Source organism: Spirosoma harenae, assembly GCF_054776975.1.
The window spans coordinates 686,689-744,359 of record NZ_BAAHBD010000008.1 but is presented as its reverse complement, the minus strand read 5'-3'; the positions used below and the strand labels follow the sequence as shown (position 1 = coordinate 744,359).

48 protein-coding genes and 1 tRNA gene (2 of these 49 only partly in view) are annotated in these 57,671 nt (G+C 44.5%); 23 read left to right on the top strand and 26 right to left on the bottom strand.

The annotated features are described in order from the left end of the window. The 5 genes in view from ACYVE4_RS11415 to ACYVE4_RS11395 are tightly spaced (at most 32 nt apart) and all read left to right on the top strand, a layout consistent with a single transcriptional unit that may run on beyond the window. A protein-coding gene (locus ACYVE4_RS11415; RefSeq protein WP_461039955.1) for a beta strand repeat-containing protein crosses the window boundary here: on the top strand, nt 1-2,375 show its 3' portion. It extends 1,339 nt beyond the left edge of the window; 2,375 of the gene's 3,714 nt are visible here — the last part of the coding sequence; its start codon lies off the left edge, out of view; it ends in the stop codon at nt 2,373-2,375. 32 nt (nt 2,376-2,407) lie between these two features. Continuing rightward, complete coding sequence (locus ACYVE4_RS11410) at nt 2,408-2,770, top strand: hypothetical protein (RefSeq protein WP_461039954.1); 363 nt, start codon at nt 2,408-2,410, stop codon at nt 2,768-2,770. Nucleotides 2,771-2,775: 5 nt separating this feature from the next. Then, nucleotides 2,776-3,234 carry a hypothetical protein gene (locus ACYVE4_RS11405; protein ID WP_461039952.1) on the top strand — a complete coding sequence of 153 codons (459 nt, stop codon included), beginning with the start codon at nt 2,776-2,778 and terminating at the stop codon, nt 3,232-3,234. A gap of 2 nt (nt 3,235-3,236) precedes the next feature. Beyond that, on the top strand, nt 3,237-3,692 hold the full coding sequence (locus ACYVE4_RS11400) for a hypothetical protein (protein WP_461039951.1): 456 nt from the start codon (nt 3,237-3,239) through the stop codon (nt 3,690-3,692). A gap of 7 nt (nt 3,693-3,699) precedes the next feature. After that, complete coding sequence (locus ACYVE4_RS11395) at nt 3,700-4,266, top strand: glycoside hydrolase family 19 protein (protein WP_461039950.1); 567 nt, start codon at nt 3,700-3,702, stop codon at nt 4,264-4,266. A gap of 94 nt (nt 4,267-4,360) precedes the next feature. Here the strand turns inward: ACYVE4_RS11395 and ACYVE4_RS11390 are convergent, their stop codons facing one another. Both ACYVE4_RS11390 and ACYVE4_RS11385 read right to left on the bottom strand, forming a co-directional pair. Next, nucleotides 4,361-4,939, bottom strand: coding sequence for a hypothetical protein (locus tag ACYVE4_RS11390; protein WP_461039949.1), 579 nt, complete (start codon nt 4,937-4,939; stop codon nt 4,361-4,363). A 255-nt stretch (nt 4,940-5,194) separates the two neighbouring features. Further along, entirely contained in the window at nt 5,195-6,595 is a 1,401-nt protein-coding gene (locus tag ACYVE4_RS11385; protein ID WP_461039948.1) for a tyrosine-type recombinase/integrase, read from the bottom strand. Nucleotides 6,596-6,782: 187 nt separating this feature from the next. Here ACYVE4_RS11385 and prmC point away from each other — a divergent pair, with 187 nt between their 5' ends. The 3 genes from prmC to msrB all read left to right on the top strand — a co-directional run bounded on the left by prmC (nt 6,783) and on the right by msrB (nt 9,300). Beyond that, nucleotides 6,783-7,631: a peptide chain release factor N(5)-glutamine methyltransferase gene (gene prmC, locus ACYVE4_RS11380; protein WP_461039946.1), complete on the top strand. Its 849-nt coding sequence runs from the start codon at nt 6,783-6,785 to the stop codon at nt 7,629-7,631. 125 nt (nt 7,632-7,756) lie between these two features. Next, a complete protein-coding gene (locus ACYVE4_RS11375; RefSeq protein WP_461039945.1) occupies nt 7,757-8,734 on the top strand; it encodes an AAA family ATPase in 978 nt (325 codons plus the stop codon). A gap of 56 nt (nt 8,735-8,790) precedes the next feature. Next, nucleotides 8,791-9,300 (top strand): peptide-methionine (R)-S-oxide reductase MsrB, encoded by a 510-nt coding sequence (msrB, locus tag ACYVE4_RS11370; RefSeq protein WP_461039944.1) that lies wholly within the window; start codon nt 8,791-8,793, stop codon nt 9,298-9,300. 47 nt (nt 9,301-9,347) lie between these two features. Here the strand turns inward: msrB and ACYVE4_RS11365 are convergent, their stop codons facing one another. From ACYVE4_RS11365 to ACYVE4_RS11330, 8 genes are all read right to left on the bottom strand, one after another. Beyond that, nucleotides 9,348-10,877 (bottom strand): MBOAT family O-acyltransferase, encoded by a 1,530-nt coding sequence (locus ACYVE4_RS11365; protein WP_461039943.1) that lies wholly within the window; start codon nt 10,875-10,877, stop codon nt 9,348-9,350. A 103-nt stretch (nt 10,878-10,980) separates the two neighbouring features. Then, complete coding sequence (locus ACYVE4_RS11360; protein ID WP_461039942.1) at nt 10,981-11,952, bottom strand: glycosyltransferase; 972 nt, start codon at nt 11,950-11,952, stop codon at nt 10,981-10,983. Between the two features lie 45 nt (nt 11,953-11,997). Further along, nucleotides 11,998-13,029 (bottom strand): glycosyltransferase family 2 protein, encoded by a 1,032-nt coding sequence (locus ACYVE4_RS11355; protein WP_461039940.1) that lies wholly within the window; start codon nt 13,027-13,029, stop codon nt 11,998-12,000. Nucleotides 13,030-13,054: 25 nt separating this feature from the next. Continuing rightward, entirely contained in the window at nt 13,055-14,803 is a 1,749-nt protein-coding gene (locus tag ACYVE4_RS11350) for a hypothetical protein (RefSeq protein ID WP_461039938.1), read from the bottom strand. 11 nt (nt 14,804-14,814) lie between these two features. Continuing rightward, entirely contained in the window at nt 14,815-16,251 is a 1,437-nt protein-coding gene (locus ACYVE4_RS11345) for a DUF6056 family protein (protein ID WP_461039936.1), read from the bottom strand. 14 nt (nt 16,252-16,265) lie between these two features. Beyond that, complete coding sequence (locus ACYVE4_RS11340; RefSeq protein ID WP_461039934.1) at nt 16,266-17,198, bottom strand: DMT family transporter; 933 nt, start codon at nt 17,196-17,198, stop codon at nt 16,266-16,268. A 106-nt stretch (nt 17,199-17,304) separates the two neighbouring features. Next, nucleotides 17,305-18,381: an LptF/LptG family permease gene (locus ACYVE4_RS11335; RefSeq protein WP_461039932.1), complete on the bottom strand. Its 1,077-nt coding sequence runs from the start codon at nt 18,379-18,381 to the stop codon at nt 17,305-17,307. A gap of 71 nt (nt 18,382-18,452) precedes the next feature. Then, nucleotides 18,453-19,106 carry a metal-dependent transcriptional regulator gene (locus ACYVE4_RS11330; RefSeq protein WP_461039930.1) on the bottom strand — a complete coding sequence of 218 codons (654 nt, stop codon included), beginning with the start codon at nt 19,104-19,106 and terminating at the stop codon, nt 18,453-18,455. Between the two features lie 181 nt (nt 19,107-19,287). Here ACYVE4_RS11330 and ACYVE4_RS11325 point away from each other — a divergent pair, with 181 nt between their 5' ends. The 3 genes from ACYVE4_RS11325 to ACYVE4_RS11315 all read left to right on the top strand — a co-directional run bounded on the left by ACYVE4_RS11325 (nt 19,288) and on the right by ACYVE4_RS11315 (nt 25,669). Next, nucleotides 19,288-20,622: an Nramp family divalent metal transporter gene (locus ACYVE4_RS11325; protein WP_461039928.1), complete on the top strand. Its 1,335-nt coding sequence runs from the start codon at nt 19,288-19,290 to the stop codon at nt 20,620-20,622. Between the two features lie 164 nt (nt 20,623-20,786). Continuing rightward, on the top strand, nt 20,787-22,316 hold the full coding sequence (locus ACYVE4_RS11320; RefSeq protein ID WP_461039927.1) for a TROVE domain-containing protein: 1,530 nt from the start codon (nt 20,787-20,789) through the stop codon (nt 22,314-22,316). A 719-nt stretch (nt 22,317-23,035) separates the two neighbouring features. Then, nucleotides 23,036-25,669, top strand: a complete 2,634-nt coding sequence (locus ACYVE4_RS11315; protein ID WP_461039925.1) for a TonB-dependent receptor — start codon at nt 23,036-23,038, stop codon at nt 25,667-25,669. Between the two features lie 133 nt (nt 25,670-25,802). Here ACYVE4_RS11315 and ACYVE4_RS11310 read toward each other — a convergent pair whose 3' ends face one another. Beyond that, complete coding sequence (locus tag ACYVE4_RS11310) at nt 25,803-27,374, bottom strand: ArnT family glycosyltransferase (RefSeq protein ID WP_461039924.1); 1,572 nt, start codon at nt 27,372-27,374, stop codon at nt 25,803-25,805. A 470-nt stretch (nt 27,375-27,844) separates the two neighbouring features. Here ACYVE4_RS11310 and ACYVE4_RS11305 point away from each other — a divergent pair, with 470 nt between their 5' ends. Together ACYVE4_RS11305 and ACYVE4_RS11300 are read left to right on the top strand one after the other, a co-directional pair. After that, the gene (locus ACYVE4_RS11305; protein ID WP_461039923.1) at nt 27,845-28,432 is read left to right on the top strand and encodes an RNA polymerase sigma factor; all 588 of its coding nucleotides are present in this window, start codon (nt 27,845-27,847) and stop codon (nt 28,430-28,432) included. Beyond that, nucleotides 28,429-29,211: a tetratricopeptide repeat protein gene (locus tag ACYVE4_RS11300; protein WP_461039921.1), complete on the top strand. Its 783-nt coding sequence runs from the start codon at nt 28,429-28,431 to the stop codon at nt 29,209-29,211. The genes ACYVE4_RS11305 and ACYVE4_RS11300 overlap by 4 nt, the downstream gene beginning before the upstream one ends. Before the next feature lie 284 nt (nt 29,212-29,495). On the opposite strand, the gene ACYVE4_RS11295 is transcribed toward ACYVE4_RS11300, so the two are convergent. The 8 genes from ACYVE4_RS11295 to ACYVE4_RS11260 form a co-directional block, all read right to left on the bottom strand. After that, nucleotides 29,496-31,070, bottom strand: a complete 1,575-nt coding sequence (locus ACYVE4_RS11295) for a LamG domain-containing protein (protein ID WP_461039919.1) — start codon at nt 31,068-31,070, stop codon at nt 29,496-29,498. 118 nt (nt 31,071-31,188) lie between these two features. Further along, the gene (locus ACYVE4_RS11290) at nt 31,189-32,037 is read right to left on the bottom strand and encodes a tetratricopeptide repeat protein (protein ID WP_461039917.1); all 849 of its coding nucleotides are present in this window, start codon (nt 32,035-32,037) and stop codon (nt 31,189-31,191) included. 9 nt (nt 32,038-32,046) lie between these two features. Next, nucleotides 32,047-34,245, bottom strand: coding sequence for a serine/threonine-protein kinase (locus tag ACYVE4_RS11285; RefSeq protein ID WP_461039916.1), 2,199 nt, complete (start codon nt 34,243-34,245; stop codon nt 32,047-32,049). A gap of 34 nt (nt 34,246-34,279) precedes the next feature. Then, entirely contained in the window at nt 34,280-35,065 is a 786-nt protein-coding gene (locus ACYVE4_RS11280; RefSeq protein WP_461039914.1) for a caspase family protein, read from the bottom strand. 4 nt (nt 35,066-35,069) lie between these two features. Then, nucleotides 35,070-35,876 (bottom strand): PP2C family protein-serine/threonine phosphatase, encoded by an 807-nt coding sequence (locus ACYVE4_RS11275; protein ID WP_461039913.1) that lies wholly within the window; start codon nt 35,874-35,876, stop codon nt 35,070-35,072. A gap of 3 nt (nt 35,877-35,879) precedes the next feature. Beyond that, a complete protein-coding gene (locus tag ACYVE4_RS11270) occupies nt 35,880-36,482 on the bottom strand; it encodes an FHA domain-containing protein (protein ID WP_461039912.1) in 603 nt (200 codons plus the stop codon). 5 nt (nt 36,483-36,487) lie between these two features. Further along, nucleotides 36,488-37,387 (bottom strand): hypothetical protein, encoded by a 900-nt coding sequence (locus ACYVE4_RS11265; protein ID WP_461039910.1) that lies wholly within the window; start codon nt 37,385-37,387, stop codon nt 36,488-36,490. 133 nt (nt 37,388-37,520) lie between these two features. Further along, a complete protein-coding gene (locus ACYVE4_RS11260) occupies nt 37,521-38,318 on the bottom strand; it encodes an FHA domain-containing protein (RefSeq protein WP_461039908.1) in 798 nt (265 codons plus the stop codon). A gap of 710 nt (nt 38,319-39,028) precedes the next feature. On the opposite strand from ACYVE4_RS11260, the gene ACYVE4_RS11255 reads away from it, so the two are divergent. After that, entirely contained in the window at nt 39,029-40,972 is a 1,944-nt protein-coding gene (locus ACYVE4_RS11255; RefSeq protein WP_461040379.1) for a KUP/HAK/KT family potassium transporter, read from the top strand. An 80-nt stretch (nt 40,973-41,052) separates the two neighbouring features. Continuing rightward, nucleotides 41,053-42,114 carry an NAD-dependent epimerase/dehydratase family protein gene (locus ACYVE4_RS11250; protein WP_461039906.1) on the top strand — a complete coding sequence of 354 codons (1,062 nt, stop codon included), beginning with the start codon at nt 41,053-41,055 and terminating at the stop codon, nt 42,112-42,114. Between the two features lie 124 nt (nt 42,115-42,238). Here the strand turns inward: ACYVE4_RS11250 and ACYVE4_RS11245 are convergent, their stop codons facing one another. Further along, nucleotides 42,239-43,546 (bottom strand): esterase-like activity of phytase family protein, encoded by a 1,308-nt coding sequence (locus tag ACYVE4_RS11245; protein WP_461039904.1) that lies wholly within the window; start codon nt 43,544-43,546, stop codon nt 42,239-42,241. Between the two features lie 187 nt (nt 43,547-43,733). Further along, complete coding sequence (locus ACYVE4_RS11240; protein WP_461039903.1) at nt 43,734-44,666, bottom strand: metallophosphoesterase family protein; 933 nt, start codon at nt 44,664-44,666, stop codon at nt 43,734-43,736. Between the two features lie 593 nt (nt 44,667-45,259). On the opposite strand from ACYVE4_RS11240, the gene ACYVE4_RS11235 reads away from it, so the two are divergent. Both ACYVE4_RS11235 and ACYVE4_RS11230 read left to right on the top strand, forming a co-directional pair. Continuing rightward, nucleotides 45,260-45,634, top strand: coding sequence for a DMT family transporter (locus tag ACYVE4_RS11235; protein ID WP_461039902.1), 375 nt, complete (start codon nt 45,260-45,262; stop codon nt 45,632-45,634). An 80-nt stretch (nt 45,635-45,714) separates the two neighbouring features. Continuing rightward, the gene (locus ACYVE4_RS11230; RefSeq protein ID WP_461039900.1) at nt 45,715-46,338 is read left to right on the top strand and encodes a hypothetical protein; all 624 of its coding nucleotides are present in this window, start codon (nt 45,715-45,717) and stop codon (nt 46,336-46,338) included. A gap of 55 nt (nt 46,339-46,393) precedes the next feature. Here ACYVE4_RS11230 and yiaA read toward each other — a convergent pair whose 3' ends face one another. Beyond that, on the bottom strand, nt 46,394-46,792 hold the full coding sequence (gene yiaA / locus ACYVE4_RS11225) for an inner membrane protein YiaA (protein WP_461039899.1): 399 nt from the start codon (nt 46,790-46,792) through the stop codon (nt 46,394-46,396). Between the two features lie 233 nt (nt 46,793-47,025). On the opposite strand from yiaA, the gene ACYVE4_RS11220 reads away from it, so the two are divergent. From ACYVE4_RS11220 to ACYVE4_RS11205, 4 genes are all read left to right on the top strand, one after another. Beyond that, nucleotides 47,026-47,099: transfer RNA gene (locus ACYVE4_RS11220), tRNA-Arg, on the top strand. An 81-nt stretch (nt 47,100-47,180) separates the two neighbouring features. After that, the gene (locus tag ACYVE4_RS11215; protein WP_461039898.1) at nt 47,181-47,567 is read left to right on the top strand and encodes a hypothetical protein; all 387 of its coding nucleotides are present in this window, start codon (nt 47,181-47,183) and stop codon (nt 47,565-47,567) included. A gap of 51 nt (nt 47,568-47,618) precedes the next feature. Next, nucleotides 47,619-48,422 (top strand): hypothetical protein, encoded by an 804-nt coding sequence (locus tag ACYVE4_RS11210; protein ID WP_461039897.1) that lies wholly within the window; start codon nt 47,619-47,621, stop codon nt 48,420-48,422. Nucleotides 48,423-48,434: 12 nt separating this feature from the next. Beyond that, on the top strand, nt 48,435-49,022 hold the full coding sequence (locus ACYVE4_RS11205) for a hypothetical protein (RefSeq protein WP_461039895.1): 588 nt from the start codon (nt 48,435-48,437) through the stop codon (nt 49,020-49,022). A 539-nt stretch (nt 49,023-49,561) separates the two neighbouring features. Here the strand turns inward: ACYVE4_RS11205 and ACYVE4_RS11200 are convergent. From ACYVE4_RS11200 to ACYVE4_RS11190, 3 genes are all read right to left on the bottom strand, one after another. After that, nucleotides 49,562-49,837: a hypothetical protein gene (locus tag ACYVE4_RS11200; protein ID WP_461039893.1), complete on the bottom strand. Its 276-nt coding sequence runs from the start codon at nt 49,835-49,837 to the stop codon at nt 49,562-49,564. 261 nt (nt 49,838-50,098) lie between these two features. Further along, nucleotides 50,099-50,371, bottom strand: a complete 273-nt coding sequence (locus ACYVE4_RS11195) for a transposase (RefSeq protein WP_461039891.1) — start codon at nt 50,369-50,371, stop codon at nt 50,099-50,101. Nucleotides 50,372-51,661: 1,290 nt separating this feature from the next. Next, entirely contained in the window at nt 51,662-52,015 is a 354-nt protein-coding gene (locus ACYVE4_RS11190; protein WP_461039890.1) for a hypothetical protein, read from the bottom strand. A gap of 720 nt (nt 52,016-52,735) precedes the next feature. On the opposite strand from ACYVE4_RS11190, the gene ACYVE4_RS11185 reads away from it, so the two are divergent. Further along, complete coding sequence (locus ACYVE4_RS11185) at nt 52,736-53,095, top strand: hypothetical protein (protein WP_461039889.1); 360 nt, start codon at nt 52,736-52,738, stop codon at nt 53,093-53,095. A 485-nt stretch (nt 53,096-53,580) separates the two neighbouring features. Here ACYVE4_RS11185 and ACYVE4_RS11180 read toward each other — a convergent pair whose 3' ends face one another. Beyond that, nucleotides 53,581-56,385 carry an ABC transporter permease gene (locus ACYVE4_RS11180; RefSeq protein WP_461039887.1) on the bottom strand — a complete coding sequence of 935 codons (2,805 nt, stop codon included), beginning with the start codon at nt 56,383-56,385 and terminating at the stop codon, nt 53,581-53,583. Nucleotides 56,386-56,607: 222 nt separating this feature from the next. On the opposite strand from ACYVE4_RS11180, the gene ACYVE4_RS11175 reads away from it, so the two are divergent. Next, a protein-coding gene (locus ACYVE4_RS11175; RefSeq protein ID WP_461039886.1) for a serine hydrolase domain-containing protein crosses the window boundary here: on the top strand, nt 56,608-57,671 show its 5' portion. 400 nt of this gene lie beyond the right edge of the window; only the first 1,064 of its 1,464 coding nucleotides appear in the window; it begins with the start codon at nt 56,608-56,610; the stop codon falls past the right edge of the window.

Sequence of the window (57,671 nt, the reverse complement as noted above, 5' to 3'; positions counted from 1 at the left end):
ATTTTACCAGGTATATCATTCAGTCGGGCGACACGGATATTACCCCGCTGATTCAGATATTCAACAGCACAACGGTAGCCTCTGCCTATACGTTTACCTGGGAGCCGTATGTGTATAATACTAATGCAAAGAGCGCGATTAATCCAATCACCAAACGGTTCAAAGATGTTGTCGATGGGTATACGACGCTGAACAATTCAACAACGGGTCTGATTGGCGATAATAAGCTGTATCCCTCAGCAAGCTATATCTCTACGGCTGGCGAAAGCTTGAATGGCGCTACTTCAGCGGGGACCAGCGTAACAGTCCCATCGGGTCAAACAGGGCAAAATGCCTATCGGACATTCAATTATCCAATCAGTCAGTTTGGGGATTGGGCCGACATGGTGGGAGTGCCGACGACGTTTTATTTTACTCTCAACACCAGCAGTTCACTAACCAGCGTACGCACGCTATTGATGCGTATCAACGTCAATCGCAGTACGAGTAATGTCAATGCGCAGGGGACGGGTCAGGTAATCAAAGTACTCGACGCAAACACAGCCCTTATCTCGATAACCTATACACCGACTTCGGTAGACACGCAGTTGGGTATTTATTTGCAATTTTCGGATAACACGGTTGCGGGATCAACGCAGTACTTTACCGTCACGAATTTCTATTATAATCACGCGGCTCCTTCTGGCTATCCGACGAGCAATAGTTATACGTTGAGCAAAGCCCTCGCCAAACGGGATGCGGATATAGCCGCATTGACTCAGGCTGTTAATGCAGGGCCGCAGGTAACAACGCTCACGGTTAGCCCTGACGGAACGAAACAGTACCTATCCGTCAAACTGGCCAACGATGCGATTACCGACGCTTCAGCTAGTAAGCCGTATGAAATTTTAGTCTATCCCGGCGTGTATACCGATACGGAATGGATTGTTAAATCGTACGTGACGATCCGGGGAACGGTGCGCGATCAATGCTGGCTCAAAGGCGAAAATCCTGATAATGCAACCGATGCAACCATTAACGGAACGTCAACACTTTGGCTACAGGGGACAGCGTCGCTTATCAACTTGCGAATCACGATGAAGAACGGGCGCTATCCGGTTCATTCGGAAGCGTCAGGCGCCAACGTAAACGCGGTTCACACAATTCAGAATTGTTACATTCAGCATTTGGGCAACGAAGATGCCAAAACGTGGCGCAACGCCAATCCCGGTTCGGGGATGCTGGCCAGTACAGTTTGGTCAAGTATGCATGCCTGGGGGTATGGCAGTGCGTCAGGCGTTAAGGAAACCTTCGATAACGTTACGTTCGTCTCTCCGTTCACCGGCTGGTACATTCACGACCGGGAAGATTTCACTAAAGCGACGATTAATGAACTACGTAACTGCCGGATTATTCGTACAGGGTCATTCGGCAATGTGCTAAGTATTCAACCGCTGGGTGCTGGTGTAACCAGTAGCGTAACGATTGATAATTCAGAAATTTCGCCGGGAACGATCAGCGTATCAGATAACCCCTGGATTTCGCAACTGGCCGCTAATCAGGTAGCTAATCACGGTCAGATTGCCGTAACAATTGCCAATTCCACGCCCTATCTGGCCTATCAGGACGCGACAAGAGGAACTGCTTTACGCATAACCAGCGCAACCAATACAGGCACCTCAACAGTGCGTTTTGCGGGTACAGCGGTAACGGCGGTTGTTGGCGCGGAGATCGACCGCGATGCGTCGGGAGGGTTGCAAGGTTCAGCCTATGGCACGTGGGATATTTCGGGCATTCTGGTTGGTATTGGTGGGAATGTCGCTGTCAATAACACCTTAGGCAAACGACTTGGCGACTGTAGTAGTACACCTAAATCGTTGTCTGTTACCTTCGATGGCGCAACCACGAAAGTCATTAGCTTCTCGCTGAATCACACAGCACAGAGCAATGCAACGATTCTAGCCTACATTAATTCGGCGCTCGGTTCGTCGGGTACCGCTGACGAGTTCAATCCGTCACTAGGTGAATTTTATCCGTCATTTCCAGAACGCCAACGAACACTCACTAATAATACAGCTATAGGTATACCTCGCTGGTCAGCCGTTGCCTACGATGCAAGTACAAATGGTGTAAGGATCATGACTACCAGCGATCCGGCCAGTTCGTTCATGGGTATTGCCCTTCACAATATTTCGCCTGGTTCAACGGGGCGTATCCTGACCGAAGGGGTGCTACTGAGAAGTCAGAGCCAAATCCTAGGTGTATCATCAACCATCAGCCAGGGGGCTTCGATTTCAATTTCGTCAACGGTCAATGGTCAGCTTGAAGTGAGTAGTAGCAAACCCATTGGTACGGCACGATTTGCAGCAGACGTTCTTTATTTCAAGGGTAACTAATATCCACGTAAGTACACTCGACCTAAAAACAGATGAAGGAGGCATACCAGTTTTACCAATCGACTCCGAGCGACGTACTGATCGCAATGTGTCTGTTTCTAGGCGCAATGGCCCGCTTGACCCGGAACGAAGCGATTAGCTTCTGGGCCGCGGGCAAGGAGTTTTACTACTCGCTGATTGTGGGCGCCGTGACGACCGGCTTTATTATCTGGCTGGCTAACTGGGAGCTAAAATCCGGCTGGTGGATTGCGCTCGGGGCTCCGATCTTCTGCTCGCTGATTGTGGACATTGTCAACAAGAAGGGCGAGCAGCTTCGCGATATGGACGTAAAGGAAACGGTTCTTTTCATTTTCGATGAACTTAAAAAACGACTCACCAAAACACCTACTGCGTAACTTGTATGAAAACCATTGTCGATTTACTCCTGTTTGCTTCGGCCGTTGGGTCGGTCTTTTTCGTCGCTGGCCTCGCCAACGTGCCCGCGCGGGTCCGCTACACCGTATTTCTGATTCCGCCCTCTTTTTTTCTGACGTTTCTTCTGCACATGCGATGGGGTAAACATCTGGATTTTGGATTGATTGCCATTGGCGTATCGATCGTAGCGTCCGCGCTGATTGGCTTTCAGTTTATTCACGAAACGCCCTTATCAAAAGACGTTCGAAAGCAACTACTCAAGCGCTTTATTACCATCTGTAGTCTGTCGGCACTCTCTGCAGGAGTGGTTACGGGCTTAATTCTTACCACACAAAACGAAGTGTCTGGCCAGAGTAATACCAGCATTTCGGTTCCACAGGCAAAGCCGGTTGTTCCAGCCGATTCGACTACGCAGGCGATTGATAACTTTTTTAAAGCCAAATAGCGATGCGCCAAAACGATAAACCGCTTATGTGGCTCGTCTGTAGCCTATTATTTGTAGCCTCGATTCTATTTGGGCTAGGAGCCCGCGCGCAGTCGTTTCCCTCGATTCTGAATCCGGATCCGGAGTACTGGCGAAAGCTGTATCTGACCGAAAAGGCCCGAGCGGACAATCTGGCCCGGTATGGCACGACGGCCATTGCCGGTTTACAGGCTTCACTCAAAGCCGCTAACGATTCGATTGTCAGGCAGAATGAAGCGATTGTGATTGTTGCGACTGACCGCAATTCAGAAACCGACCGGGCCAATAAAGCGGAATCCAAAGTAGCGAAACTGGAAAAGGATCGACCGAAAACCAAACTCGGTAAGATCTGGAAGGATGTGACGGGCACACTGCAAGTGGCTATACCTGCGGTAATTGTCGGTTTTGGAGCGGGTATAGCCGTAAGTGTTTTTAGATAATCAGCTCATGAAACCACTAACAGTAGACATACTAGTATCCTGCGGAGCCGATAAGAAGTTTGCCCCTCGCTACGTCGATGAGTTAAACAAAGCGCTCTCCGACTTCGGTATAAATACCCTGCTTCGGCTGGCTCACTTTCTAGCCCAGATGCTGCATGAGTCCGATCACATGCGGGCAACCGAGGAATACGCATCGGGAAGAGCCTACGAAGGTCGGATTGATCTCGGCAACATTCATCCAAGCGATGGCGTCAAATTCAAAGGCCGTGGAGGTTTTCAGCTCACAGGCCGAAAGAACTATGAAGCCTTTGCCAAAAAATACAAAATCGACTGCGTGAATAACCCTGAACTACTGGAAGAACCTTACTGGTGGGTTATCGTATCACTCGATTACTGGAAGACAAGAAATTTACAGGTTTATGCCGACAAAGATCAGATCTGGCAAATTAGCTGCCTGATTAACATCGGCCATATTCCTAAGCCAACGGAGAAGCGTCAACTACCGAATGGTTGGGTAGATCGTCAACAGTTTTTAGCCAAGTGCAAAACGGCACTGGCTCCCCTCTTTGCGTAAACGATTAGGTTGGAACGTAATAGACTGGCTTCGATGAGGTCAGTCTATTTTTATTGAAAATTTAATAAAATGATTTAGAAGTAGCTACCCTACTCTACGTTTTAGATTGCCGAGTCCATATTAGTTTGCGGTTCTTTCCAATCGCAAAACTAAAATGAAACTGATCTTCAAGATGAAAAAAATATAAGTACGTATAGGTAATGTTAAAATGTATTTTTCCGTAATCAATTGCTTGTCCATTAGAATAAATCTCAACCATTCTTTCAATAAAACTAGTTGCTTCATTACTTCTAACTTCTTTAGAAAGCTCAACGAAAGAATGATAATTTTTCACTGAATTATTCCCATCGGTATGTAGAGTGTCAAGTACTGATTCACTTTTTACATTATAAATACTAAAATTACTGTTGTTCTTTATTTCAATTGGAGTGACCAAAGGATCATTTTCATCAAATGCTCCTATTGGTGTTAAATCAATTTTGGGGAGGAAAAAAGTATAACCAGTTAAGCCAATACAAGCCAATACAGTACTAAGAATGACATTCCAAGCTGAAAATATTTTTTTATAAAAAGGCTTTGTTAAATTACTGGGTGCAGTATTCGAAACAGGTAATCGAGGTCTTTGCTTTTTTCGTTTCTGGTTAGTATTTGCGCTTTTCTGTTTCTTTTTCATCGAAGTTGCTATCAATTATCACTCCTCCCAAACAAGATCACATCTGCTTTTGCCTGGTAATCGATCAGATTTGTCATATACAGCATATCCTCAATTGTATAGAACCGTGCCGATAGGCCGTGAAAGACAAAAATCCCATGTTCGGCATCGAACCGGCCAGTTACTCCTTTTGTATTCGTAGCGGTAAGGGCGATCTGGTACTTGAGTAAAGCCGAGTTTGAGTAAGAGTTCGTGTGAGAGTTCCATTTTGCGGCCCTATTTTCCTTTCTTAAATATCTTCTGCATTGATTCAGAAAGGTCTTTTTCCTCCAATTCTCTGGTGTAAATCTCGGTTGTCTTTAAACTGCCATGCCCAAGCATAGCCTGAATGTCATAGAGCGTAATATTGGCTTCCCGCTTCATGATTTGCAGGGCATAGTCGGCAAAACTATGGCGAGCACTGTGCATCCGCAGTGGACGAGGTAGCTTTGCCTTTTGCTCAATTTCCCTGAGTCGATTGTTAATCTCTTTATTCCAATGTCTAATCACTTGAGCTAATCGGCTTCGGACCTCAAATGGCGCATTTTTATACTGCTCATGGGTCAACAGTTTTGCATGTGGCTCTGAGTTTTTCAGTAATGGGAGTACGTACGTATCAGGGGAAGATGAGGGAGCCCAAAACTGTTTGAGTAGCAACTGGGCCTCTTCAAATACGGGTGTACTAATCAGGTGCCCTGTCTTCATCATTTCATAGCGAAGGTGAACCGGTTCGCCAGCTTCATTCAACTCAAATTCACGGTACCTCAATTTAAGTACATCCGAAATACGAGCGCCTGCCAACACTCTGGCCAGTAACCAGATTTGAAACGCCATTTCGTGAGTAACTACCCGACGTTTCGATTCAATCTGAATCCCTGTCACCCGCTCTATTGTCTGCTCGTTCAGCTTCGCTTTGGGTGTTTTGGTTTCAGTTAATGGCTCAATTTCAGTCCAGGGGGATTGCAAGGTTGCCTGTTTTTTGGGAATCCCGCGCGACATAAGTACCTCTTCATGCAGCGTGTTTAATCGGCCAATGATTTCGTTGATCGATGACGCTTTTCGTTTATCACCTCGGATTGATTTTGTATCCTGTAAGTGAGATTGAAAAGACAAAGCCGTGATTGGGGTAATGCTTTGCAGTGTGGCTCCCTCTGCCTTATCGGCTAAAAAAGTGTAAAACAGATCACGGGCGCTTTTCTTATTTAGGTAGGTGCCGTAGGCCTGGGATTTAGCCTGTTCAACTACTTTATCCAGCAAGGGGAAATAGAGATCCGAAATGCCTTCCCGGAACCGATCAGCGAGTAGGGTAGGCGTCAGGTAGGGTGTTTCCTCAAGCCAGCCAGTAGCTAGTTTTTTAATTCGTTCATACTCCGCTAGAATTTCAGTATTTAGAGGTTCGCGCTTTGGATGTTTAACAACCCATTTACCCCAGCTTACTTTTCGTTTTGTGGATGGATCTTTCTCCTTTTCCTTTTTTAGTAATTCAGCATCCCAGAATTTTGGCGCATTCTCTATCTTTACTGACGTAAGAACCCGGCCTGGCTTTTGCCCTTTCTGATGCAGTCGTACCATCACCTGCCATCTGCCTGAACGGTCGGCTTTGCTACTGAGTTCGACGTTAAAGGTTAAGCGGGCCATCTGGCTGAAATACTACTGAAATATTCTTATGGAATTTAGCGAAAATAAGGAGAATAAACCAAAAAGCAATAAGGGAGCAGAAGCGCTAAATGCCTCTGTTTTATGGGATTTTTTAGTATTTAGCAAAAGTTGACCAGAATACTAAGCAGTAGTAACTATTTTTGGCAAAATTACTTGACAGACTCCAATGGCCACCGCCAAACCTCTATACGATCGACTCAGTAAGAACATCACGGCTTATCCGCCCGAAGAAGCGCGTGAAATGGCGTTTATGCTCCTCGATCATTATTTCGGTCTACGAAAGACGGATATACTGACTGACAAACCGTTACCGCCTAATCGTACAGAACCGGACTGGTTTAAGATTCTGGAACGGTTAAATCGTCAGGAGCCGATTCAGCACGTTATTGGTACGACGATTTTTTGTGGTCTAGAGTTCGAAGTGTCGCCCGATGTGTTAATTCCGCGTCCTGAAACTGAAGATTTGGTCCGGCTCATCATGCACGATTTTGCCGATCGGACGGATGACGTCCCGATTGTCGACATTGGCACAGGGAGTGGTTGTATTGCTATTACATTGGCAAGATTTCTGCCCCAATCGGTCGTAACGGGTTGGGACGTTTCGGACGAGGCATTGGCGCTGGCTCAACGAAATGCCCAAAATCTGAATGCTGATGTTCAATTTGAAATTCAGGATATTTTAAATGTGCCGACAGATTTTATCCAGCGATTCGATTGCGTAGTGAGTAATCCGCCCTACGTAACTCGCTCAGAAGCAGCCGATATGGATCGGAATGTGTTGGATTACGAACCGGGTCTGGCTCTATTCGTAGACGATAACGATCCTCTGGTTTTTTATAAAGCCGTTGCTGATTTCTGCCTGCATCACCTGACCAAAGACGGAGCTTGCTACGTTGAAATAAACGAGCGTTTTGGCGAAGCTACCCGCCAGGTATTTGCCGACCGGGGTTTCACTAAAATTCAGGTATATAAAGACATTCACGGCAAGGATCGCAGCATACGGGCTACTTTTTAAGAAGTTGTAAACTTTTATAGTTGCAGGGCTATATAGAGTTGTGATTTTTTGAATTGTATATATTTATTTCTAGGCGTTAGCCGACTTTACAATCTATAACCTTACAACTCTATAACTACGTAAGGATGCAACCAACCACTTCATTCAACTACCATTCAAAAATCCGCGAAGTATTCAGTGAGATGAGTAAAGTTGTAGTTGGGCAGGAACGTTTGCTCAACCGACTATTGATCGGGCTATTTACGGGCGGACATATTTTGCTCGAAGGTGTACCGGGACTAGCCAAGACATTAACAATCAATACACTAGCCAAGGTACTCGAACTGGATTTTCAACGAATTCAGTTTACTCCCGATCTGCTTCCTGCCGACTTGATTGGTACGATGATCTTCAACCAGAAAACCTCTGAATTTGAAGTAAAACAAGGGCCAATTTTTGCCAACCTGATTCTCGCCGATGAGGTGAATCGATCGCCGGCCAAAGTTCAATCGGCTTTGCTCGAAGCGATGCAGGAAAAACAGGTCACAATTGGCGAGGAAACATTTGTGCTGGATCGACCATTTCTGGTTTTAGCTACGCAAAATCCGGTGGAACAGGAGGGAACTTACCCATTACCTGAAGCTCAGGTGGACCGATTTATGATGAAAGTCTTTGTGGATTATCTGAACAAAGAAGATGAACTACAGGTCATGCGTCGAATGTCGAATATGAATTTCGACTATGAGGTTCAGCCGGTGCTAGGAAAAGAAGAATTAGTTGCAATTCGTAATGAAATTAATGCGATCGCCATCTCAGAAACGCTGGAACGCTACATCATCGAACTGGTCTTTGCAACACGTCGCCCCCTGGAATACAACCTCCGCGATGAATCGCGATACATTCAGTTTGGTGTTTCACCTCGTGCCACTATTTACCTGAATCTGGCTGCTAAAGCCCTCGCCTACTTCGATCGTCGCGATTACGTACTTCCCGAAGATATCAAAGAAGTTGCTCCTGATGTGTTTAACCATCGGATCATGCTCAACTACGAAGCCGAAGCTAGTGGCGTGACAACTCTACAGGTAATTGATTCGATTTTGCGAAAAGTGGCCATTGGACGATAAGCTTTTTGAACGGCTGAAGCCAATTCAACGTTTTGATTTTAAGGGAATTATTATCCATGAAATCAACACAAGTCTTTCTGTTTATAGGCGCTATTATAGCCGGAGCTTTATGGATTTATGGCACCTACGCTGCCAAACCCCGACCTCCTCACAAACGTCCAGCGGGTGCTACCTCGCCGGGTAATCGGCGACTCGAAAAAACTGATGCTGAGTGGCGGGAAATACTAACCCGGTCGCAATACAACATCACTCGTGAAAGTGGTACGGAATGGCCGGGCAGTAGCGAACTAACTCACGAACATCGAAACGGAGTTTACGCATGCGTATGCTGTCACAATCCGCTTTTTTCCTCCAGAACTAAATTTGACTCCCGAACTGGCTGGCCAAGTTTCTATGCGCCTATCGTTACCAACGCCGTCTATACCGAACCCGATGGCCGACGTACCGAAGTTCGATGTGCTGTTTGCGACGCTCACTTAGGGCATGTGTTCAACGATGGTCCTGAACCAACGGGGCTGCGTTATTGCATGAACGGCGCTGCCTTAGCCTTTTTATTGATGAAATAATGATTGATTTGCAATTCGCGAATTGCAAATTGAAACTATGGGTAAAATCAGAACTGGAAGTAAATGAACTGATTGGACGAGAATACACCGAACAGATAAGTCGTAAACGTAATCAAGCCGAATAGGATAAAAAACAGAACGGTATTGCGTGTCGGAATGGTAAGGTAGAAATGTTCCTTGATCATTAGAAATGCAATCAGGAAAACACTGAACCACATCTCCACCGAATTCATAGGGCTTTCGATTCGATCTGCAAATGAAATGGTTCCGACTCGCCTGAAGATAGTCATAGCATCGCTTAAGGTACGGGACCGGAAGAATACCCATGTGAACAGAAGCAATACAAAGGTTATAACGGTATTGGCAACGGCGCGTATGGGTGATTGGCGACTTTCTCTGTCGTGAACAGGTGAAGTAACCATACGAGGAGGAGTACTGGAGAATCCCATTTTTGCTAATAATTTATCGCGTAAAACGGCTACTACCTGATAAAACCCGTTTAATCCGCCCCAGATTACGTAATTCCAGCTTGGGCCATGCCAAAGTCCGCTCGCTAGAAAGACAATCATCATGTTGATGTATTGCCGAACTTCTCCTTTGCGATTCCCTCCAAGCGGAATGTAGAGATAATCCCGAAACCAAGTGGAAAGCGAAATATGCCAGCGTCGCCAGAATTCAGAAATCGACTGAGCAATATAAGGCGTTCGGAAGTTTTCCATCAGGTTGAACCCCATAACACGGGCCGCTCCAATAGCCACGTCAGAATAGCCCGAAAAATCACAGTAAATTTGAAACGCATAGAACGCAGTTGCTGCTACTAACGTCAGCCCTGTTTGTTCCCCTGGATTACCATAGGCGGAATCGACGAACATGGCGAGCCGGTCGGCAATGACGAGCTTCTTGAACAGCCCGAACGCCATTTGTATCAACCCGGCTTTTACATTCTCAAAATCATATTTGAAGAAGCTATGAAACTGCCATAACACATTTTGTGGCCGCTCGATTGGCCCTGCTACCAATTGCGGGTAGAACATCACGTAGAGAGCATAAATCCCGAAATGTCGTTCGGCTTTCTGATTTCCCCGATACACCTCAATGGTATAGCTCATCGCCTGAAACGTATGAAACGATAAGCCAATGGGCAGAATACTCGAGTCTTTATATGACGATACGCCACCTTTGCCGAAAAAGTATAATACCTTGATGAACACCCGGTTGAGATTCGCTGAGACGGTTTCAGCGATATGGGGCATGTTCAGAAAGTCAAAGAATCCGACGATATTTTCAGCGAAGAAACCCAGATATTTAAAGAATGCCAGAATACCCAGATTTGATACGAGTGAGAGAATCAGTAACCAGCGCCGGGATTTTCCGCTTGTTTTTTCAATCCAGATCCCGGCTATGTAATCAATAATAATTGTTAGAAAGAGAATTAGAATATACGACGGCTGGAAAACCATGTAGAAATAACAACTGGCTACCAGCAACAAGATCCACCGCCCCTGCCACTTCAGACTGAAGTAGCTCAGGGTGATAACAATAAAAAATAATAAAAATTGTAGGGAATTAAAGAGCATTTTTCGTCAATAATCGATGGCCGCTAATCGTCAGTCATTCGGGGTTTCCAGTAGGAATTCAACATCACCTCTGTTGACCATCAACTGAAGACTATCGATTTTCTTAGTACACTTTCTCAATGTTTTCGACAAAATCCTGAAATTGTCGGGCTGGAATAAATTGCATCTGCGTTCGATACGATAAAACAATGAATACCAGCAGAAACGAAATTAGAAAAGCTTGTAAAATAACAATGAGAAATGAAACCACTAGATAGCTAACCCAACCCGGTATAGCCGTATTGTTGAGTAACGTTAAGGCTACAACAACTCCAATGCCAAAAAGTGAAACCAGCGTTATAAACACGCAAAATAGAACCAGCCGAACGGCCATCGTATCCATCAAAACTGATACTGTGCTCAATCCATGGAGCACCAGCGAGACAAAATTCATTTTTGATTCGCCCTCCAATCGCTTCCCACGCTCTAAGGGGATATCCGTATAAGGCAATCGCGATCGGATAACACCTCCTGGATAATTATTCCAGATTGCTGATACATGAACAAGTCTGACTAATTGGGCTGGTGGAATAAAACTGAAATTGCCAAACGCAATCACCTTACCCGTAAGTAATTTAAATACAGCTTTATAGATTTGATAAGAAATCCGAAAAATCACCCCTTCATGACGGCGGGAACGACGGGCAAATATTACCTTATTTACCTGAGCTATCCCTTTTTCCAGTAACATCGGAATATCTTCGGGTTTGTCTTCTCCATCCGAATCCATGACAATCACAGGGTACTTAACCGGCAGTGAAGCCAGATACGACAACCCCAGGGCAATTGCTTTCTGATGCCCCACATTTTGAAAAAGTCGCATGATGGATAAGGATTGTCCTATTCCTGTGGGTAAATGTTCATAGCTTGTTAAAGAACAATCATCAACAATCAGAAAAGCTATTCGATCGACCAGGCTGGGCGGGCAAACTGCCCTGATGCGTTCCAGTAATAGACTGAGCGCTTTCCAGTCGTTAAATAGTGGAATAACTATATGGATGCAGTCTGGATAGATCGTTGAAGGAGAAGTTGACACGATAGAACGGTTGGTCGAGGAGGAAGGTGTTGGGTTTAACGATAGTTATTTTTGTTCCAACTTCTTTGCTGGTACTAAGGGCTGCCGTTGCTGATCTCGAATGACTTCCCGAAGCACATACAATGGGCGGCCCTTCGCCTGGAAAAACAGCCGCAGGACGTATTCGCCAATAAGGCCTAAGGCAATTAATTGAACACCGCTAAACAGAACGATTACGAACAGGAGCGCCGTAAAACCCTGTGGAACATCATGATAAATAAATCGTTTGATCAGCGTTTGTATGAGATAAATTAGCGCTACACCGATCGTAGCCATCCCCAGCCGGGTAATTACTTTGATCGGGTATTCGCTGAAATTGAAAATTCCATTATAGGCCAGCCGTTGCAGCATTTTGAAGGAATACTTTGATTCACCTGCCTGTCGGGCATCTCGTTCATATTCGAAACCGATCTGGCGGAAACCAATCCAGCTACGCATGCCCCGAATAAATCGACTTTCTTCTGGCATTTGATTCAGCACATCCGCTACCCGACGGCTAATGAGCGAAAAGTCTCCGCTGTCTAACGGCATGTCGACGTAGGAAATTGAGCGCATAAATCGATAAAATAAGGCATAAGCTGTTCGTTTAGCCCAATTTTCTTTCCGTTTCTTGCGTACTGCATAAACCACATCATAACCTTCCTGATATTTCTGATAGAAGTCCGTTAGTAATTCAGGGGGGTCCTGCAAATCACCATCGATGATAAATAAGGCTTCAGTACCACGAGCGGCTGCAATACCGGCTGTCAGTGCAATCTGATGCCCATAATTCCGGGAAAGAAACACACAGTGATAGCGGTTATCAGTCAATGCTACCTGCTGCATCAATACGGCCGTATCATCGCGGCTACCATCATCAATGAGGACAACTTCAATGGAAAGGGGAGAAGCCTCCATGACCGCATTTAATCGGGCAACTAAACGCGGAAACGACTCGGTTTCATTATATAGGGGAGCTACAATCGAAATCTGCGGTTCTGACAAGGTAGTAAAGATTGAGTGGGTAGCTGAATTGGCAAAAATACGTTTTTTTGACATTAGCACCAGTTACAATCCTCAGTTGTTAAGGAACGGTAATGGTCTGCGAACTGAATCGAATTGGTTTCTCGTCGCCATCAGCAGGTGTCAGAACACCCACCCGATATTGCCCCGGTGCCAGCATTGGAATAATTAATTCGGCCTGTATCGTGTGGATAGGCCGATTTAGGTAAAAATCACCCGGAGAATAACCGATAGATGATGGAAACAAAAACGTATGTTGTTTCGACTGCACAATGATGGCCGACCGGGGAATAGATTGCGGAAAAGATTTTATCGTTTCAGCCTGATAGCTATAGCCTCCTGCTGTAATCCGTAGGTCAACACTTGTATCAGATGGCATTGTCTGGGCTGGACCCAGTAATGTCTGTTCGTAAGCTGAATAATAAGCTTCTGGATACTGGTAGATGCCCCGTCGAACCGATTCGTTCAGGTTATTACCGGCTTCGGTAGCAAACGTAGTGCCCCAGTTTGGTCCTAAACCGGTTCCATTATGTTTCTGGTTAAAGGCAAAGGTGAGGAGTTTATGCTGCCAATAGGAAATTTTTGGTAATCGGACTATATACCAGGTTCCCCAAACGATCAGGCTTACACTAATTCCTACCCGTATCCATCGATCTACAATTCTGGTAATTTTGTATTCCTCACTTAATACATTAAGATACAGTAAGATGACCAGTAAAGCAGGGTAGATCATATAATTGCTGATCAGCATTACTGCGTACCCAAAACGCGGCCGCAAAAACGCGACGATCACGGCATTCACCATCAGAAAGGTATAACAACCTGTGAAGAAATAACGCCGTTTCCAAAGAGAACTCACCTCTCGATTGTAATTGGCGTTCGTTGATGAATATCCTCTGAACAATGAAATGTTCATCGTCCAAAGTAACCAGAGCATAAACGGGATCAGTACAAAGCCCGCCAAGGTGGGTAATACACTACGCAACAGGATAGAGCCTTCGGGTAAAAAATCAAAAAGCCCACCCGTAAACGTAAAGAATCCTAAAAAGACTAAGTGCGGGTGTTCAAGGAAAAACGTAATGCTACTGTCGTTCCCCTGCGCGTTCTTAAAATCATGAAAATACAGCAGAATTGTCGTTACGCCTAAGCCTAACCAAATTGCCAATCGCCCCCAGTTTCGTTGCTGCACTAGTATAACCGCACCAGCTACCCAGCCAAACAGCCCGTTACTCATCGAAAACGACGTCAGGACTTGCAAACCGGTGCCGATAGCAAAGCGATTTCGGTCACCGTTGGCCAGTAAATACAAAACAGTGACAATCATGGCCAATACGACCTGATGCTGCAGACTGGTAATTGCCCAGGTTGTGGTGAGGTAATACTGCGGTTGTAGTAACAGAAACGGTACAGGCACAAAAGCCAATAGCGGGAGATTGGTTGATCGAAAAATCAGGTAAAAGATACTTAAAAGCCCCAGCAGGAAAAGAAAGGCCGTAAGAATTAACCAACGAAAATTGACCGTACCAGTAAGGTTATAGAAGACTAATGTAATCAGCTTACCGACCAGAATCCGGTGCTCGTTGTTTGGCTTGAGCAACCAGTAAATTTTTTCATTCGTTGTTTGGGCATCAAGATAACCCAAAATAAAACCAAGGAATGCCTCGATGTCATCTACCCAAGGTACATCGACCATGTACACAAACAACAGCAGGCTGAAGCAAATAACAGGAACGGCAATCAGTACACGAGCCAGAGTCCGTAATCGGCCGGAAACAAACGACTGATTACTAGCGAAAGAAACAAAAGACATAGCAGATATGATCACTTCGCTGGTTGACCAGATTTAGTGTCCAGTGTGATTGTTTGTTTATGAAAAAAATCAGCCCAACAACGATTCCACAGATGTTGGGGGGTGTCGTGGATATCGTCAAGGAATAAGGAAACCGGATAATGACTCAACGGAGCTATTGTCGCCTGAGCATTGCCCGGCTTCGACAGAAATGCATAGCGATCCAGCATCTCCCGGTCATATTGGGCCGCTCGTCCGCTGAGCCAGTCGCCATATGCCGTTGATAAAACAGGCCCCATCGATGCCGCTACGAGAGCCCACCCAATAGCTATGAATAGTACAGGGCGAAGGTAAGGAGTCAATTTATCAGGGTTAACACTATGTCGAATTGTTACAATAACGAGAGTTAAGGTATACAGTAGGCAGAGCAGGAAAGTCAGATTGACCAGATTAAGTAACCGTGGAATTGGTGGAATCCCTACGCCATAAAAGTGTAAGGATATAAGCCCGATCACCGTAGCAAAACTGTACAATAACCCCCAAACAGGGTGGAGACGTAAATAAGGAGGCAAATCGTCTTTTCGACGGCTTATACCCGCTAATTTCCAGGCAATTGGCAAGTAGAGGATCGACAATGGTAGCCAGGGAGTAGTCAGTAATTGCTTCGGTAAATAAGTGAGGGCAAACTTGAGAGATGAAATCAGTGTGAACGGAATATTTCGCCCTTCGGGATTGCCTCCCATACGAATAGCATTGCCAGGAGCTTTCATCAGATAGTAAACAGCAATTCCCGCTACAACCAGCAAAATAAGCACCGTAACCGACACGCGACGTCGTTGAAGCAAATCGCCAAAGGCAATCATTCCCAGGACTGATAGTGCCAACACCATCGTCATTTCACTTGATCCAATGATGGCTGCAACAAGCAGGCTTTCTACCACAATATAGCCTGATTTCCAGTTGAATCCTCGCTGTTGATGAGCCATCAGCACAGCGAGCAGAAATAAAAATAGCGTACTGGAAAGTCCGTAACTGGCTAATCCCGTGTACCAATACAAATATTCAGGAATAGTAGACAGGGTTGAGAGAAATCCAACGAAAATGCCCAGCACCAATCCCCACTTAAGAATTGGATCAGAAAAAGCGCGAAGCCACTGTCTGGCGACTGCATAGCATCCACCGATTATCAGAGCCATCAGGATTATGGGGTAGATTTTATACCCTCCATACCACCCAATGACAACGGGATTGGTATGCACAATAAAATTATGGAAGAACCTACCCGTCCAGCCATCGTAATAAAGTTGCTGGGCTCCCCAGAAGCCGTAGTGAATAACCGTATTTGCGAAACAATAATCGTCGGTGGGAGAAGGGTGGTTATATGTGGCCAGCGCAATCAATGGAGTCAGTAAGACAACCGAAAAAAGGCCCAGCAAAACGGTAATAAGTCGCGATAAAGATTCAGACATAGGTTCGTTAAGAATCAAGTCGAGGTAGGAAGTTGTGCCTCTGTTTTTGTTAGTCGGCTATTGAGAAATGGATACGCTAAGACAGCCGCCAGAATTACTAGGGTTCCGCCGTAAAAGCCTAGAGTCATTCGTTCTGTATCGCCAAATATCAGCACCGCTAGTAAGATGCCATAAACTGGCTCCAAATTTACCGTTAATACGGCCATATACGGTGAGAATTTTCGTAACAGGCCGACACCAATCGTATAAGCATACACAGTGCACACCAGGGAAAGTATCAATAACCATACCCATTGCATAGCCGATTCGGGTACATAGTGAACTGTTTCGGCAACATCCGGCGAAGTGGTGAATCGGACCAGAAGCCATAGCCCGAAAGCACCTACAGAAGCTCCCGCCATTTCATAAAAGGAAATGACCAGGGCATTGTATCGCTGTGTGAACCGACTATTAATAATCGTAAAGAGCGACGAAAGCATAGCTGAAAAAACGGCAACTACTAATCCGGCGACCTTATCGAATTCAAATCGAAAAATCAGGTAGAGTCCAGCCATTACCACAATTCCTAATATGACCTCAACAAGTCGCACTCGCCGACGTAGTATAAGGGGTTCTAATACACTGGCCCACAAGGAACTGGTAGCCATACCGGCCAGACAAACCGATACATTGGCTAATCGGGCGGCCAGAAAAAACATGACCCAGTGCAAACCGATTAGCCCCCCTGTTGCCAGTAATCGCCAATAATCAGTGGAAGCTACCCGCAGATTCTGGCCACGTACGAGCAACACTGCTCCCATGCCCAAAACCGCCAGCACTGTTCGGAATAACACCACTGCCGACGCGTCGAGCGGAACTAGTAGCTTACCCAGAATAGCCGTAAAACCCCAGATCAGAACGATGAAATGGAGTTGCAGATAATCCGTAAAGGAAGGCGAGTCTTTCATTAGTGATAATCGATGAGTGATGAACGATGAGTGATAAATAGTCCACGTCAGCTAACCGCTACGGCAGACCGTTTATCACTCATCATTCATTGCTCATCACTCAACATTATCTCGGGATTGTGTTGTACAATAACACCCCAATGGCGGCAAAAATAGCGTTTGGCAACCAGACTGCCACAATCGGATTGAGATTGCCCGACTCGGCAATCCCTTTTGCCAGCATAAAAAACAGCAAATATGTAAATGCCAGAATAAATCCCAGTGCCACTTGCCAGCCAACTCCCCGGCGACTTTTCCGGGCTGACATAATCACACCAATAACCGTCAGGATAATGATGGCAAATGGGCGAGTATCGCGACTATATTTTTCGATCAAATACGTTTCAACTCCGTCTGACCCACGGCTTTGCAGTAGACTAATGTAATCGTTCAGTTCCGGACGGGTAAGCGTTTCAAAGAGGTGGAAATTGGAACTGAAATCATCTGGTTTCAGATTCAGCGTGGTGTCGATGCGTGTACCGGGCGTCAGCGTTTCTTTCATGCCATTGATTTCCCGGATTTTATAATCAACAATCGCCCATTTCTTCTTTTTGGCGTCCCATTCGATATGATCGGCTGATAACTTCTGTTTCAGTTGATTTCCTTCTATTTTTTCAAGGGTAAACTTATAGCCCGTGTTGCTAAAGTTATTGTAACTCTCCAGATAGGCATATGTATTAGGAGCAATTGTCAGATGTACGTTCCGCCCCGAGTACGTAAAGGCTTCATTAATGTACTTTATTTCAAAACCAAGTCGGATTTTATTAGCCTGCGGGATAATGTAATTGACCATAAAATAGGTCGCGATCGCCAGCATACATGCACCAAGCGTGTATGGAAATAGCAGGCGAACAAAACTGACGCCACTACTCAGGATCGCAATAATTTCTGTACGGGAAGCGAGTCGGGAAGTCAGGAAGACGGTGGCGATAAACACCATCAACGGACTAATATAATTCGCCCAGTAAGGAATGAAGTTGAAGTAATAATCCCACAGAATTTCTTTACCGGGTACATTATGCTTGTGAAAATTATCCACCTTTTCAGTGTAATCGATCATCACAACCACCAATACAATCACCAGTACAACAAAGATGTAGGTCTGTAGAAAGCGCTTAAGGATATACCAGTCTAATAATTTCATAAAAAATAGCCGTCGGTCGAGAGTGAGTAGCCAAGTATGGGTGTTACTGATCACTAATTATCGACCATTACCTAATTCACTAATAAATTTTTTGCGACTTCGTAACTGACAAACAAAGGACGATCCGTTTCGGTGTGAACGAGTAACGACTTATCGAAGGCATTGATTTCGCGAATCCGTACAGTACAACCCAAGGCTAGCCCTGAATGGTCGAGGTATTGCAGGAATTCCGTTGAATGTTCCAGTACTGCCATGAGGCAAACCGCTTCACCAAGTCCTGCATCCGATAATTTACGATAGCCTGTTTCGGGCATCTGGCCTGCAGGCGTTGGTATAGGATCGCCGTGCGGATCAAACTGTGGATGCCCTAAATACGTATCTAATCGGGTAACTAATTCTTCCGATCGAATATGCTCCAGTTCTTCCGCAATTTCATGGACCTTATCCCAACTAAAGCCCAGTTTTTCAACCAGAAAGACTTCCCAGAGACGATGTTTGCGAATGATTTGCAACGCCAGGCGCTCTCCTTCGTCCGTCAACCGTACGCCCTGGTATTTCTTATAATGAATTAGTTGTTTGTCAGCGAGTTTACGCAACATATCGGTCACGGAAGCCGCTTTTGTGGCTGTCATTTCTGCCAGCGCGTTTGTACTAACCTCTCCCTGCTGTCGATTGGCAAGGTTATAGATAGTTTTTAGATAATTCTCTTCCGTGAAGGATTGCATAGCGACAGCACTCTTGATCAGAACGGCAAAATAAAGACAAACAGTTTAGAGGCAAAGATAATTTTTATGTTAAACTTTCTAAAAATTTAGACTGGCCTAAATTTTTATTTCAACAATCCTTATATTTGTTTCGTTATTAGCATACGAGACCGAATCAGTCTTACTGAATACAACTTGACGAATGGAAGCAACCAATACTTCAACGAAAAAATGGAAGCCTGAAGAGGTCGTAAACTCTCTGGCTGACGTTCATAGCTCGATTCATGTACCTAAGGGTGGTGGATTTTTTAAAACCTTGCGGGCATATGCTGGCCCTGGCCTTATGGTTGCCGTGGGGTATATGGACCCTGGCAACTGGGCAACCGATATTGCTGGCGGTGCCCGGTTTGGTTATAAACTTCTGTCCGTTGTGCTGATTTCCAACTTGTTCGCTATTCTTCTTCAGCATCTTGCGTTGAAGTTGGGTATTGCAACAGGGCGGGATCTGGCTCAGGCCTGTCGTGATCATTTTAGTCGTCCGGTAGGCATGATACTGTGGTTGCTGGCCGAAATTGCCATTGTGGCCTGTGATCTGGCCGAAGTGATTGGGTCGGCTATTGCGCTGAATTTATTATTTGGGTTACCACTTACGATAGGCGTTCTGATAACCGCTCTGGATGTGGTTTTGCTGTTGTATTTACAGAATAAAGGCTTTCAAATTCTCGAGCGAGTAGTAGCCAGCCTGATTTTTCTGATTGTAGGTTGTTTTGGCTATGAACTGATCGTTTCTCAGCCCGCCATTGCTGATGTTGCCGCCGGACTGATTCCACGAAAAGAGATTATCACCAATCCTACCATGCTCTACATTGCCATTGGTATTTTAGGGGCAACCGTTATGCCGCATAACCTGTACTTACACTCAAGCATTGTACAAACCCGCGATTATAGTCGTACTGATGAAGGCCGTCAGGTAGCGATTAAATACGCAACCATCGATTCGACCGTATCCTTATTTCTTGCTTTTTTTATCAATGCTGCCATTTTGATTCTGGCTGCGGCTACATTCCATTTTTCAGGCAATCAGAGCGTAGCCGATATTTCAGAAGCATATCATCTACTTGATCCGATTCTAGGGGTGAAATTAGCGGGAATCCTATTCGCCGTTGCTCTATTAGCGTCTGGTCAGAATTCAACCTTAACGGGTACGCTGGCAGGGCAGATTGTCATGGAAGGCTTCCTGAATCTGCGCATTAAACCGTGGGTCCGTCGACTTATTACACGCTTAGCGGCTATTATTCCAGCACTCATTGTCGCTATTTTATACGGCGAGCAGGGAACGTCAGAATTACTGGTACTTAGTCAAGTGGTTTTATCCTTACAGCTCAGTTTCGCGGTTGTCCCGCTCGTTATGTTCACTAACGAGAAGGCCAAAATGGGCGTTTTTGCGAATCCTGGCTGGCTCAAAATAGCGTCGTGGATAGTAGCCGTTATTATTATTAGCCTGAACGGCTACCTACTCTGGGATACGATTGCGTAGTATCTTCAAGCGTCTCGCTCTTTTTTCAAATTGTTGAGGAGCTTTTCCATCCCCCATATCCAGAAATTTTTTTGAAAAAGTTGAAATTTTTTTCGTCTACGCAAAAAGACTGCGCAGATAGCCAAAACCTTTGTATCGTCAAGTTTATAAAAACAACGACGATCATGAAATTCAACTTTTTTAACCGCAATGAATCGACAACCGTCAACTATGAGGGAGCAAAAGCGTACGTGTTGACGCCTGAAATGGAGTTATACGCAGCCGTAGTGACCACTATGCTGAACGATTCGCATTATGAAAAAGGGGCTGAGCGATTAACCCGCATCCGCTCACTGATCAATCAGGTCGATCCGGTATTTGTTGCCAAACTGGCTGTATATGCTCGTGAATACATGTACCTGCGGTCTGCGCCAGTTGTGTTAGTTAGCGAACTGGCAAAAGTCCATAATGGCGATGGTTTAGTAAGCCAGACAGTTAATCGTACGGTGCAGCGTCCTGATGAAATTACGGAGCTGCTGGCTTATTACCAGTTAGCAAACGAACGAAAAGGTGCTAAAAAGCTGAATCGAATGTCGAAACAGATGCAGAAAGGTTTGGCTACGGCATTCAACAAGTTCGACGAATACCAGTTTGCCAAATACAACCGAGATGCGGCTGTTAAACTCCGCGACGCTTTATTTCTGGTTCACCCGAAGGCTGCAAGCGAAAACCAGCAGGCTATTTTTAATAAAATCGTAGCCGGAACGCTGAGCACGCCCTATACATGGGAAACGGAATTAAGCGCGTTGGGACAAACTAAATTTGAAACGGAAGCGCAGAAATCATTTGCTGTTCGAGCAAAATGGGAAGAACTCATTACGAGCGGACGGCTGGGTTATATGGCTACCTTACGGAACCTGCGCAACATGCTTGAAGCGGGAATTAGCGGAGCACACGTTGAAACAGTCTGTGCCTTGCTGTCCAGCGAACAAGCCGTTCGGAAAGCCAAACAGTTGCCGTTTCGGTTCTTGTCGGCCTACCGCGAACTGAAAGCACTGAAACTTGGTCATGTACCGATGATACTCAATGCTCTGGAAAGTGCGGTAGTAGCGAGCATTGCTAACCTGCGCGGTTTCGGAGCCGACACCCGCGTAGTGGTTGCCTGCGACGTGTCGGGATCAATGCAGAAAACAGTTTCGCCAAACAGCAAAGTGCAACTGTACGACATTGGTTTGTTATTGGGAATGCTGTTGCAGTCGAAAAGTAAAAACGTACTGAGCGGTATGTTTGGCGATCGCTGGAAAACCATCGCATTACCCTCGCGTCAGGTGCTGGCTAACGTAGACGAGTTTTATCGACGCGAAGGCGAAGTGGGTTATTCGACCAACGGGTATCTGGTTATTGACGACCTCATCCGCCGGCGCTACAAAGCCGATAAAGTGATGTTGTTTACTGATACGCAGTTGTGGGATAGCAATACCCAGAATACGTCGTTTGCCAACATGCTGAACGCAAAGTGGACGCGGTACAAGCAATTGTTTCCTGATGCCCGACTATACCTGTTCGATCTGGCGGGGTATGGCAACACGCCCGTTCGCGTAGAGCAGAATGATGTGTATCTGATTGCAGGTTGGTCAGATAAAGTGTTCGATGTATTACAGGCGCTCGAAGAGGGCCAAACGACGCTAAGCGCCATTGAACAGATTGTACTTTGAAATAAGCTCTGGCTGGTGAAGATCAGTCAGAGCTATTAAAAAAACAGGATGTCGTAGAGGTGGGTTACTTCGCTCCATACGGGGAGGAATCATGTGGCTTCCATCGTGAAGTGAGATGGTCTGGTTCGACTCCAGCAAGAGCAATGCCCCACTTTTTATGTTCCCACTTCGTCTGTTACTCCTGTTTCTATTTTAAAAATTAATGCAGGTGCCGTAGAATAGGGTTACTTCGCTAGCGACGATAGGGTCGCCGGTTCGAATCCGGCCATTAGGGTTCGCTCTAATGTAGCTCAGTGGTAGAGCATATATGTACCTTATTCGCCTGTTGCCCTGCAATAGTAACAGTCCCAAAATAGGTGTCGTAGAGCAGAATTTCTTCGTCCCATATGGAGGTGATGGTACAATCCATCTCACTGAATTATCAGTGATAGATCAATCAGATCACCAATCTAGAGTCTGCTCGGCTGTTACCCGATTTTGGGATTTTTTGTAGAAGTAGTTAGCACAGAAGCCGCTGTTATTTAGTGAGATTTGCCTATGAATTTTATAGAGTTCTTCATGGTGAAAATCACTATCTATAAACAGTAAGCGTATTCAGAAGAATATATCCCCTCTCGGCCCCTCAAAATTGGGCATTCAGGAAGATTCATTTTATCTGGTTAAGCTTCTAAGCCAATTTCGCATTGTCAAAAAATAACTCGCCACTGCGAACCAAGGCTATGAAAATAACACTACTTCTTCTTTTACTTACCAGTACAACGTTTGCCCAGTTTGGTCCGGGCGGTGGGGGGCCGGGTGGCGGACGACCAGGCGGTTTCGGTGGCCCCGGTGATTTCGGGCAAAAAAAGGAAAAAACGTTTATTCCGGGTACTGATACCGATAATCAACCAAAAGGCAATGGAAAAGTGGCTGGTATTCTAATGGATTCAACCACCAATAAACCCGTTGAATACGCTACGATTGCGCTTATCAGCACAAAGACAAATAAGCCCATTGACGGTACGACTGCTGATGATAAAGGCCGTTTTTCGCTGACCAAACTGGCTCCCGGCACTTACAAGCTGCAATATTCCTTTATCGGCTACAAAAACCGTACATCGTCTACAATTACCATCGAGAAAGGCACAGATATTAATGTAGGTGTAGTGAATCTGCCTCCTGATGTCCGAACGCTCACCGAAGTAAACGTGACAGGGCAGTCGAACATGATCGAAGAGAAGGTAGACCGACTGGTGTATAATGCCGAAAAAGACCTGACGACCAAAGGTGGAGATGCTGCTGATGTGATGCGAAAAGTACCTATGTTGACTGTCGATCTGGACGGTAATCTTACTCTACGTGGCAGCAGCAATATTCAGGTGCTGATTAATAATAAACCCAGTACGATCGTGGCCAGCAGCGTGGCCGATGCTCTGCGGCAGATTCCTGCTGACATGATCAAGAGTGTCGAAGTAATCACTAGCCCCTCAGCCAAATACGATGCTGAAGGTTCGGGCGGTATTATCAATATCGTTACCAAGAAAACCACCCTGCAGGGGCTGACGCTGGACGTGAACAGTGGCGTAGGCAACCGGGGTGCCAATTTGGGCCTGAATGCGAATTACCGCACCGGCAAAATGGGCTTCTCACTGAGTGGATTTGGCCGGGCCGAATACAATGTCAAAGGTGAATTTGAGAATACGCAAACAACGAAAACGGCCAACGGAAATCAAGTGACTATTCAGAATGCGAATACACTCACAGAACGATTGTTTGGTAATTACCAGCTAGGTTGGGATTACGACATCGACAAGAATACATCACTGACTGCCAGCGTACGCTATGGTGCCCGCAACAGTAATCAAACCCAGAATGGCTTGTTGACCACTACTTATCTGCCCGGTGCCGTTACGCCCGTGCTCAACGCCCGCGATGTGATCACGAAAGATATCAATGGTAATGTCGACGCCAACGTAACGTATACGAAAATCTATAAGCCACAGCAGGAATTGAGCGTTCTGGGATTATACAGCCTTAATAATCGGCAAAATAACTTCACAGCCGACTTGCTCAGTTCGACTGATTTACACACGATCCTATCCCGTCAACGGAACGATAACCCCAGTAATAACCAGGAATCGACGCTTCAGATTGACTACCAGACTCCCGTTGGACAGAAAAATCTGCTTGAGTTTGGCGGTAAAGGCATTATCCGACAGGTTAACAGCGATTATACCTATTACACCGCTCAGGGAACCACGGGTGAGTATATAGTGGATAATACCCGTCAGAATAATTCACTAAATTATCAGCAGAATATTTTGGGCGTGTATGCTTCCTGGACGGCCGCTCTTCCCCGAAAATATACCCTTAAGGCAGGTGCCCGGTATGAATACACCCTCCTTGATGCCCGGTTTGGCTCTGAACAGACAGGTACTCCGATTTCGCTCTCTAATTATGGAAATCTGGTGCCAAGCATCAATATTTCAAAAAGCCTGTCGAAAGGCAAAACGCTCAAACTGGCTTATAACCGACGGATTCAGCGACCAGGGATTCAGTTTCTTAATCCAAATGTTAACATAGCCAATCCAACCAACATCAGTCAGGGAAATCCCTATCTTTCGCCCGAACTGACCGATAATGTTGAATTAAGCCTGTCGTTGCCCATTAAATCGGTTTACCTGACAGCTGCGTTGTTTGCCCGTCGGACCAACAACGAAATTACCAGCGTACGCGATACCGCTTCCGTTCTGGTAAATAATGTACGTCAAACGGCTATTCGAACTAATTTCCAGAACGTAGGGTACGAAGACACATACGGCATTAATGTATTTGGTAATATCAATCTGTCGTCGAAGCTACAGATCAATGGGGGCTTCGATCTGATGCATGTGAACCTGACTAACAATAATGCCAATCCAATTTATTCGGCTGCCAACTCGGGATGGGTGCTCGGTGGTCGGTTGTTTGGTACCTATACCATAGGAAGCGGCTGGGGCATTCAGGGCGGTGGTGGTATGATGGGTCGGCGCGTTCAGTTGCAGGGTTATCAGGGGGCGTTTGCCTTCTACAACATCGGCTTCCGGAAAGATATTGCCCAAAAGAAAGGGAGTATTGGTTTAGTGGCTGAGAATTTCCTGAATCATCCATTCCTGGTCCGATCGGAGTCAGTATCGCCTATTCTGAGTCAGTCGAGCGTCAACAGTTTCTACAACGCTGGGGTCAAGCTAACATTTGCCTATAAAATCGGGAAGATGAAGTTTGTGGATTCGAAGCGGAAGAAATCGATTGATAACGACGACGTGAAAGGTGGCGAAGGGGGTGGTGATAATCAACAACAAGCTGCGCCCGGTGGTGGTCGCCCACGTTCATAACAATGCTTAAAAGGGTTAATTATCAGTAGGTCAATTTATTAAACTAACCTACTGATAATTAACCCTTTTAGCTTCTTTCAAATAGTTGCAGGTACGCCAACTTCGATATGTTGATGGGAATTATATAACGCATTTATTGTATTTCATAGACATCGTAATTAGGGAATCGATGCTTTAGCTGGTAATGATCGGTTGTCAGACCGGGGAAAGAAGTTACTGTTTCGTTGGAGCGCGTAATCAAAAAGCGAATAGCACCCTGGCGAATTTGATTATCCAGCGCCGAATAATTAAACTTTTTACGAGGATACATAACGGCTTCGACCATATCCTGTTGCGGAATCAGGCAGTTTTGATAGAGTAGACCGTTCAGGTAGCAATAATTATAATCCGTAACGAACACCGATTCAGAAGGCTTTAGATCAAGCGTATTCTTCAGGTAATCAGCAATTTGTTTTTGCTGGTAATAAGGTTCCTCAGAAAGCGCGTTCGTTTTCAGTACACGCATCCAATTGAAATTGGTAATATTAGGCAGTACCGCCCAAACCACTGCCGACATGAATAGTATACGACCCGTAAGTCCCACTTCACGCATTGTGAGTGTCTGTTGCCGTAGCCAGATCACCACCATTAGGCCAGTCAGAGCTATATATTCGGTAAAATAATTCAAGGCCGATCCCCATTTTAAGCTGGTAATCAGCGAAAATCCAAAGATGACCAGCACGGCCCAACCCAGCCAGTAGTAATCGGATCTGGATTGCCGCATGAGCCAAATGGCTAACGGTAAACCCACCGCATTCTGAAAACTGAACGTCCGAAAGTAGTGGTCAATAATATTGGTCCTGAACGAAGCCAGATCTATGCCCTGATCCACACCTTTAACAATATTTTTGTAGAGCAACACTGGATCATGTTCGGGCATTAAACCGACTAAAAAGATGGCGCCCAATAGGCTTGCGCTGGTGCCTAGAATGATGGCCTTACCCCATTGTTTCTGATAAAGAGCATAATAACCAGTTATAATAACCGGTAAAACAACACCAGACTGTTTTGTTGCAATGGCCAGGCCAGCCACGATAACCATACTTGCCAGCCAAGGATCTCCCTCTCTAGGTTGGCTCGCCCGAATTGCCCGGAGCCCCGAATAGAGAGTTGCCATTACTAGTAAATTATAAATACTGTCGGGTCGGGAATAGGCTTGTGGTGGTAACAGGATAAATGCAACAGTAGCGATAGCCAGGCTTACTCGGGTACTCGTTCGAAATTGACGACTTAATTTGAAGAGCATGAAGGCATAAGCTATATTAGCCAGTAGCGATATTACCCGGCTAACTCGATAAATGCCCAGCGTATCGTCAGAATCAATATCGGCCAGATAACCGAACGCAGCGACAATTCGGTAATAGAATGGACTGTATTGGGTGATGGCATACGGGGCCGCTTCTGGATTCGTATAAAGCGGAAAACCTGCCATGTACCGCTGAACGGAATAAATCACATTGCTTTCTATACCACCAATGTCTGAGCTGGCCAGAAAAATCAGTCGAAAACGTACAATCAATGTAGCCGCCAGACAGACCAACAGGAAAATCAGTAAGGGGAATGGTAAACCCAGCTTTTTGGATACGCGAGGTTTGTCATAGCGTTTCGGAAGGGTGGAGAGATTTTCAGCGTTGGGCTTTAGGGGTAGAGTAATAGTAGCAGCCATATCATAAACGTCTAGGTTGGATAACTTTAGTTAAGGCTTTGTAAATCAATTGTAAGCGTAAGTAAGTGGATCAGAAAGTAAGCTATGCTTTGAGAAAACGGTCTGATTTACCCGCCACTTAATCAATTATTGAGTACAAGCAAGATGAATGCCACATAACGAAATTGAGATCAAATGTTATTTTGTGGCAAATTGACGTTTCACTTCGCCCGTTTGATGATCATGGGGCTAAAAAGGCGAAGCAGCCAAATGAGCCCAGCGGTAAGAATTCGATGGTTCATAACCTGGTAAGATTTTAGCAAAGTCATTTACAAACGTGTATCAATGCACAGTCGAAAAGGTGAGTTGTCAGTCAGAAAAATAAAAACTAGCTTTTACTCACCTTTTACGTTCATCACCGATTAACTGACAATTGACAGTAGGCAAGAGAATAGCTTAACTGGCCTTATCTTCGCCCATTCAGTTAGACTATGCCTACCCGACCACTACCCATATATTCAACAGAACAGGCTTTATACGAGGCACTTAGCCGACGCGAAGAACGAGCGTATCACCATTTATACGCTGAATCGTTTCCTTCTTTTCGACACTGGGTGATTACAAATAATGGATCAGAAATGGATGCTGAAGATGCGTTTCAGAAGGGAATGCTCAACTTCCTGCTCAATATAGAAACCGGAAAATATCAGCTTCAGGCAGGTACGCGCATTACAACGGTGCTGTTTGAATATTGTAAGCGCGTCTGGTTCACCGAATTAAAGTCGGCTCGAATGCGCACACGAGGTACTATGCCCGACACAATCGATGCCGTAGATACGGCCGACGTAGCAATGGATTTAGAACGAATGGAAATTGTCAATGCGGTTCGGCAATCGCTAGGTCAAATGAAAGAAGAGTGCCGGAAATTACTGGAATGGTTTTATGTCGATGAACTATCGTTGCGGGAAATTGCAGAACGATTGGGTATGAAAGAGTCATCCGTAAAATCGAAACGGTACGACTGCGCTGAAAAACTAAAAGCCCTCTACCAGAAAATCGCTAACCAACAAGGGTTATGAACTTATCAGAAGACCAATATGAAGTAATTGAAGCTTATTTGACCAATGAGCTATCAACTGCTGATCGGGCGTTGTTTGAGAGCGATATGCAGGCCGACGCTGAGCTTCGTGCCGAAGTTGATCGGCAACGCGCTATTCGGCTGGGACTTCGGACAATCGGTATTGAACGCGCTTTAGAGAAAGCAAAGGCACAGTATAAAGCTTCTTCTGAAGTTGTACCAACGGAGTCTGGTCGCGTTCTACCATTGGCGAACTGGCGCTTTTGGGCAGCAGCTGCTTCGGTGATTTTGGTATTAGGGATTGGGTATTATACCTATCAGCAAACTGCTGATCGACAGGCTGATATTGCCTACATGGAAGCCTTTTCGGGCGATTATTCGACGGAATTAATCAAAGATTTTCCGACAGAGCAGGTTGCGCCAAAAACACGCGTTAAATTTCTGAATGCGGTGACGACCTATAAAGCCGGAAAATACAATGACGTAATTGCGCAGTTAAAAACGGTTCCTGCTGATAAACAGACGGTTCATTACAAAAACTATTTTCTGGGATTAACGTATCTGGCTAATAAACAACCAACCGAAGCGATTCCACTGCTGGATAAAGCTCAGGCAAGCCCTTCCGCAAAACTTCGACAAAAAGCAGAGTGGTTTCTGGCTTTAGCCTATGTTAAAAATGGAGAGACGAAGAAGGCGCTACCGATGTTGAAACAAATCAGCGATGACAAAACCAATCCGTTTTATTCGCTGGCGCAGCGAGTGCTGCAAAAGATTGATTAGCAAATAAGCGTCGAATTCTCCGTGTCCGTTTCCTAGGTCTGTGTCCTCACAGACCCCTGTGCGTCGGCCAACAATATCCTCCGGTAATGGGTCTGTGAGGACACAGACCTGGGAAAAGAAAATGTTCTTTTTCGTTTCGGCGATTATTTACGTCAAATCAATTAGTTGTGGGTTCACAACAATTAATCCAATGTGAACGAACCGTTAAAACGGGTATTCATATAGATGTTTGCTTCGGATTGCCCGGTTGAATCCGCTGGCTGATAAACAGTTAATTGGACGAACTACTGATTGTAAAGGATTTGTACCTCGGCCGCTGTCAGCGCTCGCTTATAAATTCGGATATCATCCAAAGCCCCGTAGAAATAGTTAGGCAGATCGCTCGATTGGGCGCCAAACTTTAAATCTCCTCCCAAGCATTTTTCCAGCGTATTCTCTGGCAGGTTATCGGAACTTGCTAACGCAACGTTGTCGAAATACATACGAGCCGAATTCCCGCTGTAGACCAATACAAGGTGATGCCATTGCGATAAATTGGGTGAGCTGGAAAAGCTAAATGTCTGCCAGCCTTTTCCTCGCTCACAATTACTTTGCTGCTTAATATCAGTATTAATGATGACACTAGAGCCACTGTCGCTGGGTCGGATGAGCGAACTGTACATTTCAGCCGCCCCATCGCTAAAGCGGGACTTATTGTAAATCTGCATGGTTCGGTTTACGGCAGATGGCTTAATCCAGATGCTGATGGAAATAGCGTCCGGATTCAAGCTACTCGATTCACGCATGTAGCAATATTCCTTGACTCCATCCAATAAAATAGCTGAATTAGCCCTTCCTTTTCGATCGGTAGTGAACGTAGGATTATCGGCCGTGGTTCTAATGTGGTTATTGTAGCCGCTAATGTCCTGTAGCGATTTATTGGTAAACGACACGGAAGCAATCAAGTCCTGCGTAATGGTCACCATCTGGGTTGTGAACGACATAACCGTTTCGCCGTAGATAACTGCACCCGAGGAAAGGATGGCATAGGGGCGATAATAATACGTTTTATCCGGAGTTAAATCCGTGAGGTTAACGGCGATATAGGTATTTGCTGCTGGGCTGGACACGATCGCTTTTGATGAATTAGTTACCTCGGGCGTTGTGATGTTGGCTGAATAACAGATACCAAATTCCTGGGAAGCCGGATTGCCCGGTACTGCCAGAACAAAATAAACAATGGCGGTGGTGGTTTCTGCCGTAACTACCCCATTGGTCGCAACAACTGGATTTTGTCCTGTTCGGAATGTCTGCACCGGATCGCTATAGGCTGTTCCCTTGTCGTTGATGGCAAAACTACGCGCATAATAAGTCGTGTTGGGTGATAGCGTAGTTAGTGAAAATGAAATAGGAGCATTTATAGTACCTGCTTCGTCTTTATAGGCAATAGGGTCTTTTGTTATATCAGGGACAGTGTTCGTGGTTGAATAGCAGATGCCAAATCGTCTAATCGCAACATTGCCATTGGACGTAATCGCCATCTGCAGCGTAGCTGACGTCTGCGATAACTCAGTTACAGGCTGCAAGCTTACGACAGGAATCATGGGATTGATGACGGAAATAATGCTCTGGAGAATGGTTGAATCTTTACAGCTATTCTTCAGAGTTGCTTTTACTGTATAACTGCCTGCTGCCGGATATGTATAACTGACTGTCGTACCGGTTGTAACCGTCGTACTAGTATTGCCAAAATCCCAGGTAATTTTATCAATCGTACCACTACTATTTCCAATCGAAAAATCGACTTTTAAATCCTGAATTTTTGCATCAAGGTTCCCCGTTGGGTTAACGCAAACCCGCTGCGATTTGTGTTCAGGCAAACTCCATTCCGAGCAGCTAAAGAATAGACCTCCACAGCTACAACATATAATGATATAAATAAAAAATTTACTGAACTTATTCATTATCAATGGGCTATCAAAATATGGGCGGAATTAGTTAGAACGTAAATACAAGAGCGAGTCCTACCGATTGTGAGGAGGGTTTCCAGTGTAGGCCACTCGTGCGTAGCTTCGGTTTATACGCAAACAAATATACTTCCGCGAGCGTAGCTAAGGCCGCAACGCCCAGACAGGCTTTAAACAAACCGTGTTTTTGCTGGGCTACCTGTGCGGCCAGATACGCTTCGTTATATTGTTGATAGGTATCCGGATTATCGACGACACCACTACCGCTGGGATCAACCCGCTGGCTAATTTCGTTTAAGGTGGCCATTTTTGTTTGGTAGTCATTGCGCAATACATACGCATATACTCCTGCACCAATAGCGACGGCACCAGTAGCTACTTTTACACCAACCCGTTTATTGGGTTTAAACACATGATTAACCGGCTGAATCGGTGGTAATTCCGGAAAGGGATTTGGATTAACCGGCTGATTAGCCGCCTGCTCATAATAAGCTGCTAACTGGGCCTTCGTAATTGGGTCGTCGGGGTTCAGTGCTAAAAGTTGCTTGAGCAGAGAAACCGCTTCTGCACTGTTATACAGCCGAAACGCGTCATCGACTTTCTGACGTAAAACCAACCGACTGTTGCATTCGTTAATCTGGTTTGTTGCATACGTATCCGATTCAAAACCAGGTACTTCCAGGCAATTCTGGTATTGTCGGCGTGCTTCGGGGTATTTGCCTTCTTTAAAATAGTCGTCTCCTCTTTTTTTATACCGATCGTACTCTGGATCGCTAACAGTAGCCGTGGTTGAGGTTTGGCCTAAAACCACCTGTAGGGGAGTTAGAGAAGCAAAGGCGATTAGCAGAAACAGGATAAAGCGATGTAAAGGTGTGTTCATATTGTTGATTTACTGACTGGAGCATTGGCTAATTCGCCGTTTGACTTCCTCCGTGTCTTTCAGCGACTGGGCCACCTGAAACCAGGCTTTTGCGCCATCAAATTCATCTCTGTCAAAGTAACTATTGCCCTTCCCCATACTGTACGTATAGGGAATGTCAGCTTTCGTTGTACTTAAGTCGTACTCTTTGGCCAAGGCTCGGGCAGCCGTAAAATTCTCTTTTGCTTTTTCTTTATTGTTACTTTTGGTGATCGCCTTATGCCCATCATCGATCAGTAGATCGTATTTTTCCTGAGCTTCACGCCTTGCTTTTTCCAGTGCTTCTTTGGAGGCTGGCTCAGGTGCTTTTATCGCTTCTGGCTCCTGCACAGGTGGAGTAACTTTAGGGACTTCTGTAAGCTCGGTCGTTTGCGTAACCGATACTGCAGGAGTTGTTTGGGGCTGGGCTTTGAGGGCTGCATTTTTGAGGGCAAATACATCCTGACGAGTAGGGTCGAGTTGTAAAGCGCTATTGGTCAGCATGATGGCTGTCGCGTAGTCTTTTTGCTGAAACGCGAAACTGGCCTTGCCAAGTGCAATGTCGACCCGTTTGGTAATTGCTGCTGTTATGGGAGCGGATAAGGTTACTGAACCTGGTGTTGTAACTTCTGACGTTCCATTAGTCTGAGAGACAGTTGGTTTAATGCCAGAGATGGCCGTGCTATCCTGATTCTGTACAGATTTTTTCTCCGGGGAACCTGTCAGGCTGATAAACAAGATAATGCCACTCAACCCAATAGCTGCGGGCACGGCAATTCGCCAGGGAAAAAGGCGTCGTGATGGAGTGCGTTTCGCAATTTGTACCTGAGCGTCTACACCTGTTTTTTTTGAGGAAACGGACGTTGTTTTTACAGCAGCACGCTCTTTGCCACCATCAACTACTTGTTGCGGGACTTGTGGAGTCGAAGAGGAGACAGGATCGATGAATACATCTGTCTTCGCTTCGTCCTGATAAACATCCGTTGATTCGGATTCGGTAACAACGAATTTAGGTCGGAGTCGATCCAGACTTACCACTAATCCACGGGCAGCGTCGGCATTTGTCGGATCAAGCTGTAATACTTGCTCATACTGCGTTTGTGCCTGTTCGAACTGCTGTTGATTGAGTAATTCGCCTGCATCGTTCAGATATTGGCTAATGAGCTGTTTGTCAAGAGCAGATTTGCACTGAGCAATACCTTTCTGCGCTTCAGGATGCTTTTCCCGTTTCGATAATATTTGCTCAAACAGATTGATCGCTTCTGTGTACTGCTTCTTATTGGAATGTGCTTTCGCGTCTGCCAGCAGGGTTGGAATGTGATCCAGCAAGTCGAGCAATTCGTCTTCTTTTCGAACGCGGTCCCGAATATCGCGAACCAGGCACCGACGAATCATACTCGCGTACGGTTCGGCAATTGAATTGATTCGGTCGGGTAAGTCAACTGAGATGATTTTTTGCTCAATTTCCCGACGAACGGATTGCTCGCTGCTGTTTTTCAGGTCAGCCCGAAAAGGCTTTTCTCCCGTCAGCATTTCATAGAGAATGACACCAAACGCCCACAAATCAAGGTTAAAACTTACCCGACTGCCCTCAATTTGCTCAGGGGCTTTGTAGGAAGGAGTACCACGTCCGTCGCTTAGGTCAAAATCTGAACTGTCGAGTTCATCCTCACTTACCAATTTGCTCAGGCCAAAATCCGCAATTTTTGGTACGAACGTTCCGGCATTGTCGCGCGAGATAAGAATATTGGCGGGCTTAAAATCGCGGTGAACAATATGATGACGATGCAGATGCTGGAGGCCCAGCAGAATACCTCGGGTTAGGTCATAAATTTGGGTAGGGGAGAGTTTCTCCTTCTGAAGTAAATCGGCCAAATTACCATCCGCGTAATATTTCATGATGGCAAAATCGCTGACGCTGGTATCGGTTTCGAGCCGGTAACAAGCATCATACCGAGCGATATTGGCCTGGCGAGGAACCCGTTGGGCTAACTCGACTTCGGCCTTGAGCGACTTTGCGTCGGCTCCTTTAAACTCACTGATTTTAATGGCAACCCACTCCGTTTCCAGCTGATCCTCCACCTTTACCACTCGCCCATAGGAACCACTACCCAACAAAGCGCTCTTATCGTTAGGGCGAATTGGGTATCGTCGTTTGAATTCCTGAAATGAGGTAAACGACTGGTTCATAGGGTTGTTTTGTTGTTAAGTCACTGGGCGCAAATCAAAGATACGCTAAAGGAAGATTATCCGAAAACCGACCATAAAAAACCGGTGTCTGCCGACCACGGGTTACCAGTTTCACTCTGGGTAATACATATTTATGTAATTCCTGAATTGTTACAATCTGGTTACCATCGAGATCCCCCTTACCTGTTAGCCCGCGTAAAAGGAAATGGGTGAAAGCACCTCCCTCCAGCTTTCCCGCTTCAATGGCACTTTGTGTCGATCGGCTTGCCAGCATCATGGCTACGTTACTATGGCTACTTAGGTTGCGGGCTGCTTTTTGCACAGCCTTGCGTTGATCCTTCTTATTTTTGATCATACCACCCGACAGGCAGGCGTCGGCAATACACAGTTTGGTGATGGCTTTTGACGCAAGAAAAGCGGTTTTGATATCTTTATGCGTCAACAGCGTTTGGAGGCTACCGGGTCGCGTATCGTAGGGTACAAAACTAGTAGACGAGCCATGACCGGAGAAATAAAAAACGACTCGATCTTCTGGACCGGCCTGTCGAAAGAGTGTTAAGGCTTGTTTAATTTTCTGTTGAGATGCCTGATGGTTCGTCAATAAGCGAATATGCGAATCGGGTACGTTTCCTCCGGCTTTACTTTTCAAAAAGGCGACAACCTGCTGGGCATCCCGGTCGGCAAACCGCAAATCGCCAGCTGCATAGGAAAGGGCCTGATAATCGGAAATGCCTACAACAACAGCATAGGTTTGCGGGGCCAACACGGGTGGCTGACAATTAACGAGTAGTTCTAAACCAAATAAAAGAGAAAGAAACATCGCTTTAGAAGGTTTGAATGGATGGCACTGGTTCTGTTTGAGTTACGTATCGGATGCCAATCAAGTAGCCGGAATAATTATCCTTTGTTCGGCCTTCGCACAAGGCTTCTATTGACTGAATTTTGGCCTGATCGGGTACATTGGCTTCCATTAATTTTTCAAGCGTATAATCGTCAATATGTTCTAGTACGCCGTCGGTACACATAAAAAAATAATCATCCGGATGAATATCCGTTAGCATCACAACATCGGGTATTGGGCGGCTCGTTGGTCTACTTTTATCACTCTGACTGCATACTACTGCACGACTCAACCGATTTCGCCAGGGATGGGTGAGCGCCTGTTCTGCGGTAATAATGCCAGATTCTACCATATCGGCTACCTGCCGATGATCGCGTGTCTGAAACAGGATTTTCCCCGCCCGGATTTGATAGACGCGACTGTCGCCGATATGCGCAATGGTTACCCCTTGTTGGTGCGCCTGGAATAGTGCGAATGTTGAGCCCATACGATTGACGAACGGTTGACATTGCAGATAGTCACGATAGGCGTTGTAAGCCCAGTCGAGGGCTGATTGCAAATGGACAATATCTAAGATTGGGTAATCCATAGCTGTCGCATATTCCATTATTGACTTACCCAGCAATTCGCTGGCTACTTCACCTTTATCAGCGCCCCCCATCCCATCACAAACAATAAAAAGCGTTGTCTCACTGGTGGCCCCGCCAACCGCCGGATACAATGCATCCTGATTCGTTGGCCTTTGCCCGACATTCGAAAAGGCAAACGGGGTCGTCAAATGAAGAAGCATAAGCTATTGTGTACGGTCGGGATTGAAATCTAACTCGATTTTGTATGTTTCAAGCATGGCCGGTGGGATAGAATAATGCGTCAAACGGAATTGATCTACTCCACCCAGCTTAATAACACCACGATCTTCTACATCAACAAGTTCGGTTTTCTGCAATAGGATTCCATTCAGCGACGTTCCGTTTAAACTGTGCTGAAAGATTTGGGTAGGCATATCAACGGCGCCATCCTGAAGTTGATAACGCAGTTGCCCAGTCCATTTGTCGAAGGTAACGGTTAAGGTACAGTGCCGACGGCTGATGTAGCAGCGGTTATTGTGCATAAACCGGCCAACTTGAACCGTGCATGAACCAGACGTTCCAATCACATTACTGCCGAACTGAAGTGGATAACTGATTGTTGGTGACCCTTCATAAGTCAACAGGCCAAAGTCAGGTAATCCCTGAACAATGGCCTCGTCATACTGAAAAGCAGCCTGTAACCGATTGACCGCTCCACAACCAATATGTGAACAGGTAATAGAACCTTTCTCGAAATCAGCGGTCCGAACCATAATCCGTCGGCCACATTGCTGGCAGGTAATCAGCGTTGTTTTAAAGCCACCCATACGTATTATTCGTCCATATCATGGACATCGCCGTTATTTACGTACGTGTCGCTATCTGCCTCATATGTGTCCGCAATATAATGATCAACAGCTTGATCGAATTCCTCTGAGTCAGGATCATGCATGGATAATGCCGATGTGGCAATCGGCTCGTCGGCATCCAAAATCGAATCGACAATTTCTGCTGACATCGTTTCCTCTAGTCGCTGGCTGAAATTGTCGTTGGTGAGGATGAAGGGTTTGTCAAGCCAGACAGCCGCCGTTTGCTCGCCCGTGAGAGGGTCGTACCGATAGAGGGTATCCAATCCATTATCGCCACGCGCGTCAACGACCTTATACGTATGACCATCGCCACTGTTCATAACCACCGTATCGATAATGCCGTCATGATTACTATCAAGACCCATTACTCGCTGGCCGTTTAAATACCCCTCAATCACTGTTGGGTCGTTTACTTTCTGTGTCGATACCAGTTGATTGCTATGGGTTGCGTGTGGGTGATAGAGCTTAACGGGCAGTTTTTCGCCGATGATCATTTCCGCGTATTCCTGACGCTGTACGAGCGATAAGTCTTCCCATTCTTCTTTTTCGAATGTATTGTACCAGCGCCCATGCCAGCTAAATACGCCACCAACACCTACTTCATTACGGGCCGCTCTAAACGCCTGACCAAAACTCATATTATCGACTACTTTACCCGCTACATCAATATCTTCAGGCAACTCGATAAAGGCTTTGGAGACTATTTGCATTCCTTCATCATCCGACTCGGGGGCTATTGCTTCCGAAATCTTTTTACTAACTGCCCAGGCTGAACCACCCAATAATAAAGCCGCAGCCGAAATGCCGATCATTTTTTTCTGATCCGAATTGAGCACCGATGCTGGTAGAGCAGGGCGGGGCATGACTCTTTTTAAGGCCAAAGAATCAGGCGTTAATTCAGTTTTGTTGGAAGATAGCGACATGACAAATGAACTAGAAAGTGAGCGATAAGCATTTATCGCGCTTATCGGGAAAAGGTGAGTGGAAAGTCAGAGATTAATTTACCCAGATTGCCTGACAACGGCGACAGGTCTTTTGCTGAGCCAGTAATTCCCATTCCCGGACACCAAACGGATCGCGACAATCGGGATTGGGGCATCGATAACGCTCCCGGTATTCTTTATCGATGATTTCTATTTTTTCCTCCGTCGATAAGAGTGATGAACAAAGTGTGGGTATGAGTACACTCAAACCCGCCCCCGACAGCACATGCAGGAGAGGAATTGCCCCTCCGGCTGTGCTAAGAACGGCACCAATTCCCACAAGCGACGAAACCAGAACACTGCCCGTACGTACCATTTTCTCCCGATTTCGGCAATCGCGACGAAGTTTTGGGTACTGTTCATATACCTCCTTCAAGGCGGTAAATTCGGGAACAAAATTGAGTGCAACTGTTTGAGATCTCGAGGGTTCTATGGAAAGCGGATCGATTGGTTGCGAGTACGTTGGCGACTTAGGTAATACTGAGGTCGCCGACGTACTCGTTTGTATGTCCAGAAGCTGGTCAATCGAGTAATCCGTATCGGCTAACCGGATAGTATCTTGTTTACCAACAACTTTGCGGGTAATCCGCACACCATTCACATACGTGCCATTTTTGCTGTTAAGATCTTCCAGAACAAAACTGTCCGGTGTACATTGGATCAGCCGAGCATGGCTTCCACTGATTTTATCGTTCGAAATCCGAATTGCATTATCGACCCCACGCCCGATTGAATGGGTCGTCAGCAGACTTAAATCGTCTATAAGTTGCTCAAGTTGATTACTGGCAGATGACGTACTGGCTGGAGTCATAGCGAGCTGCGTACCATTTGGCTTTTAGTATTATTACTATCAAAAATACGATAAATGCCGCTTACACAATAGCCTATCGCCTTTCCTGCCAATCAATGTTCGTTTTCTTCCTTATAATACCGATTTTGTATCGCGAAAAGTGCGTATCAAACGCGCCTTTTGCCCTTGTCACCTTGCGATTAATTGTACAAATAATTCTCCTAGTGGTTGTTCTGATAATCCTTTTTCTCGATGTTGTCGCTCCCTATGTGATGCTGAGCGTTGCTGATGCCAGATTTTAGGCCGTCCTTCAGTCCTTTATCGGTTTTCACCGACTCTGTTAGACGATGCAGAGACACAGGTAATTCATGGTACAACTAAGCGAGCAGGAGTGGAGGATTACCAGACTATGATTCGGTTTTATGTAGCGTTGATTCACCATAGCTGGTCGCTAATCGGCTGAAAAAGAGATGACCTACTGAGTGAGTAGGTCATCTGCAAATTCACCTAATTAAACAAAACCCGGGATTATTACCTTATAGGTGTTCGTACATACGGCCTGTTTTGTCAAAGAGTTTTTATGATTGCCGGGTTTATTTCGAATGATGGCTGGATTTTTGCGTTTTCTAGTATGTAGAAGTTTCAATTAAAGCTAGATTGACGAATCTAAACATCGTTTATCTTTGCCCCGTTTTGACCTGATCTTGAAGCAAAAGGCGCAAGCCTATCTTATGGAAGATAAAAAGCACTTAGATACCGTTACGACTGCGGGTTTGCTGGTAGCAATGGGTATCATTTATGGCGACATCGGCACATCTCCTTTATATGTTCTTCGGTCGATTGTTGGTACCACAGAGCCAATTCAGGCAAATATTGTTCGGGGAGCACTCTCCTGTATTTTCTGGACAGTTACGCTCCAAACGACCGTCAAATATGTCATTTTGATATTACGGGCCGATAACCGGGGTGAAGGAGGAATTTTTGCGCTCTATGCGCTGGTTCGTCGACACGCCCGCTGGCTCACTATACCGGCTATTATTGGCGGTAGTTCGCTGCTGGCCGATAGTATTATTACTCCGCCTATTTCGGTTTCTTCGGCCGTAGAAGGGTTGCGCATCTTATATCCAGATATTCCGACTGTTCCTATTGTGATCGGTATTCTGGCCATACTGTTCCTGATCCAGACATTTGGTACCAGTGTGGTAGGCACCGCATTTGGCCCAATTATGCTGGTTTGGTTTACCATGCTGGGCACGCTGGGAATTATTCATATCATGGACGATATAACGATTCTGACTGCGCTCAACCCAATGTATGCCTATGATTTCCTGACTGGATACTCTGGGGCCTTTTGGTTATTGGGGGCTGTTTTCCTGTCAACAACAGGCGCGGAAGCACTGTATTCGGATATGGGGCACTGTGGGCGGGCCAATATCCGCGTTAGCTGGGTTTATGTAAAAGCCTGCCTGATGTTGAATTATTTCGGTCAGGGTGCTTTTGTGGAAAGTTTGATCGGTCAGCCACTTGGTGAACAAAATCCATTTTATGCCCTGATGCCTGATTGGTTCCTGATCATTGGCATTTGCGTAGCAACAGCTGCTACGGTAATTGCCAGTCAGGCGATGTTAACAGGAGCCTATACCCTTATTAGCGAAGCCATTCGACTCAACTTCTGGCCTAAAGTTCGACTTCGGTATCCATCCAATCAAAAAGGGCAACTCTATGTTCCGAGTATCAACTGGTTACTTTTTGCGGGTTGTATTGGCGTAGTGCTTTACTTCCAGGATTCGTCGCGTATGGAAGCTGCGTATGGACTGGCTATTACGCTGACAATGTTGATGAGTACTATTTTATTTAGCTATTACATGTATTCCCATAAATACAATGCATGGCTGGTTATTCTATTCCTTACATTCTATCTGACCCTCGAAGGCTGCTTTCTGGTTGCTAACCTGGCCAAGTTTACACATGGCGGTTGGGTTTCGATTTTGATTGCCGGTATTATGGGGACAGTGATGATTATCTGGTTAAGGGCCTTCCAGATTAAACTTCGACTGACGGAATACGTACGAATCGATCAATATATCCAGGCAATCAAAGAACTGAGCCGCGATATCAGCATACCTAAATACGCTACGCACATCGTCTTTATGAGCAATGCGGCCAGGCAGTCAGAAATTGAGTCGAAGATTATTTATTCGATTTTCCAGAAACGCCCCAAACGGGCCGATATCTATTGGTTCGTTCACGTCGATACGACAGACGATCCCTATACGATGGAATACAAAGTGAATACGCTGGCTCCCGACGATGCCTACAAAGTAACGTTTAAGTTAGGGTTCCGGGTTGAGCAGCGGATTAATTTATTCTTCCGTAAAGTGATTGAAGACATGGTAAAAAACAAAGAAGTAGATATTACCAGTCGATACGAATCACTTAGTCGCCAGAATGTTATTGGAGATTTCCGATTTGTTGTATTGGAAAAATTCCTTTCGTTCGAAAATGAGTTGCCTACCGCCGAGCGGATTATTATGAATATCTACTTCACCATCAAAAGTTTTACGACGCCCGAAGATCGCTGGTTCGGTCTGGATAGCAGCTCGGTAAAAGTCGAAAAAGTGCCACTGGTCATTCGCCCCGTCGAAAACGTCCAACTCAAACGAATTACGTCATAGTCGTGATGAACGATAAGTGATGAGCGTGCTGACGCATACTATTTATCACTAATCGTTCATCGTTCATAACTCATCACTAAATGAAACTTTTAATTACCGGCGGGGCCGGATTTGTTGGCTCATCGCTGGCCATCTCGTTAAAGCAAAACTATCCTCATTATCAAATTTTTGCGCTCGATAATCTCAAACGGCGCGGATCAGAATTAAGCTTGTCGCGGCTTAAAGCGGCCGGTATCGAGTTTTTGCATGGTGACATTCGGAACAAAGAAGATTTCGATGCCTTACCGGCTGTCGATACGGTCATTGAAGCCTCTGCCGAACCTTCCGTATTGGCAGGATTGGATGGTACGCCCGATTATCTGATCAATACCAATCTGTTTGGTACGGTCAACTGCCTGAATTATGCCCTGAAACATAAGGCTAGTTTCATCTTCTTGTCTACGAGTCGCGTTTATCCGATCAAAACCATTGAAACCCTCAATTTCGAGGAAGCCGAAACTCGGTTTGTTCTGACTGATAATCAGCCTGTACCAGGCGTTTCATCGCGGGGAATTGCTGAGAATTTCCCGCTCGATGGAGCTCGGTCATTGTATGGAACGACCAAACTGGCGTCGGAACTTCTGATACAGGAATACAACGAGTTCTACGGAATGAAAACGGTTATCAACCGTTGTGGTGTGATTACAGGCCCCTGGCAAATGGGTAAAGTCGATCAGGGTGTAATGGTGCTCTGGATTGCCAAACACTATTTCGAACAGCAACTTGCGTATATCGGCTACGGTGGAACGGGTAAACAAACTCGCGATATGCTGCACATTGACGATCTGTACCGACTGATTGATTGGGAATTGCATAACCTAGATACTGTCAACGGCGAAATTCTGAACGCGGGCGGTGGAGTAGAAAGTAGCGCATCGCTGCAGGAACTGACCAAAATCTGTCAGGAAGTGACGGGGAAGACCATTCCAATTAAGGAGGTAACCGAAAACCGAGCCGCTGACATTCGACTTTATATTACTGATAATACCAATGTTACGAAATTGACCGGCTGGAAACCCCAACTCGGTATTCGGGAAATTGTCACTGACATACATGCCTGGTTAGACGAAAACCGGGCTGCTCTAGAACCTATTTTAAAGTAAGAGTTGGTTGAAAAATTTTGTCATCCTGACCGCCGGGAAGGATCTTAAAATATCCCCAGTTGAGAGTTAGGAAACATTAAGATCCTTCCCGGCGGTCAGGATGACAAAAAAATAATAAATTTTACTAACGAAGCGGTGTTGGCAACGTAACGAAATAAATTCGATTGAGGTCAACTTTACCTGTGGCTGGCAGGATTTTCGTAGTAAATCCATTCATGCCATTATCCACAACTCCGAAATCATCGTCGTTCGAAATGGCCAGCGTGTTGCTGCCAATTAGTGCAATTCCTTCAGCTTTGTCATGTGGATAGACGGGCGAAATTTGTGTCAACAGGTCGAATACCAGCGTTTTAGTAACGGGAGTAATTCCCGCGTTCTGCAAACCCGTTTTGTCCTTTAGCTGTTCGACGCTTAATCCGCCATATTGTTTACCCCCATCGCCATTGGTCGGATCGGAAATATCGGTGGCACCTGCCAGATCAAATTTGTATATCCGTTTAAACGTAGCCGGTTTCGCCGGATTACCGCCATAATCGCCATCCCGTTCCAGTGCCAAAAACGTAGTATTGGTGATCGCAGCAATTTCACTACAACCCGTTAAACTCGCGTTTTCCATCAGATAAACATATTGTTTGGTAGCGCCGGTAGCAATCTCGAACGTCAAGACGCGCAAAATAAGCGAGTTAGCCACTGCAGACGACGACGGATTATACATGGGCGACTGCATCAGACCAACCAGAGTTTTGCCATCGGGCGTAATCGTTAAGCCTTCCATACCCCGGTTTGGCCGACGACGGGCAAATACTTTAGGAATAGTACGTCCCCCCGTACCCGATCCAAATGGATTGATGCGTTCAATCGTATTGCCATTCGCGTCGAAATGCGCAATGTGTGGCCCGTATTCGTCACTAATCCAAAATGTACCGTCTGGTAGAAGAACCATTCCTTCAGAATCAATTCCGTCGGCGTTGGGAGCAATGGGCTGGCCATTCAGGTCAAGAGCGGTTTCGCCAGTATTGCCTTGTCCAATTGGGTTTGGTAAACCATTTAGAGGCTGTCCGGCTGCATTTTTGAGCAAGATAGTTCGCTCAAGTACTAATTGATTGCCAACGACACGGAACCGAGCAATCTGAGGAGTGAAATCGGCTTTGCCAAAAATAATCGAGTTGGCAGCTTGTCCTGCGGCATTAGGCCCCCGATCAGTCAATAAATAAAATATATTGGGATCGTTTGGATCGCGCGCAATGGCCGAACCATATCCACCATTATAGATAGTTGTTCCGTTCGGCGATATAGCTAATGTTTTGGGATTAGATGCTTCGGAAAAAGCCGGATACGTATTAGGATCGAGACGATGGTCCAGACAGCCAGCAACAAGCAGGCCACCAGCAAGTGCAATGGCCACTGAAGCGGATAAAGATAAAACGTTCATGAGGAAGAAAAATGCCTGTTTTATGGAGTAAGCACACAAAACTACAGGGGTGGATATTACCCAAATGTGATATAATGAATGTGACTGTTAAGTCAGCGTTAAGTTTGTTGCAAATGGAAAGAATTATGTCAAAAGTGTCTTGTTATCACAGTGTTAGTGCAAGGATGATGCTCACTGCGAAAACGACTTACAGATGCTCTCCGTAGGCAGTATAGGTGTTGACTATTGAGCCATCGTCAAATAGATCGACTAAGGCATAACCGGCTGCGGTATGATGGTATTTCCCAAACCACCAGGCACCACTCACTGCTCCATTACAGAAATAGCTAACGTTGTTGTAATCGACTCGATCAACCAGGTGGATATGACCACTTAAAGCCGCTTTTACGTTTGGATATCGATGAAATAACTGCGTTAGTCGGACGGTATCGCTGTGCATCCAGCGGGAGGGAATTGTCCAATTGTCGTTGGTAAATCGGGGGCCGTCGAAAAAGACACAGGCCGCCAAAATGGGAACGTGTGAAACAACTAATATAGGCGTTTCGGCAGGGATGGCTTTTAAGTCTGCTTCAAGCCAATCGAATTGCTCATCGTCTATATGGGCTGTGTACCAACTTCCATCGGCCTTGGGTTGAACGCTGTCTAAGACGATAATATGCCATCCGTTCTGTCTTAGGCTATAATACCGGCGAGCCATCTGTAACTCATCCATAGCCCACTTTCGTCCGTCATGAAAAGCGTTCTGCGTTTCGTGTTTGCACCAGATGTCATGATTGCCAACACAACTTAAGATTGGTAAAGCATTTTCGCTTTTCAGTACATCCTGGTAGAGCTTCCACTGGCGACGAACGCTATCCTGCCCGCGACCGTGCGCTTCCATAATTGCATCACCCCCATTAATAATCAAATCGGGTGTATCGGACAACCCCTGTAGATGATGCAGACATTTTTCGAAGCCTTTAGCCGCCCCAACTAAAGGTTGCATGTGGACATCAGTTACGTGAGCAATGCGTAGTACTCGTTTTTTAGGGAGGGTGGCTACCTGAGCAGTAGCGAAATTGCTGACCGAAAGAGCCGCAAAGCCCGCACCCATGCGTCTAACTATTTCCCGACGATTCATGCACGTGTTGGTTTGCGCAAAGTAAGAGACCAGCTATGATGCCTTAATTAAGTTAGGGTTATGTTTTTATTAGGTAATTTAATAGATGCTAATAATTTATTAAGATGCACAAATAATAATGGCAGTTATTAAGAAATATTAATTACTCAGAAAATGCCTTCTTCTTAATTTATCCTCTGAAATTGGCTTGTAAAATAATGATGATGTTGCTATTGAAATCAGTAATGATTTAATAACATGCGCCTATTCAATCTATAACTACCTTTGCCTGTAAATAAATTATAACTTATTAAATGTTAAGGCATTGGCTAGATGAGTTGATGAATTTACTGGCTGGGAATAGTCGCTATGTATATTACAGTAGCTATCGGCAAGTTTTATTTATCATCCTATTACTACTCTTTATAATAGCGCCATTTGCCTTGTATTATTTTCTGTAAAATATCGATAATTAATACTCTATTTATATTACTGCATGAAGTTAGGTTAAGAATACGTTCTATAAAAAATGAGACCCAGATGGTCTCATTTTTTATGTCTGGATTTTATTATTTTCTCCTGAAAAATAAGATATAACGCTAAAATAGACGATCGTGCAAGCCTGGTTATTTCTCTTTATTGCCGCAATTTTTCAGACGGCCTGGACGTATTCCCTTAAGTACATGGTAGTTGATGATCTGAAAACGTTACGGTGGGACACATTCTATTTATCCACTGTTGGCTTGCCAATTTTGCTACCCTTTATTGGGAATGCTGTGTTTGGTCTGGTAAATATTTACTTTTTTTCACTAGCTATCAAACAGATTCCAACGACAACTGCTTTTGCCGCCTGGACAGCCATAGGCTTACTATTGATTAAAGCGGTTGATGTGTTTGTCTTTAAAAATAATTGGTCTTTTGCAGAACTGTTCTTTCTGGCCTTAATCGCAGTTGGCATTATCGGCCTACGTTTCTACTCAGCTACATAAGGCAAACGATGAACATCGTCGAAAGCTATAGGTTGTATACCTTAGAGGACCTTATTCTTTACCTGGTTACTCTACGATCAATGAAACAGGCTATTCTATTAATTTTTCTGCTTCCGTCTTTCTGTCATGCTCAGGCAAAACTAACCGGGCTGGGAGAGTACAGAATTGGTATAACCACGCCCGATTCGATCAGTCATACTGACTTTAAGGAACAAGAACAGGCCTATGCAAAAGGAACCGTTGCCTTACCGTGTAATCATATACGTATATTCAAAGCGGTAACTAAAGTAGTGGAAGGGGTTTCTATTCCTGACCTATTCCTAGTCTTCTATGACAACAAGTTGTATAAAATCGTCTGTAAGTATACAGATAAGCTAAAACAAGCCTTTCTTCTTAAAAATGGGAAAGGTAGATCCAGACCCCAGGGTCGACTTTCCTTTTGTGGGCAGGGGAACGACAAACCCATGTTGATTACCAGCGAAATCTGGCAAAACGATGACATCCTGGCTCTAGCCATACATGGCAGTGGATATAATACGGATTGTCAGCAGGAACAAGTAAATAGATTGACTATTGGTAGCCAGCAAATGTCAATGCTGGCTTCAGATTGTGAATTACAAAGCGTTGATCTTTTTTCAGATGAATTTGATGACGTGATGAGTCAATCGACAAGTCGATCAGGTAATTTGAAGAAAAAAGAATAAAGCGGCTCCTTAATAGAACCGCTTACGCTAATAGTAATCCGTCATTTTACTGTATTTACCGGTTTGTCTCAACAGTTTGGCTATCTCGTGTATTCTTCTGTACGGCAATAGCACCAAATAGGGCCAGTAAAAAGGCAAATGCGTAAAAACCTTTCTCGCTGGGCAATAGTGTGGCGTTCCATAGACCTACTGTTAATAAAACAATAGCGAGTATCGTAGAAAACCAGCTAAGTCCATAATAAATATCCGTAACCGGAACACCTTCCAAACGATCCCGAACACTTTTTTGGACAGAAACGACTGAAAAAAGCCCATACATCAAGACGGTAAAATAGTAGCCTTTTTCATTTAGTACCATGTCGGATCGCCAAAGGCCAATTAAGAAGCCGAATATACCAGCACCCAGCGCCATCCAGGATGCGCCGACGAATGCCATTGAGGGTTTTTGATTCATTTTTGATTGGTAGTTTATAAACCAAAAATGGCAGGAGTAATGGTGCGAAAACTACCATAAATTAACAGTAGGTAGAAATGAGTCAACAACTGACGCTGTATATATATGGTTTACAACGTTACCTGATCAAGCAGCCTCATAGATGTATTCCTATCGCCAGACAACTGTATTTTCTTGATTTTTGCAAAAGAATAGAAATGAGCGTAATTTTGCCCCTTAGCCTATCAAAAAAAGGTCCTGTAGCTCAGTTGGATAGAGCATCTGCCTTCTAAGCAGACGGTCAAGCGTTCGAGTCGCTTCGGGATCACATTAATAATCAGTCAGTTAGCTTTTTTGTTAACTGACTGATTTTATTTTTACTAACACAGCTCAAAAGATGATTGACTATATGGAAATCCTGACTGAGCCGGTTCGCTATAATATGAAAACGGAAGTCCACCGGCTAACTAGTGAGGCCGAGCTGGACTCACTAATACTTAAGGATTATAATACCGTCAATCAGTCGGGTGAAGTCATAAGAGCAAGGTATCGGCTGGGCGTTGATAGTCCTGCTGAGTGGAGCGATAAAGTCTTTGAGCCCGGATACAGTTTACAATCATTGCCCGAGGTCGAAACTTACATCAAAAAAACGGGCCATTTGTCAAACGTACCCTCAGCCGAGGAAATGACCAAAAAGGGAATCGATTGGGCTAAATACAATGCGGTGGTGATGGCGAAAATCGAAGAGTTGACCCTGTACACTAGTAAGCAACACAAACGGGTTCAGAAGCTGTAGGAAGAGATTAGTGAATTAAAAAAGTAGTATAAATAACTAATAGGCCACACCATGAAATACTTGTTTACCCTCCTTTTTATTAGTTTAGTGAGTGTCTTTGCCACGCCGGGTATAGCCCAGATTAAGCTGATTAGTATCACTATTGGAGCAGACAATAGTTACGCCATTATTTATAATAGAAATGCCTATTCATACCGAGGAGTTCCAGTGGGTCTAGGCGAGCGAATAAAGGAAATTAATAGTAAAGGGGAAGAAATAACGCAGGTTCTCCTTAATAAAGATGGAAGTTGGATTTTACTATATGGTTATAACGGCTATTATAGTAGTGGTCTTTCAGAATCCTTACGGGAAACCCTAAAAGAGTACTGGGAGAAGAAAGAAAATATAAAGCATGTCGCCATAACCCCGACAGGTGGGTATGTGGTTGTATCGGGCAGAAACGCTTTTACCAGTAAAGGAATTCCCGATGAAATGTATCAACAATTACTGAAATTTAACAAGGCTGGCGAAGAAATAAAAAAGGTAATTTTTGGACTCGACGGTAGTTATATCATACTACGAGATAATAATGGGTTTTGGCATTCTGGAATTTCCAATGAATTGAGGGAGAAATTATGGGCAGTCCACAATGCACAACAGGATATTAACGATGTTGTATTGACCCAGGATGGCTATATTCTTAATTCAGCGGAAAACACGTTAGACTGCAAAGCTGCTCCGGATAATTTGATTCAAAAGTTAAAAGAAATAGTTCCTATCGTAAACCAGACGGATACCTATACTACTAATAGCTGGTCAAGACCAACGAATGATCGGGAGGACAAGGATAGAGCTATTAAACGAGTAGACAATTAAATGATCTACACTATGAAACACATTTTTACTGCCGTAGTGATCAGCCTTTTATCTAGTTGTCAACTGATCGCGCAGAACCTGACCATGCAGATCGACTCGGCTATCCTGAACTACGTACAAAAACACGAGATACCTAGTCCGTTAAAAATTATCACCAAACCAGCGCGCTACAAGGTGAAAACCTCAGTGTATAGACTCATTGGCGAAGCCGAGCTTGATTCGCTTACGCTTCTGGATTACAAATGGGGCCAGTATGATTATACGCGTCGAAGTGAAGGGAGCATAATTATAGCCAATACCAATCAGAGTAAGTCTCAGGCAGCGACCAAGGATAGTTTAAAAAAGTATTATTCCACCCTGTCAAAACAATTCCAGGACCTGGCCCAACAATTAGATGATTCGCTTAAAAAGTTCGCAAAAGAAGCCCCCGTGTTGGAAGCAAGAATCAAAAGCAAAACGTATGGCAACCGAGAGTTTTTTTATACAACTACAGAGATAGTCCGAATCATTAATGATGATCCGGAAGAGTTCAGTGCGCACTTTCTAGTATCCAAAGACCTCGTCACTCAAAAACAGTTCATTTGGACCCTGAGACGCTAATCGAAAAATCGATCCATACCCTTAAGCCACTCTCTGTAATCAACCTTTTTTGTAAACTCAGAAAACAGATCGCTGTGTAGTTAGACTCATTACTTTTTTCAATTAACCAAATGTGTGTGGAATAACTAAATAATGAGATACTATGAAAACTGCCTGGATAATTCTGGGCTGTCTTTAGGCTTGTATGGCTCAGCGATTGCGAAACAGACACAACATCTATACAGATTGGCTTCGAAAATTAGCCTGCTGAAGCCAATCTGTACTTATTCACCATTATACACATGACCAGATAGTGCTCTCATTTTTCGGCTGGTAATGGTAAAGCCCCTATATAGGAGTTTACCACCTTACCACCCAAAATTGGGGCTAAATGCTGGGGTATTTGTAATGTATTTACCTGAGCCTGATTTCGGACCTGTCCTTGCCTCGTTCGGTCGCCAGTTTTGACTGGAATTTAAGCCGCCTGTCGATAATCAACTGGCGTCATAAACTGCAAGGCCTGACTAATAAACTCTGACCCATTATTACTGCGTAACCGCTCAGGTTTGCCATAGCGATCGACCAGTTGGTCTAACAATCGGGGTCACCCGCTGGGCTGGCAGCGAATAATCGCCTTCAATTCCTAACGCTTCCCGGTTGTAATCATCAACTACATCTAACATCCGAAACTTGCGACCACCCGTTAAATTATCCGACGTAAAATCCAATGACCAACACTCATTACAGGCTGTTGCTTTGGACAATGGCCGACGGATAACATCCGGCAGGCGCTTCCTGGTTTTTCGGCGTAGGCCCAGTCCTAAAATCCGATACAAACGCCTGACACGCTCATGGTTAACTTGCTGACCTTACTTTCGTAATCTACCATAAATTTTTAGTACTCCCCAGTGTTTATGGCGCCGAGCCAACTGTTCAATTTGGTTACACAGGATCTGATTTTTCTCGTTGATGGCAACGGGTTCAGCTAGCGCATTTCGACTTAGACCAACCCCGCCACAGGCTTTACGTTGACTATTCTGTTTCTGATCAATCATCCATCTAACGACCTGTCGACGCTCGGTAGGGCTCACCACTTCTCAAGCGGCCCTGTTTTTTGCCAGTGCCTCCTTGATGATTTCGTTTTGTAAACTCAACTCGGCGTACATCTTCATGAGTCGACGGTTCTCCTCTTCTAATTGCTTGAGTCGTTTTACCTCAGCGACTTGCATTCCACCATATTTGGCCCGCCAGTTGTAAAATGTGGCCTCACAAATCCCATGTTCGTGGGTGATCTGAGCGATGGTCTGTCCGTTATCCGGTTGCTTAAGAATCGCCACGATCTGCGATTTGGTAAATCGTGCCTGTTTCATTTCCCCTTTGTTTATCAGCGAAATTGATTTTTTTACTCTACATTTTACTGGCTCACTTTCAGGGGTTCAAGCCATAATGGCTCAAGCTCAGTCTGATTAGAGCCTTATGGTTGAAATTGCTTAGCCGATAAATTCACTAATTCTCGACGCTCCAGATTATTACAATCGATAGGGGCGTCAAGTTTAATCGTTGTAAGTTCTATTATGGAATCGTCTAAATAGCTTCCTTTTATACTAAGCATAGCAGAACATATTCTATTAATTATAAATTATCAAAAGCCCAATCAATCCATTCTCGATCACATTGTGTTTAATTTATACAAAATCGGTAGGAGGGGAGGCATGGGTACAGGGCCAGGTACTGGCATCGTTTCAATAACCTGCTTACAGCCTGTATGTAGCAATGCATGTTTGGAAGAAAATTGAGGACGAGAATCCAGGATTTTCACTAGTTGGGCACTACAGGCTAACCTGCCATTCATATTGGCTCCTTAGTAATTCGGCTTTCACCTGAGAAATGTTTCCGGTGCCACTGTGTGGAATGTTATTATTAAGCATAAAAACGTTAAGTATATTAGTAGTTGGATGAGTATCACAAGTAGTCATGCCAATTAAAAGCCAAAGCCCCTGACCAGTAATGGTAGGGGCTTTGGCTTTTAAAAGCACATATATGGATTATATTATGCTGTTTAGACTCTAATCAGAGAGCATAAGTAACAAGAATCGCTGATCCCAGCGGAATCAGCGATTACACGTAATCCATATATGTGCCAATAGGATGCGTAAACACCCTACAGGAAGAGCAGTATAGTGGGAAAATGCGATGAACGGTAACTTATTGAGTAGACGGTTAGCATTACAACAAAAACGCCAACCTCAGTGAGGCTGGCATTTCTTGACTAACCCATAAAATTGATATTGGTATAGCTGTTGCAATACTCATGCCATACCACAAAATTTCCTATCCAGAACATTTTCACTTCTATTCGTACTGTTCGTGGCCACTGAGTGTATTATAGCTCCTATCTGGTTAGTTAAGGCATTGCAATTAATCATGTTAATTAGTGAAATTTTGGCTTCTTTGCAGGTATATGATAGATAAATATTATTTTAAGATATATGGTTAAGGGTTAAAGAAATTATAGGAAAATAAATAAGTTTTTATTGATTGATTATGTTTAATTAAAATAATCAAATATTTTAATTTATAACTAAAAAATGATTGATGAATAGCTAGTATCAAACAAAAAGAGCTTCTATTAAACAGAAGCTCTTTTTGTTTGATACTAGCTATTCAATGAAATTCTTCAAATCAATTTTGTTCTTTAAAAAAGCATCTTTAATTTCTGAATAATATTTGGGGTAATTTTTGCTAAAATTACCCCAAAAAGCAACTGGTAATTGATAGAGTAAGTTTTGGACGCTTATAGCCTGATTAAAAGAAATGGTTATGGGAATATGTCGCTTTATATCCAGAAGAAATGTAGTTCTGGTTGCGGCTCTGAGGGGCAAGTCCTGAATTTTCAGTCGTTCATCAATTGCCGCAATACGCTGCTGTCTGCGTATTAATTCTTGGTTGATCAGCTCTTGCATGGCTAATAGTTTGGCCGTTGAACTGGCTTTTATATTCGCAACTGTATTCATAAATCAGTGAGTATTTATTTGAATAATTTCGATCATTAAATCCTGAAAAGTTGATTAAATATATGGCTATTTTTCTGAATAAAAATTTAATTATAATTGAATTTTTATTTTAATTATTTTATGTATTTAATGGAAAATATAAATGAATTATTATAGCGATTTTTAAATATAAATACAGTCATTTTCCTGGCTATAAATATCAAATAATTTCTATAGTTTTTATTTAATATTTAATTTATACTATATTTATTTTTGTTTAATAACTATTGTTATAGATAATGAAATATTTAACTGAATTTGCCATAAATTTAAGCGTTAAATAAATATTTATAATTCATATGAAATGTATTATTGTTAGCTGGAAGTTTTTATTTTTCTGATTTTTTATTTTTCTTTTTTGGAGACTTTTTTTGTAGTTTATAGATAATATAATGACACTATCTATTCAGATATTCCGAACAGACTTGGACTGATGAATCAATCCCCTACGCTGCTACCATAGACATGAAAAAGCCCCTATCGAACTATATCGATAGGGGCTACTAAAGAAAAGTTGAGGGTTTTATGAGGAAGATTACCAGATGAAACGGTAGAGGATTAACTATAAATGATAACAAAAAATTAATATTGACATAATATTTGCTTAATATTATCTGGCTAAAGCGCTCTACTAATTAGAATTAAAGGTATTCTGTTCCATCATTTAATCCGTTTGAAGTCATGAAAACGAATTTTATCCTTCTCATGCTGGTAGGCTTCCTGGCAACGCAGATATATGCTGCGCCGATTACTACATACAAACCAAAAGGGGCTAAGGCAACCTTAGAGCAACAGTTGGCGAAGTATATTTCGTACCCAGATGCGCTAAAGCCAATTCAGAAGGCAGGTATTGTGGTGGTTCAGTTTCAGGTTAATTCAGACAATAAACTGTGTCGAGTAGAGGTTTTTACCGAAAATAAGCAACTTCATGATGAATTGCTGGCTCAGTTGACCAATGTTAAACTGCAGGATTATCAAAACGATTTAACCGAATTTGCTCCGCAGGTTCATACGGTCCGACTTCGTTTTAAGCCTAATTAAACGGCCGTATACCGTAAAAGAGCGTATTCACGGCTGTGCACAGAGCAAAGAAACACCCTTCGGACTGTACAGTTCGCCTGTGACTGCCCGTATCCTTGAAAGTGAACCGAAAAGCTGTGGCTGTGCAGTCGCAAAATGGTTACGTGCTTTTCATCGAACCTGGAAAAAGACTTTGTATAGAACTAAATCTGCCTGTGCAACCCCGAATTCAACCCAGTGATTCGATTCAGACGATCAAAGGATGAAGTGACGCTTGCTTCCGGACCGTTCCTCTATAGTTTAGAAAGTGTCGAATGATTTAAAAGGCTTGCTAAAACGCCCTTAACACTGATCTAAACGCCCAATTTGCTGAATGGCGTCAATGGGATTACAGGTTATCAATAAAAAGCGAAATCAGTATCGTTCACGGCCATCCCATTTTACACCTTTGGCAATCGAGGGAAGTTCCATATAAAGTATGGGGCGAAAAGCAGTAGGATAATTAGTTAAAGTAATTTGCAGTTATCCTGCTTGTTTGGTTCAGGCCAGGCACCTAATGGATCGACTATGACTTGGTGCGCAGTTGGAAAGGCGGGTAGCGAAATAAATCGTTCGTCAGGGTTTGGGTGGATCAATTCGCGGTGCAGTTGATGCCCATTCTTGTCTAATACGACAAGGGGTACATAGTCATTGATGGGTATTTTCTGCTTTTGTCCGTTTGGCAAGGTTTCCCATTTTGTCGTCAGCACTTCGATTGTAAGTCCATTTGACAAATTAGCTACGTGTCCTATTTTGAAATCAAATTCATACTGATGGCTAAGATACGTTTGTAAGTATTTAAGCGATTCGGGCAATTGATGGCCGAGGGTTGTGGCAAAGGCACTAGCCGTTGCGGAAGTCGGTTGTTCAGTGGCTTGCTTATAAAACTGGCTAATGGTTAAGCTAAGCGGTTTGTCTCCCCAGATTTGCTCAATACTGGTTAGTGCCAGTAGGGCCCGACCTCGCTCCAAAGCATCATCGCCACTCGACTGAAGGACAGACACTACTTGCTTATGCCTGAAAAGCCGACTTTTAGCATACCATTTGGCTCGTTGAGCTAATCGCTGTTTCAGACGTTCGGAACCATATTGCTGTCCTGTATTTTGCAAAGCCAGATACTCTGCCAGACTTTGCTTAATAAATCCGTCGCCGGGCTGTTGTTTGGGATTCAATTTATGGACGAGCCATTGTTTGAATACTTCCCGCGAAACTAAATAATCGATGTAATCCAGCTGGGATGGTTTTCGATAGTCAGCAATCCAACCCTGCGTTTCTGGGAGTAGGATTTGACCGGGTTTCGAGCCTAGGTCAAGAATCCCTGATGGCGTTTCCGTAATGTGTAAGCCTGCATATGGATAAGCACCGAAAAGGGTTTCGCCTTTGTGTAGAGCCTGTGCCGCGATGCGTAACATTTGCCGCACTTGATACGGATGGTAATAGTGAACCTGAATGGTGATATCCTTTCCTGAAATTGACGGAATAGTCGAAGTTTGACTAGAATACTGAATCGGTGGTGAAAACGATACGCCTTTCTGCCATTGTATTGTTTGCCATACAGATAGGCTCAGCAGCATGCACAACGCAAGGAAGGCTAGTTGATAAGGTCTGCTAAACTGCGCACGCCATTGGCGAATACGATCAATCAACGGACTTAGTACCCCCCGATTCCAGATTAACAGATAGGATACCACGAAAATACCAGCAACACTCCACCACACAAGGCGAACAAGTGAACGTAAGCTATTGCTTGGACCGTAGCCGGTTAAATCGGAATAATGAGCAGAATCTGGTAGGAAACTATACAAATAAATAACCTGATCGTCAGTTAGTTGATAGGTAAAAGTCAGTAAAGCGAAAGCGATCAAATTGACTACATGGCTCACGATTCGATTGTTAACCAATGCCGCTACCAAAGCGCCAAGCGCGATGAGCTGACAATAGCGCAGAAATCCGTCCGTAAATAAGTCGGATGTATACAGTTGCCAATCGATCTGATAAAATCCACTGCTAATCTGTACGCCTATACCCGTCAGAAAAAGAACCAATGTGAGCAAAGCGGCAACGCCAATCAGTGCTAAAAGCTTTGCCAATAGAAAGACAAAACTAGGCTGAGGTAGTGCATGATGAATAGCCCAGAAACCAACTGTGCGCTCAAGAAAAATTAGCTCAGTGGTCATCACGAGCAGAAACAGACCGATGAAGAAACCCATTGGCAATCGCAACGCGGTCATGCGCGACGTAGTGGGTAATTCAGGAAAATTTGGATTCAGATTCAATACTGTGATTAGTAATACTGACAGCAGAATTAGCAATCCTATGGTAATCAGAAAGGTAGGCTGACGTACCAGATTGACGAATTCTTGTTTGGTCAATTGGATCATGGTTCGCCATGTATTCCATCCACCAAAATATAATCGGACGTGAATAGAATTAGATAGCTGTTGGGTTTTCCTGCTGTCTGGTTTCGCAGGATGCGTTTTGGTAGATTTTACTTCCGTAAAGTAGCTGAACGTAAATCGGTTTTCGGCATAAGCCAGTAATCCAGAAGCTAGTCCGAGCCATAAAATCCGGTTGATGAAGAACATATCTGAGAAAGCAAGTATGTCCGATGGTTCGTCGACCAAAGCCATCGTTTCAGCCGATTCGCGCGCCATATCTACACCGAACGGATCGAGCAATTGCCATATATCTGCTTTTACCGCAAACTCCTGATTGATCTCAGTTAGTAGAAAATAAAGAACAACCAGAAAAAGAACGATATAGGCACCCCGGATGCTTCGGAGTAAAACGGTTAAGGAAAAAGTCAGACTGACGGCAATAAAAATATTTTGTGCAACTAACCGGATAAAACCATCTAGTAATGCAATCCACACGTCCACGGAATTGATACCATAAAACGAATCGTAAACCCAGATTCCGATTGAATAACAAACCGCTAGTAACATGACAGTAGCATAAGTTCCCAAAAAACGACCAGCGAAATGCATCCGGGGCGTAATCGGTAAGACAAATAACAGATGCATCGTTCGATAGTCTAAATCTTTGGTTAGCGATTGACCGGCCAATAACGTGGCAATCACAGCCAGCATAACACCCAGCGAAGACAGAACGAGATACGCTGTAACAGCCGCATTATCATAAGGATAAAGCGCTGTTAATTGAGAAGAATACCAGATTCCCTGTCCAATCAGTAGAATTGCGTATAGATAAAAGGTAGGCTGTCGTAGTTGATATAACAACTCGAATCGGGCAGTCGTGAAAAGTGGATTCATCGCGTTCACAAGCTAGAGAAGAATAGTTATCCCTTTGACCATTTATACGTGCTTAAGTCTCTGTTTCTACTGAAATTAATCTCAGAAGCCATATTTTATTGGCATTACTCTGTATAACTCAATAGTTCTGAATTGTTCAGCAGGGAAATTACGACGGTTGTTCCTATACTTGCTCCCAAATAGCGAGCTTACTTTAAAGCTTATCGGATAAACTGAACTGCCATGAATTTCCTGACTAAAATCAATCGCTTTTTCCTAGTCCTATATAGTCTATTAGGGAGTTATGTCGCGTTTGCCCAGGATACCGCTGACCTCGAAAAGAAAGCCGATAAGTTATTTGCTGAATGGCAGGGCGCTGGACATCCGGGTGTCGCGGTGGGCGTTTTGCACGGCGGAAAACTGATTTATGCCAAAGGATTTGGTGAGGCTGATGTCGAAACGGGCGCTCCAATTACGCCTGAAACCATTTTCCATGTAGCGTCTGTATCCAAAGAGTTTACGGCTTATGGCATTGTACTGTTGGCACAGGAAGGTAAACTGTCGATTGACGACGATATCCGTAAGTATTTGCCCGAAGTGCCGGATTTTGGACAGAAAATTACGATTCGTCACCTGATTCACCATACTAGTGGCTTGCGCGATCAATGGGCTTTACTGACAATGGCGGGTTGGGGCATGAGCGACGAGATTACCAAAGAACACATTTTTAACCTGGTTCGTCGGCAGAAAGAACTGAATTTTGCACCGGGTGCGGAGTATTTGTACTGCAATACAGGCTATACGCTCCTGGCCGAAATTGTGGCGCGTGTTGGCAAGAAACCGTTTCGGGATTGGATGCAGGAACGGGTATTTGGTCCATTAGCGATGAAAAATACGCTATTCTACGATGATAATGAGCGAATTGTCAAAGGACGGGCTTATTCATTCTATAAAGACGAGGATACCAAAGTTTTAAAGAAAAGTATCCTGAGTTTCTCTAATGCCGGAGCTACCAGTTTATTTACGACGGTAACCGATCTGGCCAAATGGATCGCTAATTTCAAAACACATACGATCGGGAATACGGCTACAATGACCCAAATGCTGGAAAGGGGTAGACTTACCAACGGCGATACAATTTTGTATGCTTTTGCGCTGGCGCACGGCAAGCATAAAGGATTACCCTACTACGGTCATGCGGGTGCCGATGCCGGTTTTCGGTCATACATTGGGTACTTCCCAGACCAGGATTATGGGTTTATTATTTTGAGTAATCAGGCCGACTCGAATCCGAGTGCCAAAGCACT

Bases quoted from the DNA above. Each gene is read 5' to 3' on its own strand.
- ACYVE4_RS11410 (WP_461039954.1), top strand. From the start codon at position 2,408: ATGAAGGAGGCATACCAGTTTTACCAATCGACTCCGAGCGACGTACTG.
- ACYVE4_RS11405 (WP_461039952.1), top strand. From the start codon at position 2,776: ATGAAAACCATTGTCGATTTACTCCTGTTTGCTTCGGCCGTTGGGTCG.
- ACYVE4_RS11400 (WP_461039951.1), top strand. From the start codon at position 3,237: ATGCGCCAAAACGATAAACCGCTTATGTGGCTCGTCTGTAGCCTATTA.
- ACYVE4_RS11395 (WP_461039950.1), top strand. From the start codon at position 3,700: ATGAAACCACTAACAGTAGACATACTAGTATCCTGCGGAGCCGATAAG.
- ACYVE4_RS11390 (WP_461039949.1), bottom strand. From the start codon at position 4,939: ATGAAAAAGAAACAGAAAAGCGCAAATACTAACCAGAAACGAAAAAAG.
- ACYVE4_RS11385 (WP_461039948.1), bottom strand. From the start codon at position 6,595: ATGGCCCGCTTAACCTTTAACGTCGAACTCAGTAGCAAAGCCGACCGT.
- prmC (WP_461039946.1), top strand. From the start codon at position 6,783: ATGGCCACCGCCAAACCTCTATACGATCGACTCAGTAAGAACATCACG.
- ACYVE4_RS11375 (WP_461039945.1), top strand. From the start codon at position 7,757: ATGCAACCAACCACTTCATTCAACTACCATTCAAAAATCCGCGAAGTA.
- msrB (WP_461039944.1), top strand. From the start codon at position 8,791: ATGAAATCAACACAAGTCTTTCTGTTTATAGGCGCTATTATAGCCGGA.
- ACYVE4_RS11365 (WP_461039943.1), bottom strand. From the start codon at position 10,877: ATGCTCTTTAATTCCCTACAATTTTTATTATTTTTTATTGTTATCACC.
- ACYVE4_RS11355 (WP_461039940.1), bottom strand. From the start codon at position 13,029: ATGTCAAAAAAACGTATTTTTGCCAATTCAGCTACCCACTCAATCTTT.
- ACYVE4_RS11350 (WP_461039938.1), bottom strand. From the start codon at position 14,803: ATGTCTTTTGTTTCTTTCGCTAGTAATCAGTCGTTTGTTTCCGGCCGA.
- ACYVE4_RS11345 (WP_461039936.1), bottom strand. From the start codon at position 16,251: ATGTCTGAATCTTTATCGCGACTTATTACCGTTTTGCTGGGCCTTTTT.
- ACYVE4_RS11340 (WP_461039934.1), bottom strand. From the start codon at position 17,198: ATGAAAGACTCGCCTTCCTTTACGGATTATCTGCAACTCCATTTCATC.
- ACYVE4_RS11335 (WP_461039932.1), bottom strand. From the start codon at position 18,381: ATGAAATTATTAGACTGGTATATCCTTAAGCGCTTTCTACAGACCTAC.
- ACYVE4_RS11330 (WP_461039930.1), bottom strand. From the start codon at position 19,106: ATGCAATCCTTCACGGAAGAGAATTATCTAAAAACTATCTATAACCTT.
- ACYVE4_RS11325 (WP_461039928.1), top strand. From the start codon at position 19,288: ATGGAAGCAACCAATACTTCAACGAAAAAATGGAAGCCTGAAGAGGTC.
- ACYVE4_RS11320 (WP_461039927.1), top strand. From the start codon at position 20,787: ATGAAATTCAACTTTTTTAACCGCAATGAATCGACAACCGTCAACTAT.
- ACYVE4_RS11315 (WP_461039925.1), top strand. From the start codon at position 23,036: ATGAAAATAACACTACTTCTTCTTTTACTTACCAGTACAACGTTTGCC.
- ACYVE4_RS11310 (WP_461039924.1), bottom strand. From the start codon at position 27,374: ATGGCTGCTACTATTACTCTACCCCTAAAGCCCAACGCTGAAAATCTC.
- ACYVE4_RS11305 (WP_461039923.1), top strand. From the start codon at position 27,845: ATGCCTACCCGACCACTACCCATATATTCAACAGAACAGGCTTTATAC.
- ACYVE4_RS11300 (WP_461039921.1), top strand. From the start codon at position 28,429: ATGAACTTATCAGAAGACCAATATGAAGTAATTGAAGCTTATTTGACC.
- ACYVE4_RS11290 (WP_461039917.1), bottom strand. From the start codon at position 32,037: ATGAACACACCTTTACATCGCTTTATCCTGTTTCTGCTAATCGCCTTT.
- ACYVE4_RS11285 (WP_461039916.1), bottom strand. From the start codon at position 34,245: ATGAACCAGTCGTTTACCTCATTTCAGGAATTCAAACGACGATACCCA.
- ACYVE4_RS11280 (WP_461039914.1), bottom strand. From the start codon at position 35,065: ATGTTTCTTTCTCTTTTATTTGGTTTAGAACTACTCGTTAATTGTCAG.
- ACYVE4_RS11275 (WP_461039913.1), bottom strand. From the start codon at position 35,876: ATGCTTCTTCATTTGACGACCCCGTTTGCCTTTTCGAATGTCGGGCAA.
- ACYVE4_RS11270 (WP_461039912.1), bottom strand. From the start codon at position 36,482: ATGGGTGGCTTTAAAACAACGCTGATTACCTGCCAGCAATGTGGCCGA.
- ACYVE4_RS11265 (WP_461039910.1), bottom strand. From the start codon at position 37,387: ATGCCCCGCCCTGCTCTACCAGCATCGGTGCTCAATTCGGATCAGAAA.
- ACYVE4_RS11260 (WP_461039908.1), bottom strand. From the start codon at position 38,318: ATGACTCCAGCCAGTACGTCATCTGCCAGTAATCAACTTGAGCAACTT.
- ACYVE4_RS11255 (WP_461040379.1), top strand. From the start codon at position 39,029: ATGGAAGATAAAAAGCACTTAGATACCGTTACGACTGCGGGTTTGCTG.
- ACYVE4_RS11250 (WP_461039906.1), top strand. From the start codon at position 41,053: ATGAAACTTTTAATTACCGGCGGGGCCGGATTTGTTGGCTCATCGCTG.
- ACYVE4_RS11245 (WP_461039904.1), bottom strand. From the start codon at position 43,546: ATGAACGTTTTATCTTTATCCGCTTCAGTGGCCATTGCACTTGCTGGT.
- ACYVE4_RS11240 (WP_461039903.1), bottom strand. From the start codon at position 44,666: ATGAATCGTCGGGAAATAGTTAGACGCATGGGTGCGGGCTTTGCGGCT.
- ACYVE4_RS11230 (WP_461039900.1), top strand. From the start codon at position 45,715: ATGAAACAGGCTATTCTATTAATTTTTCTGCTTCCGTCTTTCTGTCAT.
- yiaA (WP_461039899.1), bottom strand. From the start codon at position 46,792: ATGAATCAAAAACCCTCAATGGCATTCGTCGGCGCATCCTGGATGGCG.
- ACYVE4_RS11215 (WP_461039898.1), top strand. From the start codon at position 47,181: ATGGAAATCCTGACTGAGCCGGTTCGCTATAATATGAAAACGGAAGTC.
- ACYVE4_RS11210 (WP_461039897.1), top strand. From the start codon at position 47,619: ATGAAATACTTGTTTACCCTCCTTTTTATTAGTTTAGTGAGTGTCTTT.
- ACYVE4_RS11205 (WP_461039895.1), top strand. From the start codon at position 48,435: ATGAAACACATTTTTACTGCCGTAGTGATCAGCCTTTTATCTAGTTGT.
- ACYVE4_RS11195 (WP_461039891.1), bottom strand. From the start codon at position 50,371: ATGAAACAGGCACGATTTACCAAATCGCAGATCGTGGCGATTCTTAAG.
- ACYVE4_RS11190 (WP_461039890.1), bottom strand. From the start codon at position 52,015: ATGAATACAGTTGCGAATATAAAAGCCAGTTCAACGGCCAAACTATTA.
- ACYVE4_RS11185 (WP_461039889.1), top strand. From the start codon at position 52,736: ATGAAAACGAATTTTATCCTTCTCATGCTGGTAGGCTTCCTGGCAACG.
- ACYVE4_RS11180 (WP_461039887.1), bottom strand. From the start codon at position 56,385: ATGAATCCACTTTTCACGACTGCCCGATTCGAGTTGTTATATCAACTA.